At 50.4% G+C, this 57,671-nt stretch carries 48 protein-coding genes (2 of these 48 running past the window's edge); 30 read left to right on the top strand and 18 right to left on the bottom strand.

The genetic code is table 11. The annotated features are described in order from the left end of the window. The 5 genes from ACO0LE_RS10340 to ACO0LE_RS10320 form a co-directional block, all read left to right on the top strand. On the top strand, positions 1 to 234 hold the 3' end of the coding sequence (locus ACO0LE_RS10340) for a dienelactone hydrolase family protein (protein WP_422960289.1). The gene continues 648 nt to the left of window position 1, outside the view; 234 of the gene's 882 nt are visible here — the last part of the coding sequence; the start codon falls outside the window, past its left edge; the stop codon is at positions 232 to 234. A 152-nt stretch (positions 235 to 386) separates the two neighbouring features. Then, positions 387 to 848, top strand: coding sequence for a methyltransferase family protein (locus tag ACO0LE_RS10335; protein WP_422960288.1), 462 nt, complete (start codon positions 387 to 389; stop codon positions 846 to 848). Between the two features lie 88 nt (positions 849 to 936). Next, complete coding sequence (locus ACO0LE_RS10330; protein ID WP_422960287.1) at positions 937 to 1,677, top strand: alpha/beta fold hydrolase; 741 nt, start codon at positions 937 to 939, stop codon at positions 1,675 to 1,677. Between the two features lie 216 nt (positions 1,678 to 1,893). After that, the gene (locus ACO0LE_RS10325; RefSeq protein ID WP_422960286.1) at positions 1,894 to 2,700 is read left to right on the top strand and encodes a ZIP family metal transporter; all 807 of its coding nucleotides are present in this window, start codon (positions 1,894 to 1,896) and stop codon (positions 2,698 to 2,700) included. Position 2,701: 1 nt separating this feature from the next. Then, complete coding sequence (locus ACO0LE_RS10320) at positions 2,702 to 3,472, top strand: C1 family peptidase (protein WP_422960285.1); 771 nt, start codon at positions 2,702 to 2,704, stop codon at positions 3,470 to 3,472. Positions 3,473 to 3,654: 182 nt separating this feature from the next. Here the strand turns inward: ACO0LE_RS10320 and ACO0LE_RS10315 are convergent, their stop codons facing one another. From ACO0LE_RS10315 to ACO0LE_RS10305, 3 genes are all read right to left on the bottom strand, one after another. After that, complete coding sequence (locus ACO0LE_RS10315; protein ID WP_422960284.1) at positions 3,655 to 4,512, bottom strand: sulfurtransferase; 858 nt, start codon at positions 4,510 to 4,512, stop codon at positions 3,655 to 3,657. A 91-nt stretch (positions 4,513 to 4,603) separates the two neighbouring features. Further along, a complete protein-coding gene (locus ACO0LE_RS10310) occupies positions 4,604 to 5,539 on the bottom strand; it encodes a DMT family transporter (RefSeq protein WP_422960283.1) in 936 nt (311 codons plus the stop codon). 197 nt (positions 5,540 to 5,736) lie between these two features. Beyond that, positions 5,737 to 6,846, bottom strand: a complete 1,110-nt coding sequence (locus ACO0LE_RS10305; protein ID WP_422960282.1) for an aromatic ring-hydroxylating oxygenase subunit alpha — start codon at positions 6,844 to 6,846, stop codon at positions 5,737 to 5,739. A 749-nt stretch (positions 6,847 to 7,595) separates the two neighbouring features. Here ACO0LE_RS10305 and ACO0LE_RS10300 point away from each other — a divergent pair. After that, complete coding sequence (locus ACO0LE_RS10300) at positions 7,596 to 8,528, top strand: lipase family alpha/beta hydrolase (protein ID WP_422960281.1); 933 nt, start codon at positions 7,596 to 7,598, stop codon at positions 8,526 to 8,528. A 76-nt stretch (positions 8,529 to 8,604) separates the two neighbouring features. Beyond that, on the top strand, positions 8,605 to 9,582 hold the full coding sequence (locus tag ACO0LE_RS10295; RefSeq protein ID WP_422960280.1) for a lipase secretion chaperone: 978 nt from the start codon (positions 8,605 to 8,607) through the stop codon (positions 9,580 to 9,582). Between the two features lie 9 nt (positions 9,583 to 9,591). Here ACO0LE_RS10295 and ACO0LE_RS10290 read toward each other — a convergent pair whose 3' ends face one another. After that, positions 9,592 to 10,233, bottom strand: coding sequence for a phytanoyl-CoA dioxygenase family protein (locus ACO0LE_RS10290; protein WP_422960279.1), 642 nt, complete (start codon positions 10,231 to 10,233; stop codon positions 9,592 to 9,594). 156 nt (positions 10,234 to 10,389) lie between these two features. Further along, positions 10,390 to 12,654, bottom strand: coding sequence for a DUF1631 family protein (locus tag ACO0LE_RS10285; RefSeq protein ID WP_422960278.1), 2,265 nt, complete (start codon positions 12,652 to 12,654; stop codon positions 10,390 to 10,392). A gap of 520 nt (positions 12,655 to 13,174) precedes the next feature. On the opposite strand from ACO0LE_RS10285, the gene ACO0LE_RS10280 reads away from it, so the two are divergent. The 3 genes from ACO0LE_RS10280 to dxs are packed head-to-tail and all read left to right on the top strand — an operon-like array spanning position 13,175 to position 16,198. Continuing rightward, positions 13,175 to 13,429, top strand: coding sequence for an exodeoxyribonuclease VII small subunit (locus tag ACO0LE_RS10280; protein WP_422960277.1), 255 nt, complete (start codon positions 13,175 to 13,177; stop codon positions 13,427 to 13,429). Next, the gene (locus ACO0LE_RS10275; RefSeq protein ID WP_422960276.1) at positions 13,426 to 14,328 is read left to right on the top strand and encodes a polyprenyl synthetase family protein; all 903 of its coding nucleotides are present in this window, start codon (positions 13,426 to 13,428) and stop codon (positions 14,326 to 14,328) included. The genes ACO0LE_RS10280 and ACO0LE_RS10275 overlap by 4 nt, the downstream gene beginning before the upstream one ends. A gap of 1 nt (position 14,329) precedes the next feature. Next, positions 14,330 to 16,198 carry a 1-deoxy-D-xylulose-5-phosphate synthase gene (dxs, locus tag ACO0LE_RS10270; protein ID WP_422960275.1) on the top strand — a complete coding sequence of 623 codons (1,869 nt, stop codon included), beginning with the start codon at positions 14,330 to 14,332 and terminating at the stop codon, positions 16,196 to 16,198. Positions 16,199 to 16,614: 416 nt separating this feature from the next. Here dxs and ACO0LE_RS10265 read toward each other — a convergent pair whose 3' ends face one another. Further along, positions 16,615 to 17,166 (bottom strand): cob(I)yrinic acid a,c-diamide adenosyltransferase, encoded by a 552-nt coding sequence (locus tag ACO0LE_RS10265; RefSeq protein WP_422960274.1) that lies wholly within the window; start codon positions 17,164 to 17,166, stop codon positions 16,615 to 16,617. Between the two features lie 107 nt (positions 17,167 to 17,273). On the opposite strand from ACO0LE_RS10265, the gene ACO0LE_RS10260 reads away from it, so the two are divergent. Both ACO0LE_RS10260 and ACO0LE_RS10255 read left to right on the top strand, forming a co-directional pair. Further along, positions 17,274 to 18,719 (top strand): FAD-binding oxidoreductase, encoded by a 1,446-nt coding sequence (locus tag ACO0LE_RS10260; protein WP_422960273.1) that lies wholly within the window; start codon positions 17,274 to 17,276, stop codon positions 18,717 to 18,719. Positions 18,720 to 18,832: 113 nt separating this feature from the next. After that, positions 18,833 to 19,723: a LysR substrate-binding domain-containing protein gene (locus ACO0LE_RS10255; protein WP_422960272.1), complete on the top strand. Its 891-nt coding sequence runs from the start codon at positions 18,833 to 18,835 to the stop codon at positions 19,721 to 19,723. On the opposite strand, the gene ACO0LE_RS10250 is transcribed toward ACO0LE_RS10255, so the two are convergent. The 5 genes from ACO0LE_RS10250 to ACO0LE_RS10230 form a co-directional block, all read right to left on the bottom strand. Beyond that, complete coding sequence (locus ACO0LE_RS10250; RefSeq protein WP_422960271.1) at positions 19,708 to 22,056, bottom strand: putative bifunctional diguanylate cyclase/phosphodiesterase; 2,349 nt, start codon at positions 22,054 to 22,056, stop codon at positions 19,708 to 19,710. The two genes, ACO0LE_RS10255 and ACO0LE_RS10250, sit on opposite strands and share 16 nt — an antisense overlap. A gap of 716 nt (positions 22,057 to 22,772) precedes the next feature. Continuing rightward, positions 22,773 to 23,669, bottom strand: coding sequence for an aldo/keto reductase (locus tag ACO0LE_RS10245; RefSeq protein ID WP_422960270.1), 897 nt, complete (start codon positions 23,667 to 23,669; stop codon positions 22,773 to 22,775). A gap of 75 nt (positions 23,670 to 23,744) precedes the next feature. Further along, complete coding sequence (alaC, locus tag ACO0LE_RS10240; protein ID WP_422960269.1) at positions 23,745 to 24,962, bottom strand: alanine transaminase; 1,218 nt, start codon at positions 24,960 to 24,962, stop codon at positions 23,745 to 23,747. A 99-nt stretch (positions 24,963 to 25,061) separates the two neighbouring features. Further along, positions 25,062 to 26,255 carry an anhydro-N-acetylmuramic acid kinase gene (locus ACO0LE_RS10235; RefSeq protein ID WP_422960268.1) on the bottom strand — a complete coding sequence of 398 codons (1,194 nt, stop codon included), beginning with the start codon at positions 26,253 to 26,255 and terminating at the stop codon, positions 25,062 to 25,064. Between the two features lie 173 nt (positions 26,256 to 26,428). Next, entirely contained in the window at positions 26,429 to 27,796 is a 1,368-nt protein-coding gene (locus ACO0LE_RS10230; RefSeq protein WP_422960267.1) for a peptidoglycan DD-metalloendopeptidase family protein, read from the bottom strand. Between the two features lie 348 nt (positions 27,797 to 28,144). On the opposite strand from ACO0LE_RS10230, the gene tyrS reads away from it, so the two are divergent. The 4 genes from tyrS (at position 28,145) to ACO0LE_RS10210 (ending at position 31,534) form a co-directional block, all read left to right on the top strand. Beyond that, positions 28,145 to 29,407, top strand: a complete 1,263-nt coding sequence (gene tyrS, locus ACO0LE_RS10225; RefSeq protein WP_422960266.1) for a tyrosine--tRNA ligase — start codon at positions 28,145 to 28,147, stop codon at positions 29,405 to 29,407. Continuing rightward, positions 29,404 to 29,853: a D-aminoacyl-tRNA deacylase gene (dtd, locus tag ACO0LE_RS10220; protein ID WP_422960265.1), complete on the top strand. Its 450-nt coding sequence runs from the start codon at positions 29,404 to 29,406 to the stop codon at positions 29,851 to 29,853. The genes tyrS and dtd overlap by 4 nt, the downstream gene beginning before the upstream one ends. Positions 29,854 to 29,859: 6 nt before the next feature. Then, positions 29,860 to 30,525: a histidine phosphatase family protein gene (locus ACO0LE_RS10215; protein ID WP_422960263.1), complete on the top strand. Its 666-nt coding sequence runs from the start codon at positions 29,860 to 29,862 to the stop codon at positions 30,523 to 30,525. A gap of 361 nt (positions 30,526 to 30,886) precedes the next feature. Next, entirely contained in the window at positions 30,887 to 31,534 is a 648-nt protein-coding gene (locus ACO0LE_RS10210) for a hypothetical protein (RefSeq protein WP_422960262.1), read from the top strand. Between the two features lie 470 nt (positions 31,535 to 32,004). Here ACO0LE_RS10210 and ACO0LE_RS10205 read toward each other — a convergent pair whose 3' ends face one another. After that, a complete protein-coding gene (locus ACO0LE_RS10205) occupies positions 32,005 to 32,616 on the bottom strand; it encodes a 5-formyltetrahydrofolate cyclo-ligase (RefSeq protein ID WP_422960261.1) in 612 nt (203 codons plus the stop codon). A gap of 121 nt (positions 32,617 to 32,737) precedes the next feature. Between ACO0LE_RS10205 and ACO0LE_RS10200 the strand changes: the two genes are divergently transcribed. From ACO0LE_RS10200 to ACO0LE_RS10175, 6 genes are all read left to right on the top strand, one after another. Continuing rightward, complete coding sequence (locus ACO0LE_RS10200) at positions 32,738 to 34,654, top strand: transglycosylase SLT domain-containing protein (protein WP_422960260.1); 1,917 nt, start codon at positions 32,738 to 32,740, stop codon at positions 34,652 to 34,654. 7 nt (positions 34,655 to 34,661) lie between these two features. Beyond that, complete coding sequence (locus tag ACO0LE_RS10195) at positions 34,662 to 35,378, top strand: glutathione S-transferase family protein (RefSeq protein ID WP_422960259.1); 717 nt, start codon at positions 34,662 to 34,664, stop codon at positions 35,376 to 35,378. A gap of 25 nt (positions 35,379 to 35,403) precedes the next feature. Further along, positions 35,404 to 36,651 (top strand): multifunctional CCA addition/repair protein, encoded by a 1,248-nt coding sequence (locus ACO0LE_RS10190; protein ID WP_422960258.1) that lies wholly within the window; start codon positions 35,404 to 35,406, stop codon positions 36,649 to 36,651. Positions 36,652 to 36,860: 209 nt separating this feature from the next. Then, the gene (locus ACO0LE_RS10185; protein ID WP_422960257.1) at positions 36,861 to 37,541 is read left to right on the top strand and encodes a GNAT family N-acetyltransferase; all 681 of its coding nucleotides are present in this window, start codon (positions 36,861 to 36,863) and stop codon (positions 37,539 to 37,541) included. Positions 37,542 to 37,720: 179 nt separating this feature from the next. Next, complete coding sequence (locus ACO0LE_RS10180; RefSeq protein ID WP_422960256.1) at positions 37,721 to 39,142, top strand: MBL fold metallo-hydrolase RNA specificity domain-containing protein; 1,422 nt, start codon at positions 37,721 to 37,723, stop codon at positions 39,140 to 39,142. 111 nt (positions 39,143 to 39,253) lie between these two features. Beyond that, entirely contained in the window at positions 39,254 to 40,132 is an 879-nt protein-coding gene (locus ACO0LE_RS10175; protein ID WP_422960255.1) for a response regulator, read from the top strand. Between the two features lie 85 nt (positions 40,133 to 40,217). Here ACO0LE_RS10175 and ACO0LE_RS10170 read toward each other — a convergent pair whose 3' ends face one another. After that, complete coding sequence (locus ACO0LE_RS10170; RefSeq protein WP_422960254.1) at positions 40,218 to 40,718, bottom strand: Lrp/AsnC family transcriptional regulator; 501 nt, start codon at positions 40,716 to 40,718, stop codon at positions 40,218 to 40,220. A gap of 210 nt (positions 40,719 to 40,928) precedes the next feature. Between ACO0LE_RS10170 and hppD the strand changes: the two genes are divergently transcribed. After that, positions 40,929 to 42,044 (top strand): 4-hydroxyphenylpyruvate dioxygenase, encoded by a 1,116-nt coding sequence (hppD, locus tag ACO0LE_RS10165; RefSeq protein ID WP_422960253.1) that lies wholly within the window; start codon positions 40,929 to 40,931, stop codon positions 42,042 to 42,044. 94 nt (positions 42,045 to 42,138) lie between these two features. After that, positions 42,139 to 43,068 carry a phenylalanine 4-monooxygenase gene (phhA, locus tag ACO0LE_RS10160; protein WP_422960252.1) on the top strand — a complete coding sequence of 310 codons (930 nt, stop codon included), beginning with the start codon at positions 42,139 to 42,141 and terminating at the stop codon, positions 43,066 to 43,068. A gap of 117 nt (positions 43,069 to 43,185) precedes the next feature. On the opposite strand, the gene ACO0LE_RS10155 is transcribed toward phhA, so the two are convergent. The 3 genes from ACO0LE_RS10155 to ACO0LE_RS10145 form a co-directional block, all read right to left on the bottom strand. After that, positions 43,186 to 44,058, bottom strand: a complete 873-nt coding sequence (locus tag ACO0LE_RS10155; RefSeq protein WP_422960251.1) for a hypothetical protein — start codon at positions 44,056 to 44,058, stop codon at positions 43,186 to 43,188. Between the two features lie 117 nt (positions 44,059 to 44,175). After that, positions 44,176 to 45,039, bottom strand: coding sequence for a lipid A biosynthesis acyltransferase (locus tag ACO0LE_RS10150; protein WP_422960250.1), 864 nt, complete (start codon positions 45,037 to 45,039; stop codon positions 44,176 to 44,178). Continuing rightward, positions 45,036 to 45,911, bottom strand: a complete 876-nt coding sequence (locus tag ACO0LE_RS10145) for a lysophospholipid acyltransferase family protein (protein WP_422960249.1) — start codon at positions 45,909 to 45,911, stop codon at positions 45,036 to 45,038. Before ACO0LE_RS10145 ends, ACO0LE_RS10150 begins: the two co-directional genes overlap by 4 nt. Positions 45,912 to 46,232: 321 nt before the next feature. Here ACO0LE_RS10145 and metK point away from each other — a divergent pair, with 321 nt between their 5' ends. Next, positions 46,233 to 47,411 (top strand): methionine adenosyltransferase, encoded by a 1,179-nt coding sequence (gene metK / locus ACO0LE_RS10140; protein WP_422960248.1) that lies wholly within the window; start codon positions 46,233 to 46,235, stop codon positions 47,409 to 47,411. Between the two features lie 243 nt (positions 47,412 to 47,654). Continuing rightward, positions 47,655 to 48,518: a M14 family zinc carboxypeptidase gene (locus ACO0LE_RS10135; RefSeq protein ID WP_422960247.1), complete on the top strand. Its 864-nt coding sequence runs from the start codon at positions 47,655 to 47,657 to the stop codon at positions 48,516 to 48,518. Between the two features lie 105 nt (positions 48,519 to 48,623). Here ACO0LE_RS10135 and ACO0LE_RS10130 read toward each other — a convergent pair whose 3' ends face one another. Beyond that, positions 48,624 to 49,307, bottom strand: a complete 684-nt coding sequence (locus tag ACO0LE_RS10130) for a Fe2+-dependent dioxygenase (protein WP_422960246.1) — start codon at positions 49,305 to 49,307, stop codon at positions 48,624 to 48,626. A gap of 34 nt (positions 49,308 to 49,341) precedes the next feature. On the opposite strand from ACO0LE_RS10130, the gene ACO0LE_RS10125 reads away from it, so the two are divergent. Continuing rightward, the gene (locus ACO0LE_RS10125; RefSeq protein ID WP_422960245.1) at positions 49,342 to 49,482 is read left to right on the top strand and encodes a hypothetical protein; all 141 of its coding nucleotides are present in this window, start codon (positions 49,342 to 49,344) and stop codon (positions 49,480 to 49,482) included. On the opposite strand, the gene ACO0LE_RS10120 is transcribed toward ACO0LE_RS10125, so the two are convergent. Next, the gene (locus tag ACO0LE_RS10120) at positions 49,479 to 51,605 is read right to left on the bottom strand and encodes a TonB-dependent receptor (protein ID WP_422960244.1); all 2,127 of its coding nucleotides are present in this window, start codon (positions 51,603 to 51,605) and stop codon (positions 49,479 to 49,481) included. The genes ACO0LE_RS10125 and ACO0LE_RS10120 overlap by 4 nt on opposite strands. Positions 51,606 to 52,383: 778 nt before the next feature. On the opposite strand from ACO0LE_RS10120, the gene ACO0LE_RS10115 reads away from it, so the two are divergent. From ACO0LE_RS10115 to ACO0LE_RS10105, 3 genes are all read left to right on the top strand, one after another. Beyond that, complete coding sequence (locus ACO0LE_RS10115) at positions 52,384 to 54,510, top strand: prolyl oligopeptidase family serine peptidase (protein WP_422960243.1); 2,127 nt, start codon at positions 52,384 to 52,386, stop codon at positions 54,508 to 54,510. Positions 54,511 to 54,982: 472 nt separating this feature from the next. After that, positions 54,983 to 56,734: an ABC transporter ATP-binding protein gene (locus tag ACO0LE_RS10110; protein ID WP_422960335.1), complete on the top strand. Its 1,752-nt coding sequence runs from the start codon at positions 54,983 to 54,985 to the stop codon at positions 56,732 to 56,734. A 19-nt stretch (positions 56,735 to 56,753) separates the two neighbouring features. Continuing rightward, on the top strand, positions 56,754 to 57,671 hold the 5' portion of the coding sequence (locus ACO0LE_RS10105; RefSeq protein ID WP_422960242.1) for an ABC transporter ATP-binding protein. 828 nt of this gene lie beyond the right edge of the window; the window shows 918 of its 1,746 coding nt (coding positions 1-918); its start codon is at positions 56,754 to 56,756; its stop codon lies beyond the right edge, outside the window.

Here is a 57,671-nt window from a genome sequence, read left to right as displayed (position 1 = left end):
TTGAAAGTACCCGTCCTCGGCCTGTACGGCGCGAAAGATACCGGCATCAACGCCGAGTCGATTTTCAAGATGGAAGTGGAACTCAAAAAAGGTAACAGCAAATCCACATTCAAAGTCTACGAAAATTCCGGCCATGCTTTCCACGCCGACTATCGTCCTAGTTATGTCGAAGCAGATGCCAAAGACGGCTGGACTCGTTGCGTCGCCTGGTTTAAAGAAAACGGCGTAGTGTAAGTCTCACGCGGTTCAACATACTGACCGCTAAACAGCTTCTTGGTCAGCGCCCTATCCGGTCCGAGCAAACTCAGACCGGATAAATTCCCTCCCCCGCACGAGCTGCGACCAAACGAATACCCACTTCAGTCTAGTCACCAAGAGGACTCAGCATGTCATCACTAGAACTCAAAATTCCACCGCCCTTACTCGCATTGGTAATAGGTTTAGGCATGACCTTGCTAGCGCGCGTGCTACCGGCAATCGAATTACCATATCCCCTCAGATTGATACTCTGCCTCGTCATCGCCAGCATTGGCGGCGCCTACAGTCTCGCTGGCGCCATCGCTTTCCGCGCAGCGAAAACCACCGTCAATCCGATGACACCCGAAAAGACTTCATCACTGGTACAAGGCGGCATCTACAATCTAACCCGGAACCCTATGTACGTCGGATTATTCCTCGTGCTGTGTGGCTGGACTGTATTTCTGATGTCACCGCTGGTGGCAATTGGTCCGGCTGGCTTTATGCTCTGGATCAAACACTTCCAGATCGCTCCGGAAGAACGGGCGCTGACGGAATTGTTTGGTGAGGAGTATGTGAAATATAAACTGCGGGTTAGGGCTTGGTTTTAGCGCTACTCAAGTTGTGGACAACTGATATTCTGTTAACACAGTCGCTATCAATTTGTATATTTTGTTCAACGAGACCAATAAGAGGACTATGCTTTCCATTGTCTTACTGCCAGGAATGGATGGCTCAGGGACGCTATTTACCGACTTCGTTACGGCTCTGGGTCCGGAATTTAATCCCATCGTGGTCGCATACCCACCAGACCTGCCACTGAATTATGCAGCACTTGAAGAGATAGCCCGTGCTCATTTACCGTTAGGAAAACCATTTATCCTGCTTGGCGAATCATTCTCAGGCCCAATTGCTATTTCACTTGCGGCATCCAATCCTGAAGGGCTTATTGCCCTGATACTATCCTGCACATTCGCTAAAAATCCTCACACCTATTTCCACCCAATCAGTTCCTTGATTCGCTTACTACCGGTCAAAGGTCAATTGCTAAACTTGATTTGGCCATTACTTTTAGGGAAGTACGCAAATACTCGGCTACGTTCGTTATTACGTCATGCGCTATTACTCGTTTCAGCAAATGCCTTGCGTATTCGCTTGAAGAGCGTACTGGAAGTCGATTATTCTGCTGAACTTAAAAAAGTCTCTGTACCAGTTCTATATCTTCGGGCGACTGATGATTATGTCGTGTTCTCCAACGCGTCCAGGCACATTGCACAACTGCTTCCTGCACTCACTCAAATCGATGTGAAAGGACCGCATCTTTTATTGCAAGCGGTGCCGGGAATAACCGCAAACGCTATTAAAAATTTTGTCGAGAAAATACATTGCACAACTACATCCGCAATTTCTCAAGAACATACTGCCACTAAGAGAGACTAGATGGAACACCTCGACAAATCTGCGGCTCAAATTTAAACCAGATCCAAAACGGTTTCCCCCGTTATAGAAACACCGACTGAAGCATGATTTGGTCAAACATGCGTCTCTGTGAACATTTTCCAAGAGTGTCGAAGTTTCTATTACAACTAGAACCTACCTCAGTAATTTGCAGAAAACCTCACTCTGTGTTTTAATTTGCAACCCAGTTGCAAGCACATGGCTTGCATTGACGATTCGAGGTTCAAAATTCACCCCACGTTGTTATCCATTTTATTCGCCACGACGATTGCTGGCGTGCTGAGCATTAGTGCTGCAGCTATTTTTTCGTTTTCGCTGTTATCCAAAATGGTCGAACGAATGGTCAGCCTGTCGGTCGGCATTATGCTGTCGACTTCGCTATTGCATGCGCTACCCGAGGCGTTTGAATCGGGCGCCGATCCACGTACTTTGTTTGCGTGTTTGCTGGGCGGTTTGCTGGCGTTTTTCTTACTCGAAAAATTTGCGATCCTGCGGCATTCGCATCATCACGAAGGTGACGGACATCATCACGAACATGGTCATGATGCACATGAGGCGGGCAAAGCAGGCTGGATGATACTGATCGGTGACGGCATGCATAATTTTACCGATGGGATCTTGATTGCCGCTGCATTTTTGGCAGATCCTAAGCTGGGTCTGGTGACTGGCCTTGCGATTATTGCGCATGAGATTCCGCAAGAGATCGGCGATTTTATCGTACTACTGAATGCCGGTTTTTCGCGTACCCGTGCCTATATGTACAACCTGATTTGCAGTCTGATGGCGGTGGTTGGCGGCGTGCTTGGTTTTTATATGCTGGAGGGCGCGAGCAATCTGCTGCCGTACGTGCTGGTGTTTGCTTCGTCCGGTTTTATCTATATTGCGGTGAGCGATCTGATGCCGCAAATGCAGCGTCGTGCAACCTTGCGCGAGACGATTCCACAGATACTATTAATCGCACTAGGCGTTGCTCTGGTGTTATTCGTTACGAGTCACAGAGGCTGATATGAGCAGAAAAATCGCGGGATATGGATGGTTGCCAGACTTACCGGATCATCGCGATCATAGCTTCGATCTGCCACCGGATTATCTGCACCACCTGCCAACTAAGATTGACCTGCGTCCGCACTGCCCCAGCGTGTTTGATCAAGGCGAGCGAATCGGTAGTTGTACGGCAAATGCGGTGTGTAATGCCTTTCGCTTCAATCTGATGAAGCAGGGGATGCAACGTCCCTTCATGCCGTCACGCCTGTTCTTGCATTACAACGCCCGGGTGATGATAGGAACAGAACGCCAAAATCACGGTGCGCAGATTCGCGATGCAATCAAGAGCATCGCCAAGCAGGGCGTTTGTCGTGAAACTAGCTGGCCGTACGTCGCCAAGAAGTATGCGACCAAACCGCCGCGCACTGCCTATGACGAAGCACTGGATCATCAGGCAATCTGCTACCAGCGCTTACAGCAAAAACTCGATCACTTAAAAGTCTGTCTGGCGACGGGTCATCCGTTTGTGTTCGGGCTAACCTTGTACGAGGGTTTTGAATCCGACAAGATGGCGGCATCCGGCGTGCTGCAGATGCCGAAAAAAAATGAGGGACTGGTCGGTGGTCATTCGGTATTAGCAGTCGGTTATGATGATAAGAGCGAGCGCTTTATTGTGATGAATTCCTGGGGACCACAATGGGGGAAACAGGGATTTTTTACCGTTCCTTATGCTTACTTGCTAGAGTCAAACCTGGCAGCAGATTTCTGGACCATACGCGCAGTCGAAGGATAATGTGACACCATCAGGATCAGGCGATACTTTTGATATTACCTATCAGAAATAACATACTCCCACCCTGTATATTTCCATATCGCAGGTAAAACATGCGAGATTAAGCATATTTGACAAAAAAAGAGGGGAGTATGGGTATTTAACTACTTATTTGCTTGTTCACATCAGCCGCTTTACGCGGATTATCCCTCAGCACCGGTGACGTAGGGACGCGCAGGCTCCGAACACCATTCGCTCCACGATCCCGGATATAACGCCGCACCGTTTAAACCGGCAACCTCAAGCGCCAGCAGGTTATGGCAAGCCGTCACCCCAGAGCCGCATTGCATAATCGATTTAGCCGGATCCGGCACAATCGCAACCCACTCTGCCCGCAACTCCTCGGCTGATTTAAAGCGGCCATCTGGCTGAAGATTATCTTTAAAGAAGCGATTTTTAGCGCCGGGAATATGGCCACCAATCGGATCAATCGTTTCATTCTCACCACGAAACCGATCCGCAGCACGTGCATCCACCAGCGTGCGTGCCGAAGTGGCGAGATTGGCTAGTACGTCGCCGAGGCTGACCTGATTGACCAGGCTGGCAGACGCGCTGATATTGCCGCGACCACCCTCAGCAAGCTTATCCGTCAACGGTAAACCCGCTGCCTGCCAGGCCGGAACGCCGCCATCCAGCACGGCAACGGATCGATGACCAACCCAGCGCAACATCCACCACAGACGCGCTGCGAACATACCGCCGTGTGCATCGTACGCAATGACCTGAGTAGAATGATCGATTCCCCATGAACGCAAAGCGCGGATGAAATCTTCTTTAGCGGGTAAGGGATGGCGCCCGTGAAAAGCGCCGTTTGACGAGGTTTTCGCACCGGACAACTGACTGTCGAGGTGAGCAAACTGGGCGCGCGGCAGATGGCCCGTGTCATACGCTTTTTTACCGGCATGCGTGTCCATCAGATCATGGCGGCAATCGAGAATGACCCAGCGCTGGTCATCGATGTGGGCAGCCAAATCACTTGCAGAGATCAGAGTCGTGTACATAGTTTCCTTTATCTGAATAACTGACGAAAAATGCTTACTACAGAACACTCACACCTAAAGTCCGACGCCAGCACTGCCTAATGAAAGCCGACTATTCCGACGCAATCGGATCATTGGGCAGAGCAGACTTATTACGACTATTATAAAACGTCGCGATCAGACCACTACTTAATATGACGGCGATACCACACCAGCTTAACCAGCCTAGCTGATCATGCCACAGCATCACGTCCCAGATACTAGAAAACACGATGCCGACATATTGCAGATTCGCGACTACCAGCGTATTTCCAAGGCGATAGGCACGCGTCATCGCCATTTGCGCCGATGCCGCAGTGACACCAATGACCAACAATAACAGCAAACCCTTAAGCTTGTGCGGATGCCAGCCGGATGCCAGCGAATGATCGGATAAACCACCCGTGAGCAAGGCACCGAGCACACCGGCTACTGCACAGGTTGCAGAAAAATAAAACACGACACGATACTCCGGCTCCCCCATCAAACCCATCTGACGCACCTGCATATACGCGAGTGCGGCCAGCATGCCAGAAATCAACGCAACCATACCACCAAGCATCTGATCGGCATGCATACTCGGTCGCAATAAGAGGATCACGCCGACGAATCCCAGAGTCACGGCACCAACCAAACCCCATTCGATACGACGCGTGCCATTACCGTCATGTCCAGTTTTGAACCAGGCCGTTGTGAACAAAAAAAAGCCAATCCAGACCGGTGACATGTAATTCAGGGTAACCGCCATCGCCAGCGACAGGCGACTGATTGAATAAAACCATAACCACAATGCCAGCACGCCAATTGCCCCACGCCATAGATGATGTCCTGGCATCGACGTGCGCAAGCTACCGCCCTGTACACGGATCAGGATAAAAATCATCAGCATGCCAATCGCGCCGCGATAAGCAACAATCTCTGAAGTTGAATACGTGTCCGAGGCGAGCTTCACGCAGACACCCATGATAGAAAACAAGAAGCTGGCTACCAGCATCCAAAGTGACTGCATCGTTTTTCTCAAAAAAATAAGGGGAGCTAATTCGCTCCCCTATTATGCAGGTAATCGATAGACGTCTTCATTTAGGCAATTAAGGTAACTAAGTAACTTAGTTGAATAACTTAGTCTGAATAACTTAGCTACATAGCGAAGTAGCATAATTAAGTTACATAACCGATTGACGCAACTGAGGTAATTTTATCCTGCGACTAAAACTGCATTCGGCGTCGATACCACTCATGGAAATGTTGCATGCCGTCTTCCATCGGTGATTGATACGGGCCAACTTCACTGACGCCGCGATCCATCAGAATCTTGCGACCGGCATCCATGCGCAACGCGATCTCATCATCTTCAATACAGGTTTCCATATAGGCGGCACGCTCGGCTTCGATAAATTCGCGCTCGAACAAAACAATCTCTTCAGGATAGTAGAACTCAACCACATTGCGCGTCTTGCCCGTCGCAGTCGGCCATAAGGTCGACACCACCAGTACATGGGGATACCATTCGACCATGATATTCGGGTACAGCGTCAGCCAGATCGCGCCGTATTTTGGCGTTTCTCCGTTACGGAATTTCAACACTTGTTCTTGCCAGGCCTGATACGTAGCGGAGCCAGATTTTAAGAGACCGTTATTCACACCAACCGTCTGCACGCTGTAGTCCTCGCCAAATTCCCAACGTAAATCATCACAGGTGACAAAACTGCCTAAGCCAGGATGAAAAGGCTCTACGTGGTAATCCTCAAGATACACTTCGATGAAGGTCTTCCAGTTGTAATCACATTCATGAACTTCAACGTGATCCAACATATAACCGGTGAAATCGAGGTCTTTGGTGATGCTGAGCTGCCCCATTTTTTCCATCACGTTATAACCGTTTTGCTCGAACAGTAAGCCGTTCCAGTTTTGCAAAGGTGTACGCGACAGATTCAGGCAAGGCGTGTCATCAAAATGCGGCGCGCCGATCAACTCCCCTTTGAGGTCATAAGTCCAGCGATGCAGCGGGCAAACAATATGATTGGTATTGCCGCGACCGTTGAACATCAGTGCCTGGCGATGGCGGCAGACGTTGGACATGAGCTCAATACCAGTAGCCCCCTCGGCATTGCGAACAAGCATGCGACCCTCGTTCTCGGCAGCGAGCGTGGCAAAGTCGCCGACGTTGGGCACCATCAGTTCATGACCGACATAACGCGGGCCAGACTGGAAAAGTTGTTTGATCTCCCGTTGCAACAAGGATTGATCAAAATACACGTGAACAGGAAGTTGCGCGTCAGAGCGCGCGAGTTTGGAAAAAGAAGCCAGATCGGACATCCCTACCCCCCAAATTAATTTGCACCAACCTAAAGGAGAAAGAATCCACAAAAACCTGCTTTTAACTGCATATCGCGGTCAGTTGCGACAATATTCAGGCAAAAGCTCACACAAAAAGAATGAAGAGGAAATTTTGGACAAGACCGCGGATTATACCTGAATCGGCGGCACTGGGTAGCTACCGCGCGGCGATTGCCGTTGTGCTGGCTCAAATTTTTACTTACTAACTGTTGTCGGCTACCGACATATTTGTCTCAAAATTAACGCAAATGCATTTTTAGTCATTTTCGTCTAATTTTTTTGATCGCATCGACTTGTCTGTCATGCGCCGTGACATTTTCTCAAATTCTCCCCATGAGGCAAGCTTGCCTCATGGGGATTTCCCTCTCAGTGCTAAGGATGCTGCAGTGCACAGCGGCCACTATTTTTGCTGCATCGCAGCTTGCTTATGAAATAGGCAAAACCTAGCCTGAGTGACTTCAAAGTCTGCGAATGCGTAGATAGGCAGTTTTGGTAGTTCAATTTCTTTGGAATAGCTATCTATCTCGTAGTGCGTTTTTTGCTGTTTTGTAACGACAAGAATAACCAATAAAAACAGTGTGGAGAGCACGACACATTGGTGAAACTTGGTCGATACATGCGCCAAAAGTTCGTATCACAACTAACAAAGAAAGGAGGCACAGTAAAGGACACGACGCGGTCCTGCTTCATTTTGGCTATGTGAAAAAAATAATTTAAGAGACAAACAAATGAACAAATCCTTCGTAAAAAAAATCTGTGCTTTACTGATTGCTTTGACGGTGCTACCCGCACCTTCATGGGCCACCGGCTATACGGAAACAAAATATCCTATCGTGCTGGCACATGGTCTGTTTGGATTCGACAATATCGGTCCAGTTGAATATTGGTACGGCATTCCGGCAGCCCTGCGCTCCGATGGCGCCAAAGTTTATGCAACACAAGTCTCCGCAGCGAACAGCACGGAAGTTCGTGGAGAGCAATTGCTGACGCAAGTGAAACAAATCATCGCGGTCACCGGCAAAACAAAAGTCAATCTGATCGGACACAGTCATGGCGGTCCGACGGCTCGCTACGTCGCCTCAGTACGCCCCGATCTGATCGCATCTGTGACATCCGTAGGCGGCGTCAATCGCGGCTCTATAGTTGCCGACCTGTTGCTGGGTATTGCACCGGATGGTTCGTTGTCAAACGCAGTCATTGTATCGATCACGAATGGCCTGGCAACCGTGATTAACTTCCTCTCAGGCGGCAAAGGCTTAACTCAGGATTCGCTGGCAGCAGCAAAGTCACTGAGCACCGCAGGCTCACTGAAATTCAATGTAGTGCACCCGGAAGGCATTCCAACCAGCAGTTGCGGTGAGGGGGCATATCAGGTAAATGGTGTGTCGTATTTCTCATGGAGTGGCGCACAAGCTTATACAAATGTACTGGACATTATCGACCCAGCTCTCGCATTAACGTCGCTAGCATTTGGCGGTGCAAAAAATGACGGCCTCGTCGCAAGTTGCTCGGCGCATCTGGGCAAAGTCATCCGTGATGATTATGCAATGAATCATCTTGATGAAGTCAATCAGACAGTAGGACTGGTCAATATCTTTGAAACCAATCCAGTAACGATTTACCGCCAGCATGCAAATCGCCTGAAGAATCAAGGACTGTAATTAGATCCGGACAAAATCAAACCGGATCAACGTTAATAAAGCAAAAACAAATCATCACGATTTCCTTAAGAATCTCATGACTATCAAAAAACGTTCTGCAGTATTTGCAGGAATCATCGTGTTAGGCGCAGCGGTACTGGTTGCCGCTGTTTTTTTTGCCTCATCAGCCTCTCAACACAATGAGAACTCCGGCGAGGCACTATCCGGCAAAGATCCTTTTGCTTTCGTACGATCAATGGAGGGCACAGTACCAGATGGACAGATCCGACAGGCCGATGGCGGTACATTGATTGTAGATAATGCCTTGCGCCGCTTGTTTGACTATTACCTGGCCGCTGTAGGTGAAAAATCTCTCGATGCGATTCGCACGGAGATAGAAAAAGAACTGGATGCGAAGCTGAGTCAACATGCCGCGACTCAGGCCAAAAATTTATTAGGTCGCTATCTCGATTACAAACGGGAATTAGCCGACATAGAAAAAAAAACTCCATCAACCAACCCTACTCAAGGAATGAATTCTGCAACTAGCGCCATCAAAGCGCGGCTTGCGATCATGCAGCAAACCCGTCAGCGCTATTTTAGCGAAAAGGAAAATCAGGCTTTTTTTGCGTTCGACGACGCTTACGATACCGATGCGATTGCACGTATGGACATCAGCGACGACCAGAGTTTGAGCGATGCACAAAAAAAACAAAAATTGCAAACTCTTGATGCTGCTATGCCAGCCAGTTTACGTGCCGAAAAAGAAGCGCCATATCAGGTAATTCGATTAGAGGAAAACGTCGTAAAAATGCGCGCACAAGGTGCCAGCGACGACGAGGTTTACCGCATGCGCGCCGCAGCCACGACACCGGAAGCGGCTGCCCGGCTGGCAGAACTGGACAGGGAAGATGCACAATGGAAAACCCGTATTGCCAACTATCTGACTGAACGCAGCAGAATCTTAAGCAACGCTGCGAATAAACCTGCAGCAGAACAAATCGCAGCGCTCCAGCAAATCAGAAACCAAATGTTTGATAGCAATGAACAAAAGCGTCTGGCCGCTTACGAGTGAATATTGGTATCACCGCATGACATGGTGCCAGCGTAATCCGTGTGACAGGGATGCTGGGCCATACAAAAAATGGAGTATCCGTCTTTTACTCAATCCAGTCGCCTTGGAGGACGCATGCAAGACCAGCGGCCTCATTATAAGTGCCGCACCTTTCGGTACAGAGCATGTGGTTTCGCCAAACTGATCACGCGCTGAGCTTGCTGCCGCGCCAGACAAGCGCCCAAGCCGATGAGAACGCGGAACCACTTTCAAGGCACCGTCTTCCTCCCCGCAATCGTCAATATGCAAGCGCACTGCCACCAATTGCTCCAGCACGGCTATAGGTGGCTGGACAAAATAACGCCCCTCCTTCTCGGACCACCCTGTCAATTCTGGATGATCAACTTTTTCTGCAACGGGAATACTCAGATCCTGATGTAATGGCACCAACCAATTCTGGTCCAGAGATTTTTCAAAGTAGGTACATTGAACAGCAACCGGGTCAAGCGGCAGTAACGGCGCAAGCTGTTCATGTTGTGCCATACGTTTTGCCAGGTCCGCACACCATGGCATTTCAAGTAGTTGGCGAGTACCAGCACCTTGATAAAGCAGGTCAGCTATTTGATGTTCAAGGTCATCAATGACACCTAGAGCAAACAAAACTTCAGACACGCAGTATCCCTGATCAAGCAATGATTTTGATAACATAAAAAAGGAAAATTTGAACTGACATGACCAACCGAACGAACTGATTGTTCATGGAAATTGGCAGCTTATAAAAGAGGGAAGTGAGGGAAATGGATAACTGCAGACTCTTAGACGTCTGCTTTATTCGCTCAACGCTGTCTCTGGCTCAGGCGTCTGCTCAAGCGCTTCCATCAAGGCACGATCAACGACTTTATCCAGCATCAGAATTTGAGCGCGCTGCTCACGGAAGGTTTGCTCCAGTTCCTGAGCAGATACTGAAAATGATTTTTCTTTTTGGTTGGTTGTGAAGATGAACAAACTGCGCATAGGACTAACCCATGCGAGCCTTACCCTGTTGGTGTTGCCATCTTTTTTGGTCAGCTGTAACCAGACACCTCTTTCGAGATTGGCGACCACCTCAGCATAATCATCTTCACCCAGCTCCGTATTAGGAATACCATCGATCTCTGCTGCCTCGGCAGCATTAGCCTCTGCTTGAGCTTGGGCCTCAGCCTGGGCACGTTTTTCGAGCCGGCGTTCAGCTGCCAATTGCGCTGCTTCTACCGCAATTTCAATCTGACGTTCTGGTGACAATTCCAGAGGTGCCCTGACAATCGAGGCATGACACTCGGCTAATTCGGCAAAAAATTGTGCCCGGTCTGCATCGTCCCATTTGATCAGACTCAACCATTTATTCAATCGTGCCAAAATTGCCGGTAACCGGTTCAACAGTTCCTGACGTTGCGGCAAGGTGATTTTTGGCTGGCAACTCCAGATCAAATCATCCATCGTTTTGATCGCATCTGCGACTGCATGCGGTTTTTGCTCTTGGACGCTATAGGCAAGCGTCAGTACTTTAGTCCAGCGATTTTCAAGGAAGGTTTCGACAAAAGCGACCACTTCGCCCGTGCCTACACGCATGGCGACCTCGTTAGTCGCAGAGATGTTCGCTTGCTTGATGCGTTCTTTTTGGAGCGCACGCTGAATCGGCTCATGCAAGGCCTTAGTACTGGCCTCTTCTTCTTTTGCAACAAAACTTTCGAGATCTGACACAACCTCGTCAAACAGCGTCATCTGCTGATCGAATTCGTTTTGTACACGACTGACATTACGTTGCATCGTCTGGAACAAAGGATCTTCGTGACCTTTGCTCTGATCTACCGCGACACTGTATTGCGTCAGCAAGTCAATCAGGCGACGCGCCGGATGAGCTTCCTGGAAAAAGAACTCCTTATCCATCAAGGCCGCTTTTAATACCGGTATTTGCAGCACACCGATCAGTTCCTTGATCTGCGTAGGAATAGTCTGATTATGAAAAACGGTATCAAATATTTTTGAGAGTAAATCGAGTGTCGTTTTCTCTACACTGCTATTCGCCAACTCCGGCATCTGCTCGCGCATTTGCGATAAGCGCATTACATCCTGCGCGCCTGCGACGAACTGACGCAACGCCATGCCTTTTTGCAAATCAGCTAAGTAATGAAACAGACGGGTATCGGTTACCGGAGAGGGGGCATCGGCATACTCTGGCTGGTGGAATTGAGAATGACTAAAGCGACCAAATTGCTCATTACCATCTTGAGGATCAGATGCGTCATTGGCAGCACGTCCAGATGGTGATCCGTTGGGATTCTTTCGGGAGAAAATGTCTTTCAGCTTTTGTTTGACGTCAGTTTTCTCGACGGGATTGCTCTCGTTATTTTGCGTCTTTTTAATACGATACGATTCATGCAGATCCGGCAATACACCCTGACGCACCAGAAACTCATTCAGCGATTGCAGGATCGGCGACAGATCAAATAAAATTTCTGCGCGCAACAGCGGCAAAATCAGCGGGTGAGCCTCAACATCGGGATTGAATTCACACCAAGCGGCATGCAGGGAGCGTAAAAAAATCTCGGGCCGGAAAGGATTCTGTGCCGTGCTCAGACTATCGACTTCCAGCACACTGGCAAGACGCATATTTAGCGCTGCCAGTTGCTCGGCGCTCGCCAGTTCCAGGCTGCGGCTGGCACGCCCCATTGCCAGCTTATTGTCCATTTCCTCATATGACACCAAGGTCAGGGCAACATCTGCGCCCTGGGCACTCGGCGTCTTTGGCTTGCTGGATAACTGAAGTGCTTGTAATTCTTTACGAAACGCCGCCTCTATACCGGCGGAGCTCAGATAATAGAAGGCATAACCATTATTTTTCAGTAATTGTGCGGAGTTGAAACTTAAATTAGCTTCACGTGCATCACTGACCTGCTCGGAAGCGGCAAAAAATGCGTTCGACAAACGCGCAGAAAACGCGTCTAGCTGCGCCACTACCAGATGAGTCGCCTGGGGAATCAGCGCACGTAACATCTCCGCACGCGCTAGGGGTGCTTTCTGAGCTGGGCGGTGATCGGGCGACTGGGCAGACATGGTGGTTTTAGGTCAATTGGCGTTGCTTAATTTTAGATAGTTCTTGTTACGAGCGCTTTACAACGATATTAGCGAGGACTCAATAAGGGCCGAATAGTGCTTAAAATAAAGTTTACTGAGTTTAATGCTTTATTAAAATGTAACCAACAAAAATGCGCAAAAGAAACCAACTTGTTTGCACTATAGGTGATTAATTTCCATGTGGAAATGTTTGAAACGCAATTTATGTCACTTTTTTGCACAAATTTTGTTACCAGATGCGACAAAAAAGTCAGTTCTCGTCAGCTCACATTTTAATTAAGCTCAATAGTAAGGACGAGATTTAGTACAAGGGTAAGTACAAAATTAAATACATAACAGCATCACCAGGCACTGCCGGTTCTTAGCAACAGAAGCTTAGTAACAAGTGCTTAGCAACAAAAATTTTGCCAAAATCCCTGGCAAACAATAGTAATCCTCATTTATCGGCAAGCTTTGCACTAAAATGCAGGGTTAATCTTAATTCGCATCTGCTATTTATATGCCAAAAAAATCGTCAGGCACTGGTCAGCCAGAATCATTTGAAGCCGCCATGTCAGAACTCTCTGAACTGGTCGCACAAATGGAAGCTGGCGAATTGCCGCTAGAAGCTTCTGTAAGTGCTTACCAACGTGGTTCGGAGCTGATTAAATACTGCGCCAGCCAGCTGGACAAAGTCGAGCAACAAGTCAAAATCTTAGAAGCCGGTATGCTGAAACCTTTTTCCGCTGACAGCAGCGACGAGGCCAACTCATGAGCCATGAGGATCTAAATCAGGATTTTCGCCAGTGGATGACATCTACCCAGCAGCATTGTGAAGAAGCATTAGCATTCTTCCTGCCAGCCAGCGATGTCGTTCCGGCCAGACTGCATGAGGCAATGCGGTATGCGGCACTGGACGGCGGCAAACGGGTACGACCACTACTGGCATTTGCTGCAGGCCGCTTGTTCGATGCACCTGCGGAGTTATTGGCAAGAGCGGCATGCGCCTTAGAGATGATTCACGCTTACTCGCTGGTGCATGACGACATGCCCTGCATGGATGATGATGACCTGCGCCGCGGCAAACCTACAGTCCATGTTAAATACGACGAAGCAACCGCCCTGCTAGTGGGTGATGCATTGCAAGCTCAGGCATTTCTGGTACTCTCGGAAGGCGAAGGCGATCCGGCAACACGTTTAGCAATGCTGCGTTTGCTGGCACAGGCCGCTGGCTCAACCGGCATGTGTGGCGGCCAAGCAATCGATCTGGCCAGCGTGGGCTTAGCGCTGACGATAGAGCAATTAGAGCAGATGCATCGTTTAAAAACCGGTGCCTTATTGCGTGCCTCGGTCTTGCTCGGTGCGATGAGTGGCAAAACTTTGGCTGACGATGAAATCGCAGCACTAGGTGCGTATGCGAGCGCCATCGGCCTGGCGTTTCAGGTCGTGGATGACGTGCTCGATGCCACCGCAGACTCGGCAACACTCGGCAAAACCGCAGGCAAAGATGCGGCCGACAACAAACCGACGTATGTGTCACTGCTTGGCTTAAGCGCCTCACAGGAACTCGCACAAAAACTATGCAAAGACGCCCACGCAGCGTTATTGCCCTTTGGAGAAAAAGCTCACATGCTGCGCAGCCTCGCAGATCTAATTGTGCAGCGGAAAGCGTAATATGAATTTACTCGATACCATCAATTCCCCGGACGACTTGCGCAAACTCTCGCGCTCCCAGCTCAAGCCGCTAGCGGATGAGCTACGACATTTTGTGATTGATTCCGTCTCCAAAACTGGCGGTCACCTGTCGTCCAATCTGGGTACCGTAGAACTGACGATTGCCCTGCACTATGTATTTCAGACGCCAGAAGATCGCTTGGTCTGGGACGTCGGCCATCAGACTTATCCGCATAAAATCTTGACCGGTCGCCGCGATCGCATGCATACCTTGCGTCAGCTCGACGGCATTTCTGGCTTCCCGCGTCGTGTGGAAAGTGAATACGACACCTTTGGCACTGCCCATTCGTCGACATCGATTTCGGCAGCGCTTGGCATGGCACTCGCAGCAAAAACCAAGGGCGAAGACCGTCATTCGGTAGCGATTATCGGCGATGGTTCAATGACGGCTGGCATGGCATTTGAGGCTCTCAACAATGCCGGTGTGTACGACGATATTAATCTGCTGGTCATCCTGAACGATAACGACATGTCGATTTCACCGCCGGTCGGTGCGCTGAACCGTTATCTGGCGCGGCTGATGTCGGGTAAATTCTATGCGGCAGCGCGTAATGTGGGTAAATCTGTCCTGCCACCGCCGATGCTGGAGCTGGCAAAACGCATTGAAGAACACGCAAAAGGCATGATTGTTCCGGCGACGATGTTTGAGGAATTCGGTTTCAATTACATCGGCCCTATCGACGGGCATGACCTTGATTCACTCGTACCGACGTTGCAAAATTTGAAGAACCTCAAAGGTCCGCAATTTCTGCATGTGGTGACCAAAAAAGGCCAGGGTTATAAACTTGCCGAAGCCGATCCGATTCTGTATCACGGCCCGGGTAAGTTCAATCCGGCCGAGGGCATCAAGCCGTCAACCGCTCCGGCCAAACAAACGTACACCCAGGTATTCGGCAACTGGTTATGCGATATGGCCGCCGCCGATCCGCGGCTGGTTGGTATTACACCGGCGATGCGTGAAGGCTCGGGCATGGTTGAGTTCGAACAAAAATTTCCCTCCCGCTATTACGATGTCGGCATCGCCGAACAGCACTCGGTAACGTTCGCCGGTGGTATGGCGTGTGAGGGTTTAAAGCCCGTCGTAGCGATCTATTCGACCTTCTTGCAACGTGCTTATGATCAATTGATTCATGACGTCGCCTTGCAAAATCTCGACGTCACCTTTGCGCTGGACCGCGCCGGGCTAGTTGGTGCCGACGGTGCGACCCACGCGGGCAATTATGATCTGGCCTACCTGCGCTGCATTCCGAATATGGTAGTCATGGCCGCCTCCGATGAAAACGAATGCCGTCAGATGCTGTCAACCGGCTTCCATCATCCCGGTCCGGCAGCGATACGCTATCCGCGCGGCGCAGGCGTTGGTGCAGCGATGTCGTCGGAATTGACGACCCTGCCGATCGGCAAAGCGGAGTTACGTCGCCAGGGACAGCGCATAGCGATTCTGGCATTCGGCTCCATGGTTCAGCCTAGCCTGAAAGCAGCGGACAAGCTCGATGCCACGGTCATCAATATGCGCTTCGTCAAACCATTGGATACAGAGATGCTGGCAAGCATTGCGGCAAGTCATGAGTTCATCGTGACAGTCGAAGAAGGTACAGTGATGGGCGGCGCTGGCTCGGCAGTAGCAGAGGCGATGGCCGAGGCAGGTATCAGCAAACCGCTGTTAATTCTTGGCTTGCCTGATCAGTTTGTCGATCACGGTGATCCGGTAATTCTGCTAGCGCAATGTGGCCTGGATGCTCCAGGCATCGAAGCATCTATCCGCAAAAAATTTGCCCCCGACGCACCAAAACTTGTCGTGAACAATTAAAGAGGAAATCCAGCTCGCCAGTAACTTCAGCTCACGCAGACATGCCGCCGCACAGGCGCTGTAAAATCTGAAAGCTGAACCGGATATTTACAAAAAAAGCCACGCTGCGTTGTTGCAGACGTGGCTTTTTATTTTGAGCGGATTCCGTGCCGGAAGTGTATAGACTCAATGGGAACTGTAATGGATTGTCAACATACTCCCCATAAGTATATTGAAACACACCTTTAACACAATGCGGATTAAGCCATATTTAAATAAAATAATGGGGAGTATCTTATTTAAACGATATTTCAACATTCGTTTAGACATTCATTTAGTCAGGCGTTGCAGCATACATCCCGACACCTGCCTCAGCCGCTAGCGCAGCAATCCAGCATCTACAATATGCCCTCACGCACGCTGCGCCTACACAGCGATCAGCGCTGTCTTTCCTTTTCCCACAGGACATCACTACCACCGGCATAGCGATTAAGGACACGCGACAAAACAAATAGAAGATCGGATAAGCGATTCATGTATTGGCGCGGATGCTCATTGATTTGCTCCGCCTTACCGACGCTCACAATCGCACGCTCCGCACGACGGCAAACGGTGCGGCAAACATGCGCAATCGCCGCTGCACGCGAACCACCCGGCAAAATAAAATCCCGCAGCGGCTCCAGATCCGCGTTGTAATGCGCCAGCAAAGCATCCAGACGTTCGACCTGGGCTTCGGTGATCATGGTGTAACCCGGAATACAGAGCTCACCACCCATATCGAACAAATCATGCTGAATCGATACCAGCGCATGGTGCATTTTTTCTGGCAAATCTTCACACAGCAATACACCAATCTGTGAATTCAGTTCATCCACATCACCCATCGCATGCACACGCAAAGCATCTTTATCAATACGGCTGCCATCACCTAAGCCGGTAGTACCTGCATCACCGGTACGAGTCGCAATTTTTGAAAGTCGGTTACCCATGATTTCCTATAGCAAGAAGTTTATTCGTTGTTTGATGTCGGCAGGATACGGCATTTTTTTGAGGAACGCATCATAATGGACGACTGAATCCATTCGGGACCATCGCTATGAACCAGCCCGCCAAACTCGCATCGATTAAAAAACCGCTGCCTGATGCATTATTGCAAGCGCTCAAGGTTCTGCTTGAGGATCGCTGCACTACCTCGCTGGCTGTGCGTGAGCATCATGGACGAGACGAATCTTCCTACGATCCGATGCCGCCCGACGTCGTGGTATATGCCCAGACGACAGACGAAGTCGCAGCAATTGCCCGGCTCTGCCATTATTATCAGATCCCGATGATTCCGTATGGTGCCGGCTCATCACTGGAAGGACATGTCCTCGCCCTGCGCGGCGGCGTCACGATTGATCTGTCGCAAATGAACCGGATGGTTGCCGTCCATGCCGGAGATTTAACCACAACGGTTCAGGCCGGCGTGACCCGCAAACAACTTAACGCCGAGATCAAAGACACCGGTCTATTTTTTCCTATCGACCCTGGTGCCGATGCGTCAATCGGCGGAATGGCAGCGACACGCGCCTCCGGCACGAACGCCGTTCGCTATGGCACCATGCGAGAAAACGTGCTGGCACTGACAGTCGTAACCGCTGATGGCCGCATCATTCAAACCGGCTCACGCGCTAAAAAATCCTCCGCAGGCTACGACCTGACCAGACTGTTCGTCGGTAGCGAAGGAACCTTAGGCATCATCACCGAAGTCACCGTCAGGCTCTACCCTTTACCAGAGGCGATTTCAGCAGCGGTATGCAGCTTTACCAGCGCTGCCGATGCGGTCAACACCGTGATCCAGACAATACAGATGGGAGTGCCGATAGCGCGCGTCGAGTTTCTCGATGAGAACGGTGTGCGTGCTATCAATGCATATGACAAACTCAGTTTGCCGGAAAAACCTTTACTGCTTTTTGAATTTCATGGCAGCCAGCACAGCGTGCAGGAACAGGCTGAACTCGTACAAGAGATCGCGGCGAATCACGGTGCAGGCGGCTTTGAATGGGCCACGCATCCGGAAGATCGTTCGCGTCTGTGGGCTGCGCGGCATAATGCCTATTTCGCGCTGCTGCAGCTACGTCCGGGAGCACGTGCCATCTCAACTGATTGCTGCGTACCGATTTCGCGCCTTGCAGAATGCATACTCGACACCCAGACCGATTGCGAACGTCACGACATCATTTACTCGATTATCGGTCACGTCGGAGATGGTAATTTTCACGTCCTGATGATGATTGACCCGCATGATCCGGCCGATGTCGCCAAAGCGGAAGGCATCAACAGCCGCATGGTGACACGCGCTCTTGCCATGGACGGCACATGTACAGGTGAGCACGGCGTGGGCATGCATAAAATGGCATTTCTGATTGAAGAGCATGGCCAGGATGCGATCGACATGATGCGCGTCTTAAAACAGGCTTTTGATCCGTACAACATCATGAATCCTGGCAAAATCATCCAATGGGACGCCGATATGTCATGTCCGGCAGAAACGCAACGATGAACTCAAACATCAGGCCGAATATGCGTATAACTATCGTTGTAAAGACAAGCGCAAACAGAACCACTGATTTAACCAAAAAACACTAAAACACTAACGACCTACGGACACCAATAATGGCAACACGCTTACCGCCAGTACACGCTTTATCCGCCTTTGAAGCCGCTGCCCGCCACGCCTCATTCGCGGTAGCAGCAGAAGAGCTTTGTATCACTCCCTCTGCCTTGTCTCATCGCATCCGTCTGCTGGAAGAGCATTTATGTGAGCGTGTGTTTGTCCGGGAAGGTCGCAGCGTCACACTGACCGAATTCGGCCGCCGCTATCTTGATGTGGTACGTACGGCTTTACGGACCTTGTCAGATTTTCCATTGCCACACAAAGCAATGCAAAAACAGTTGCGCGTCAAAGTCACTTTGCCGCCGACTTTTGCGCGGTATATGTTTATGCCGCGTCTGGCCGGTTTTACTGCATTGCATCCGGACATAGAAATTGAAATTTTTTTGTTCGTCCCTTTATACGACCTGAGCCTGTCAGAAAGCGATGTCGAGATTCGTTTTGGCGCAGGAGAATATCCTAATCTGGTGACAGAAAAATTATTTGTAGAGCCGTCTTTTACCGTTGCCAGTCCGGCGTATTTAAATACGATTCCGGCGATTCAACATCCGGCAGACCTGCAGCATGCCAAGCTATTACGCTCAGCACTGGAACCCTGGCAACCCTGGTTTGAAGTCGCCGGACTGGAATGGCCAGAACCAACCACCGGCTTACGTGTCGACGATCTGGGCTTGCTATTGGAAGCAGTCAAGCACGGTCACGGAATCGGTCTGACCCGCCAACATTTTGCTCAGGAAATGATAGAACGGGGCGACGTCGTGCGCCTGTTCGATACACAGCTCGCAACCCCGCCGCATGCCTATTATCTGGTGCACGAAGCTCAGGCGATTATCCGACCTGAAGTGCAATTGTTTATTAACTGGATGCGTCAGACGTATCAATCTTCGGTGTAGATATGCATGTCTACGGAGGGATTTTTTTCTAGCCACCCGTTGATAGATGTTGGCCGGCAATACAGGTATCCCTGCAAACTGGTACAGCCACTCTCGATCAGGAAATCTGCCTGCTGTTGCGTCTCTACGCCCTCCGCAACTACACGCAATCCGAGGTGGCTGGCCATTGATAAAATCGATTGCACAATCGCTGTATCATTCGGATCACCGGGAGTATCATCAACAAAACTTTTATCTATTTTCAGCTCGTAGATTGGTAGCTTTTTCAGATAAGCAAGACTCGAATAACCCGTACCAAAATCATCAATCGAGAACCGCACACCCAATGCCGCCAAAGCATGCATGCGCTCAACGGTTTCTTGCAGATTATGGATCAATAATCCTTCAGTGACTTCCAGCACCAGACGCGCTGCCGGAGCACCGGTTTCATTCAAGACGGCGATAACTTTATCCACAAAATCGCCTTGCCTAAATTGCTTTGGACTGACATTAATCGATAAGGTCAGCGGCCACCCGGCTTGCTCCAAATGGAGCAATGCCAGGCATCCCTGCAATAATGCCCAGTCGCCCAACTGGACAATCATGCCAGACTCTTCTGCAATCGGAATAAACAGAGCCGGAGAAACCGGACCACGTTCGGGATGCACCCATCGCATCAGTAATTCAGCACCTTCAGGTTTTCCTTCGTGATTGACCTGAGCCTGCATCACCATATGCAGTTGCCCCTCATGAAGCGCCTTTGCGAGATCTCTGGTGAGAATCAGGCGCTGCTCTACTTCAGACTGCATGGTCGCCTCAAAGAAGGCAATTTGATTCCGTCCTGCAGCCTTAGCGCGATTCATTGCGGTATCGGCTTCACGTAATAAGTCATCCGTATTTTGTTCTGCCTTTGGTAACAAAGTGACGCCGATACTACACCCTGAGTTGTATATCTGTCCGTCGATGTCGAAGGGATCCGCAATCGCGGCTCTGATTTTTTCAGCCACAGCCAATGCACTTAATGCGCCAGCGCTGATGTCACTGGCGACATTTGAAATGACGACCACAAACTCATCGCCGCCAATCCGCGCTACCGTATCAACTTCTCGCAATAAGGACTTTAGTCGTTGAGTGACGTGTATTAGTAACGAATCACCGACGGCATGACCGCGAGCATCGTTGATGTATTTAAAATGATCGAGATCAATAAACAAAACGGCGCTGATCAACCCCGTACGTCGCGCCGTGGCAAGTAAGATATCGAGCCTGTCCATCAACAGGCGCCGGTTTGGCAAGCCCGTCAGCACATCAAAATAAGCCAGCTGATACAACTGCTGTTCGGCTTTTTTTCGTTCCGTAATATCACGTTCTACGGCAACCCAGTGACTTGCAGAACCTTTATCGTCCTCCAGTGGAACGACATCCATTTCAACCCAGAATTCTTCGCCGAACTTGGTATATTTGATCAACTCGGCACGTACTGATGCACCGGACTTAAATGCCTCAGAAATCCTGTTCAATTCCGCAGATTGTGTGTTCGGCCCGTGTAAGATACTAGTGGTTTGGCCCAGTACTTCACCTAGGGTATAACCGGTTTTGCGTTCGAACGCATCATTCACAAAAACAATCTGATGCTCTTCGCCGGATCCACCATCCATAATCAAAACCATGTCGTTAAGACGAGCTAGCGCGACCGCATTTAAGCGCAGCGCCGTATTTGCGGCACGTAAATTTGATTGCTCAACCTTTAGCGAAGTAGCGATTGCCAGTTGCTCTTTCAGCGAACGTTCAAGACGCTGCAACAAAACACCGCAAGAAATCGTAATCACCGAACTGATAAAAGTAAAATTCAGTGTGATAACAATCCACTGAATAAATGGCTGGTCATCGTATTTTTCAATATGCAAATTCGCGTTAAAAAAATAACCGATACACAGCATGGACATTGCATTCCAGCACAAGGCGATGACCGCAGGACGAAAACCGACCAGCAACGACGCCATCACAGGAAATGCCATTAAATAAATCTGACTGACCGAGCCGACCGTAAGCAAAAACCAGACGCCTAACAGGTACAGCAGTATCAGCAAATTCCAGGCACGGAAATGAAATGGTAATTGTGGCTTGAGCCACAACATCCCGACCCAGGTAAGGGCAAGCAGATCAATCGCAACAATGGTAAGCATGCCTTGTTTTAAGGCAAGGAGAATACTGGGAATCGCCGTGACAGCACCCAAGGCAAATGCGACAAACAGAACGGCAGATAAGACTTGCGCACGCCATTGCTGCATGTCAGTCACGCCTGACTGACCGATCAGGAAGTGATTGCGTATCCATTGCAAGAGAATCGACAAACTATCCCTCCATCAGTGAGGTGAGAGGTGTTTCTGCGCAAAAAAGTGATCCGATCAAGAGCTCGTCGCCAACATGATTACGCTTACTGCGACAAAGAAATTACGACTTACTGAAAAGCATCACTTGGCCTGTATCAACAAAAGTATGATCAATATAGTATGCAATAACATTAACAGCGACATCTGGGAAATGCCAGCACTATCTGTCGGATGCCGTCTTGCATTGCCGTGTTATCGAGAAAGTGGAGCTATGCGATCTTTTTTATTCGTAAGGGATGAATAAACAAGTAGGGAATTTCTAAAAACCGCGCAATTGAAAAATCACACCGATAGAGCTGATGCAAAAACCAAGGCCCCTCACTACAGAGATACGAAGTTAAGGAGCTACGAAGCAACAACAGGAGTAAACGTTTCCATCAAATACGGATTAATCGATTACAGGATTTTTAGGAGTTCTCGCATTTGAATCCGCAAGCAGGATGCGCTTTTCCAAGGCATTTCATGCAATAAGGCCCGTCCTGCTTACGGCCTCTTGTCAGCACTCACTCTACGAAGCCTGCTTTTTCGCCTGAACCTTCGCGGCTCTGTGCTGAGAACATCGTTTCTCTACAAAGCCTGTGCGTCGCCAAAGCGACAGCAATCCGAATCAACGCGCTTCATTGTTTATCCACCTGTTTCGGTAATTTTCAACACATCCCAACGATTCTTCATTATTCCTAATCAACACCCTTGCCTGCGGACGCACACCACAAGGTGAACCATTGTTCGCGCGTCAGATGAATGCTAGTCGCCTGCGCTGCCTCTTTGATTGCAGCAATACGTCCAGAGCCGGTGAGTACCACGGGTCTGGAGGGATGCTGCAATATCCAGGCAATCGCGGCAGTCGACGGCGATACGTGCAACTGCTCTGCAACGGATTGCAAAGCCTGACGTACGCGTACACCGCGCTCACTTTCATCGCCAAATAAGCGACCGCCCGCCAGCGCAGACCAGATCATCGGTGCAATGCCGAGACGCTGACACTGATCGAGTGTGCCGTCGTGCAAAGGCGGCAAATGCATCAGGGACAGTTCCACTTGATTCGTCACAAGCGGGAAACGGGACGCTAATAATTCAAACTGCGACGGGGTAAAATTCGACACACCAAAATGCCTGACCTTGCCGCTCTTTTGCAAATAATGGAAAGCTTCTGCCATTTCATCTGCATGCATTAAAGGATCGGGGCGATGTATCAGCAACAAATCCAGTGTATCAATCTGCATCTGGCGCAAAGAATTTTCTGCAGATGAAATGATATGCGTACGACTGGTATCGTAATGCTGCATATGATGCTCAGGCCGCTGACCTGACACCAATTTAATACCGCATTTGCTGACGATTTCTATCTTATTACGCAGATGCGGTGCGATCGCCAGCGCTTCGCCAAACAGCCGTTCGCACTGGTAATTGCCATAGATATCCGCATGATCCGTCGTGGTGATACCCAACTCCAGTGACTGCTCAATCAGGGTCACGCGCTGCTGCGGCGACATATTCCAGTCAACCAGACGCCATAAACCCAGTGCAATGCGCGAGAATTGGGGACCGCCGAGAGAAATACTAATCCGTTGCATGTCGTTATCTCTAAAAATATGAATAAAATCCAAGCGCCGTATCATTCCGACAGCCTGGATCACTCTGTCGTTTGGCTATGTCGTTAAACCATCTGCCGTGAACATCTTCCTCAAACCACGTAATGCCTGCCGTATCCGTGCCTCATTTTCAATCAGAGCAAAGCGCACATACTCATCGCCATATTCACCAAAACCGATGCCGGGCGAAACACACAGGCGTGCTTTTTCCAATACCTGCTTGGCGAATTCCAAGGAACCAAGCTGACGATACTGTTCAGGGATATGCGCCCAGATATACATCGAGGCTTTTGGTGTATCGACCATCCAGCCCAGCTCATGCAAGCCCTTCACCAGCACATCACGACGGCGCTGATACTTATCGCGAATCTCGTTCACGCAGGTCTGATCGCCCTCCAGAGCAGCAATCGCAGCGACTTGCACTGGCGTAAAACTACCATAATCATGATAGCTCTTGATACGTGCCAGAGCAGCAACCAGTTCTTTGTTCCCGACCATGAAGCCAATGCGCCAGCCAGCCATGTTGTAGCTCTTAGACAGCGTAAAAAATTCAACTGCCACGTCACGCGCACCCGGCACCTGCATGATGGATGGCGCTTTCCAGCCATCAAATACGATGTCTGCATAAGCGAGATCGTGAACCACTAAAATATTATGTTCTTTCGCCAGCTTAACTACACGTTCAAAGAATTCCAGCTCGACACATTGCGCCGTCGGATTCGATGGAAAACCGAAGATCATCATCTTCGGCTTAGGGTAACTTTCACGTATCGCCCGCTCCAGTTCCGCAAAAAAATCGACACCCGGACTCATGCGTATAGAACGGATATCCGCACCGGCAATGACCGCGCCATAAATATGAATCGGGTAGCTGGGATTCGGTACGAGTACCGTATCGCCTTTATCCAGCGTCGCCAGCATGAGGTGGGCGAGCCCTTCCTTAGAACCTATCGTGACGATCGCTTCTGAATCAGGATTCAAATCGACGTCATAGCGCGCCTTGTACCAGTGCGCAATCGCACGACGTAAGCGGGGTATGCCTTTGGATGCGGAATAGCCATGCGTATCAGGCCGCTGCGCTACTTCAACCAGTTTGGCAACAATGTGCGCTGGCGTAGCACCATCGGGGTTACCCATCGACATATCGATAATATCTTCGCCACGACGACGCGCAGCCATCTTGAGCTCGGCAGTGATATTAAAGACGTAAGGGGGAAGACGATTGATACGGGAAAAGGAATAACCCCGTCCCGGCGGAGTAGCTGTATTTGTCATGATCTCAATTGTACGTAAGCGCCCGGATCCGTCCGAGCGACGTTGAAGCGATCGCTTCGATACAAATCATAACCAGCGAGATCGATTCCTGCAATGATTTTATGCAGGGTACAAAGCGCCTAAGATACGATGTGCCTTTGCTCCGGTCACGTCAGGCAAATTCCCTGGCAAACCCAGTATAAACTGCTGCGCCAGCCAGGCAAATGCGAGCGCCTCAACATGATGTGGTGAAACACCCAACTCGTCCGTTGTAGCAAGTGCAGCTGACGACTTGCGCAGCTGTAGTTGCGCTGCGATACGCTGCATTAAATATCGGTTATACGCACCGCCACCGCAGATATAAACGCTGCTGACATCCGGCGCATACGTCAGGATCGCATCGGCCAAGGTCTGCGCAGTGAGCTCGCATAAAGTTGCCTGTACATCGACCGCCGGTACCTCAGGGAATGCATGTAATTTTGCATTCATCCATTCCATCCGGAACAGATCACGGCCAGTGCTTTTCGGTGGCATCTGACGCAAAAAATCCTCATCACATAAGACGGCAAGCAAGGTCTCATGTACCTGTCCCTGGCTAGCCCAGTCACCATGGGCGTCATAGGTTTTTGCCTGATGCTGTGCGATCCAGGCGTCCATCAGAACATTACCCGGGCCGGTATCAAAACCTGTGGTTGAACCATCCGCATGCAGGATACTAATATTGCTAATACCACCGATATTGGCAACCACACGACAATGACCGGAGAGCCCAAAAATAGCCCGATGAAACGCCGGTACCAGCGGTGCACCCTGCCCTCCTGCGGCAACATCACGGCTACGAAAATCTGCAATCACATCAACCCCGCTCAACTCGGCGAGTAAGGCGGGATTATTCGTCTGCCGCGTGTAGCCTAATTCTGGACGATGCCGTATGGTCTGACCATGCACACCGATTGCACGTACAGGCACCGATTTAGTTACTGATTCAGTTGCTGCATCAGCTACAAGATTGAACACAATCGGATCGACTGAGAGTTGCTGCTGCAAGTCAGCAACACAGGCCGCGTAGCGTTCTACCAGAGCATTGGCAACCATTGCCTCGCGATGAATTTCGTTTTCACCGGATTGCTGCAAGGCCATCACGTCGGCTCGCAGCGTATCGGAAAACGGTACATAAGAACTTGCCAGCAAGCGCATCGCAGAGTGTTCTCCCGTCGCTGGCAAAATGACCGCAACGCCATCCACACCATCCAGGCTGGTGCCCGACATCAGGCCGATATATAGATTGTTGACTGCGCTGTCTAATTTATTCATTGCTGGCATCTGAAATAGGATTTACGCAACATTGTCCCGGTGCGGCGTAACGACCAAGACCGCAACTTTAGGACAGCTAGAAGCTGGGTGGTTTCGCGTAATTCCGTGAAAAAGAAAAAGGCCGAACATGCAGTTCGGCCCTGTATTGTAATCGCACTGTCACCGCAGACACACTATCTGGATGCGAGCTTCATGGTTTCCGCCATGCGTTCAGGACGTAATAAAGCGAAACGATGGGACATCTCATCGGCCACCGTTTTAAACCGTGGCAAATCCGCTCCTGCCAGCGGTGGAGCGCTCGGTACGCTGATCGACATAGGATCACGTGCCTCATTATTGACGCGGAACTCGTAGTGTAAATGTGGCCCGGTTGACCAGCCTGTCGTACCGACATAACCGATCACTTCGCCCTGCACTACCTTGCTGCCTTTGTGAATACCCGGTGCAAAGCGGCTCATGTGTGCGTAGGCTGTACTGTAGTTATTCCAGTGTTTAATCACAACCAGATTACCGTAGCCACCGCTTGGCCCTGCCGTATCGACAACACCATCACCAGAAGCACGGATAGGCGTGCCCGTCACTGCCGCAAAGTCCACACCTTTGTGCGCTTTCCATTGACCAGAAATCGGATGTACGCGCATCGAGAATCCCGATGAGACGCGAGTGAATTCCAATGGCGATTTCAGAAAGGCTTTTTTCAGTGACTTACCGTCAAAGCTATAGTAGCCACCACTGCTGGGGGACTCGTCAAACCAGACGGATTGAAATATTTTACCGGCATTGCTGAACTCACCGGCCAAGACGCGGCCAGTTTTAACGAACTCGCCGTTTTGCCAGAAAGTTTCGTACACCACATTAAAATGATCGCCGCGTTGCAGATAGCGAAAATCAACGTTCGTTTCAAACATGCTGACGATCTGGGTCGCAATATTGTCCGGAATCTGCGCATCATCCGTCGCAGCGAACAAAGAAGAACGGATATCGCCGGAACGCATCTCCACGCGCTTTTCCAGCTTTGCATTCGTGTCGGACGCAATCAATTTGCCGTTCGCATCGCGGGTGACCGTGATACTGCGCGCTGGCTTGTCATTGTTATCCAGCAAAGTCGCCTGCAGCCACTCCAGTTCGCCCTCGTCGTTCGTCTGGGCTCGCACAGATTTACCGGCGCGCAATTGCATCAGACTACGGGCCGTCGCATCGGATTTCATGAAATCACTGGCTTCGCTGTCATCAACACGGAGACGCAATAACAAGGCGCTCAAGGTATCGCCGCGCAAGACTTTTTCTTCGCGAATGAAATGCTGCTCGTGCTCTTCCAGAGCGGCGATCTGCTCATCGAGCTTAGGCAAAGCGAGTTGTTGGGTAATCTTCTTGACTGGCAGATCAGAGGCGTCAGGTGCCATCGGTGCCACACCAACTGCACCAAAAGCGCACACGGCAAAAAACAATCCGCATACCGAGACGATACGTGACGTGCGCGTGGTGCCGAACAACAGCCTGCTGCCAGAAGTTAAATGATGGAATTTATCTGATAGACGCATGCAATAAGTTAAAATTAACTGTTTTTACCGACAAAATTCTGAGTAACAGTGTTTTGTCGAAGTGATTAATCATTAAATAATTGTTGCTCATTTAGATGTTCACTTAGTTGCTCATTGAATGTGAATCAACATGTGAGCCATCTCTAGCGAAACACAATTATTTATTTGCTATTTTTTAGCTATTTCTGTGTGTATTACTGAATTCTAATGCGCTGAAAAGATCGCGTGATTATATAGCAAAACCCTGATAATACCTTAGCGAAACCTTTTAAACGAAACGCCGATTATGGGCTTGCAGTAATCATTCGACTAGCAGTGTTACAAAAAATCGATGTATTAAAAATCAACATGACTTCTACACAAACTAACCCCAACAATCTCAAATCTACTCCGGTCGCTCTGCCTTTATCCGATGCGGTACAACATGCGCTGGCAGTAACTAAACGCGGGGTCGATGAACTCCTGATCGAATCTGAATTCGCCCAGAAACTCGCTCGCAGCGAACAATCTGGCAAGCCTCTGCGCATCAAGCTCGGTCTCGATCCGACTGCACCAGATTTGCACCTTGGCCACACGGTTGTCTTGAACAAGATGCGTCAGTTGCAAGATCTGGGCCATAACGTGATTTTTTTGATCGGTGACTTTACCTCCATGATCGGCGATCCATCAGGGCGTAATGCAACTCGTCCGCCGCTAACGCGCGAACAGATTGAAGAAAACGCACAAACCTATTTCAAACAAGCGAGTCTGGTACTCGATCCGGCAAAAACCGAGATCCGCTACAACTCAGAATGGTGCGATCCGCTTGGTGCGCGCGGCATGATTCAGCTGTCATCAAAATACACCGTCGCACGCATGATGGAACGCGATGATTTCACCAAGCGTTTTAAAGCAGGAACGCCGATCTCTATTCATGAATTCTTGTATCCCTTAATGCAAGGCTACGATTCCGTTGCGCTGCATTCGGATCTGGAGCTGGGTGGAACAGATCAAAAATTCAACCTCCTGGTTGGCCGCGAATTACAAAAAGATTATGGACAAGAGCCGCAATGTATCTTGACCATGCCTTTGTTGGAAGGTCTGGACGGTGTCGAAAAAATGTCCAAATCCAAGAACAACTACATCGCTATTACCGAACCGGCCAACACCATGTTCGCCAAAATAATGAGTATCTCCGATACCATGATGTGGCGTTATTACGAGCTGCTGTCGTTCTGCTCTCTGGAACAAATTGCCTCCTATAAAAAAGCCGTCGCAGAAGGTCAGAATCCGCGCGATATCAAGGTCGCCATTGCACAAGAAATCGTGACACGCTTCCATTCCCGGCAAGCGGCAGAAGATGCACTGGCCGATTTCGTCAATCGCTCAAAAGGCGGGATTCCCGACGACGTGCCAGAGATCAGCCTGAGTGGCGCACCTATCGCTATCGCGCAGTTACTGAAGCAAGCGAATCTCTGCCCTTCTACCTCTGATGCGATGCGGATGATCGATCAGGGTGGCGTGCGTCTGGATGGTGCCGTTATCAGTGATAAGGCAGTGAAAATTGAAGCAGGCACCTTTGTATTGCAAGTCGGCAAGCGTAAATTCGCCAAAATCACCTTGTCTGCATGATCGCCTTATTGCAGCGAGTCACAGAAGCTAAAGTCGTCGTCGATGGCCATACCATTGGCGCGATTGATGCGGGTCTGCTGGTACTGTTGTGCGCGGAACGCGGCGACAGCGAAAGTCAAGCCGATGCTTTGCTCAAAAAACTGCTCGCATACCGGGTCTTCTCCGACGATGCAGGCAAGATGAATCGCAGCCTGACGGATACCAAGGGCGGCTTGTTGCTGGTACCGCAATCCACTCTGGCAGCCGACACGAACTCCGGCACCCGTCCTTCATTCACACCAGCCGCACCACCCGATGAAGCGAAACGCCTCTTCGATTATGTGGTGCAGCACGCAGCGTCAAAACATGAGCATGTTGCGACCGGTCAATTTGGCGCCGATATGAAAGTCTCGCTGACCAACGATGGTCCAGTCACGTTCTGGCTCACCAGTAAGCCCACCCTGTAAAAGTCTATGACCGAAATTCTCTTAATCCGCCATGGCGAAACCGCCTGGAACGCCGTGCGCCGCCTGCAAGGACATCTCGATATTCCACTGAATGCCGAAGGCACACGTCAGGCTAAAGCACTGGCCTGGGCATTGCAAAATGAAAAGCTCGATGCCATCGTCTCCAGCGATTTACAACGAGCCGTTCAGACCGCCGGTGAGATCGCCAGACTACAAGGACTGAGCACACGCATTGATGCTGGTTTGCGTGAGCGCTGCTTCGGCGGATTTGAAGGTGTTCTGTATAGCGAGATTCCACATCAGTTCCCGGAAGCATATGCGACCTGGCAATCGCGCGATCCGGATGCAGCGTTTCCGCCAGGCGAGAATCAGGGTGAAACCATACGCCAGTTTCATGAGCGCGCCATCACGCACATTCTGCATTACGGCAAACAATTTGAAGGCAAAAAAATCGCCCTCGTTGCGCACGGTGGTGTACTCGAATGCGCCTATCGCGCCGCCAAGAATCTGCCATTGAACGCCCCCCGCGACGTCACCATCTACAACGCCAGCATCAATCGTTTTCGTTACGACAGCACGTTAGCAAACGGGCTGGAATTATTGTCCTGGGGCGACATCGCGCATCTGGACGCGGATGCGATCGATGAAATTAATCAGAGTATGTCCAAATAATTGGAAAAGTATTTTTAAATTCGTTTTTTAAATCATTTTGAAATCATTTTAAAAACGAATACCGCAGCATTCATGAGGCTTGCGAGGCAAAAACACGCCAGAGAGCGCATGAACACTGCGGAATGGTGTTGAAATTAAAAAACATCGCAATCAGCGTGTAACCTCATGCATGTAATACCCCCTTGGAATTCACACTATTACCGCCATCTAGCAGTTTGACCACCACCATATTGCGCTAAGAACGTACCAATCAGCCGCCCCTCCGGACATCAGCGCACCTGCAAGTAAACACTGGCGAAGGCAATTCATGGGCTTAGATCTTCTCAATTTAAAACAGGCTTCCAGCGATTTTGAGCAATCCATGGAACGTCTGATCGAGCGAAATGTAGCGCCGCTGATGGATCGTTCGATACAGCAAGTCAGTACCGAACTCTCGCAAGTGATCCAGCAAGCCGGTGCGAAAATTGATCGCAATATTGCAGCGCTGTCAGACGAAATTCATAATCAGCGCAGCATGACCAAGGATGACATCAAAGCCTTGATTGATTACTCGACTGAACAGATAGGCGCAGCGCTTGATCAGCGGATTCTGGCGATCAAGCATGAGACCTCAACACTGATCAATGAAAAAATCGACATGCTGAAATGCGAACTCGAAGATGCTGCCGTGACGAGTCGCAAAACCATGTATGTGAATGTCGCGATCTCTATCAGCGCAGCGATTGCCATGGCGATCATCGGCCTGATCTATAAGAAAATCTCGCTTGGCGAGCTCAATTTACTTAATGTATTCCGGGTCACGTTATTGTCATGCGCCACGTTCACTTTTGTGTTGTCGGCAATGAAGGGATGGCAGCGCTGGCGCGGCATGAAGCAAAGTAAAAAAGGCGTTGCAACGATCGCCATTTCCTATTTTGGCGTATTGCGGCCAAACGGCGCGGTTGGATTATTTTTGTTAAGTCTGGCCTTATTGGCCGGATGGCTGGCGATGTATCATTTTGTGACTTGAGCTGAGCGACGGACACTTAAGATAAGCTGAAAGATGATGCGGACGTTTCCGATGCAGAACTTCTAAAAACCCTTAAATCGATATTTTATGGAGCAGCTTACTTCTAATGCTGTTCAGTTTAACCAAGCCCTTCGCTTCATCATTGCCAAAAAACGCTGGATCCCTGCCTGCGCAGGGGTGAAGATTTTAGGCTTGGGCCGTACCTGAACGGCATTACCGCTTACTCCTGTTTTTCTCTGTGTCTCTGTGGTGAGAGGACTTGGTTTTTACGTCAGTTCTAGAGAGGTGATTTTTTATTTGGCAGTTTTTAGAGATTCCCAATGAAGAGTCCGCAATGCTGATGCGGCTTACCAGACGTTTTCGCCCGGTAAGCCGCATTTTACCTAGGCGTGACATCACGAAATCTATCACTACCGGTTAAGTTATTTCAATTAAGTTATTTCAATTAAGTTGCTTCAGATTAAGTAACTTCAAAAACTTCCTGCAATCCTTTCAGTCAGCACACAATCTAATGCGACGTCATGCAACTCCGCAGCAAATGTCGCCTGCGCCAGCGCATAGGCGACGCCCAGCGTTTTTGGGCGCGGCAGAAGCGCCAGAGTTCTGTCATAAAACCCACCGCCATATCCAAGCCGGTAATTCGCAGAGTTAAATCCTACGCAGGGAATCAACAAGGCCTCAGGCTGGCTCAGTTTCTCTCGTTGTGCCGGTACCGGAATCCCGTAATCGTCCTGCACCATGAGGTCTCCGGGTGTCCAACTCAGGAACTGTAAGGGCTTGTCTTTGCCAAGCACCATTGGCAAAGCAAGCTGTACCTGCATCTGGTGTAAGCGGGCATAACAGTCGCGCAGATCAGGTTCGGCCTGAATGGGCCAGAATACGCCGAGACTGCTGATCTGGTACCGTTGACACCAGGCAATCACTTGCTGCCCCAATTGATGATCCCATTGCGCCCGCTCTTCGGCACTGCTGGCGCGACGCGCATCAAGCAATTGCTTGCGCAATATACTGCGACTGATTGGGGTACCGGATTTTCCGCTGTTTTGCGGACTCAGGCTTGCTTGCTGGAAGGGCTGTGTCATACTGTCAAAAACATCATGATGGAAGCGGTAGAAAATGTGGTCTATGAAGAGAATTGCCGGTCGCAGCACACAGTCCGGACAAGAATTTGCACGAAGATACGTCCTGCCAGTCAGCCTTTGCATGGTAGCAGTTTTATCCTTGCAGACTAATGCGCTAGCGGCAAAAAGCAACAAGAGTTTTGTGAATGACGATGATCGCTTTATGGCGTTGCGCGATGCGGCCATGCATGATGATGCGGGCCAGGCAGAACTCCATGCAGCAGCGCTGAAAAATTTTGACATCCCCTCTTATGTCGACTATTACCGTCTCAAGACCCGGCTCCGCACTGCCTCTGCCAGCGAATTTCAGACTTTTTTAACGCAGTATGAAGGCAGCGCCATCGCCGACCGCCTGCGCAATGACTGGTTGCTAATCCTCGGTCAACGTGGCGAATGGGATACGTTTGATGTCCAGTATCCGCAATTCCTTGTCGCTGACGATACTCAGCTCAAATGCTATGCCTTGCTGTCCAAAGCCGTCAAACAGCAAAAAGTCGCCGATGCGGCACGCGCGCTGGTCACCGCACCACGCGATTACGGTGCCGGTTGCTATTCGCTGGTGACCTATCTGTCGGAACATGGCCAGTTCAGTGAAGCTGACCTGTGGGCACAAATGCGTATCGCTGCCGAGAACGGTGCATTACCGCTGGCGCAAAGGCTGGCGAAGCTGTTAGATATCGCCGAGAAACAAGTCGTAGCAGCCATCGACAAGCCGACCACTTTACTCAAAAAATCACCGGAAGCTGGTAAAGCAGCGCATGAGCTTTACCTGATCGCGCTCGGTCGTCTGGCCAAGACCGATCCCGATGAGGCGGCAGATACCTTATCGCGCTACAGTGGCAAATTCAGCGATACTGAAAAAGCACAAGGATGGGCGCATATTGCACTGCAAGCCTCGCTCAAATTACAGCCTGAAGCGCTCGGTTACTGGCAACGTGCCGACGGCGCAAATCTATCTCTGGAAGGCTATCAGTGGCGGGTCAGGACAGCCTTGCGCGAAGGTGAGTGGAAGCTGGTAAAAAGTGCGATTGCCGCCATGCCTGCAAGCTTAAAAAATGAACCGACCTGGGTCTATTGGTATGCGCGGGCACTGAAGAATGAAGGTAAGAACGAAGAAGCACAGACGATGTTTGCCAGCATCGCTGATCAGTTGCATTTTTATGGTCAGCTGGCGCTGGAAGAACGTGGTCAGAAAATTGGCGTTCCTATCACAGTCAAACCTGTCACCGCCGATGAACTGGCACCGATGGAGAAGAACCCCGGGCTGCTACGGGCATTGCGGTTTTATGCCATGAATTTGCGCTTCGAAGGCACCCGCGAATGGAATTGGGAACTGCGCAAAATGAATGAGCGTCAGCATATTGCGGCGGCAGAATTAGCACGCCAGAACAATCTGCTCGACCGTATGGTGAATACCTCAGACCGCACCAAGGCGGAGATGGATTTTAGCCAGCGCTATCCGACGCCGTTTAATGACAGTATGTATAAAACGACGCAGGCACTGGGACTCGACATGGCGTGGGTCTATGGTCTGATCCGGCAAGAGTCACGCTTTATCATGACAGCGAAATCGCATGTCGGCGCCTCTGGTCTGATGCAGATCATGCCGGCAACTGCGCGTTATGTTGCGAAGAAAATCGGCCTCGGCAATTTCGTACCAGACCAGGTTAATGATATCGACACCAATATCGCGCTCGGCACCAATTATCTAAATATGGTGCTGACAGATCTGGGTGGCTCGCAGGCCCTCGCGTCTGCCGCTTACAACGCGGGCCCCGGACGACCACGCGCCTGGCGCGCATCGCTGACGCGTCCGGTTGAAGGAGCCATTTTCGCAGAAACGATTCCGTTTGCCGAAACCCGCGGCTACGTCAAAAATGTACTGTCTAACGCAACCTATTACGCGGCATTATTCGAGAAAAAACCCCAATCGCTGAGAGCCCGTCTGGGTACAGTAATTCCCAAAGGAATGTCAGCGACGGATTCCGATTTACCTTAAGGTCTTTATGCAAGATACTGAATTAGAAACAACGCTCGCCGCCATCTTTTCTGGCGACAAAAAACCCTCACTGCAATTGGTGATCGGGAATAAAAATTACTCCTCATGGTCCATGCGCCCATGGGTCGTACTGAAAGCGTTTGGTATTCCGTTTGAGGAAATCCGTATCCTGTTAGACAAGCCAAATACGACCTCACAGATTTCTGAATACTCGCTGGCGGGACGTGTTCCGGTTTTACTCGCGAACGAAATTACTGTCTGGGATTCTTTAGCGATTTGTGAATTTTTAGCAGAACAATTTCCATTACAAAATCTATGGCCCGAAGACGTTGCGGCCAGAGCGATTGCACGCAGCATCTGCGCTGAAATGCATTCTGGTTTTGCAGCCTTGCGTTTTGATATGCCGATGAATATCCGGGCAGAACTGCACGGTAAAGGCCGCACGATAGGCTCCCAGGCAGACATCGGACGTATCAGCGAAATTTGGGAAGACTGCCTGTCAGGTTATGGTGCGCATCAGTTTTTGTTTGGCGATTTTTCGATTGCTGATGCGTATTTTGCGCCAGTTGTAATGCGCTTTCGCACCTATGGGGTGTCGCTGGCACCGGCGTTGCAAGCCTATGTCGAGCGCGTAACCGCGCATCCGGCGGTGGCTGAATGGATACGCGATGCCGAAGCCGAAACCGACGAAATGCCCGGCCATGATGCGCGTCCGGCGGTCTGACTACTAGCGCCATACAAACCTAAGAATGAAAATCTATATTGTGGGCGGTGCGGTACGGGATCGTTTGCTCGGTCTGCCGGTACAGGATCGTGATTATGTTGTCGTCGGCGCCAGTCCGGAAAGCATGCTTGCACTGGGCTACACGCCAGTGGGTAAAGATTTTCCGGTATTTCTGCACCCTAAAACACATGAAGAATATGCGCTGGCCCGGACTGAGCGCAAGACTGCGGCGGGTTACAAGGGATTTGTATTCCATACCGATGCCGGAGTGAGCTTGGAACAGGATCTGATCCGCCGTGACCTGAGTATTAACGCGATGGCACAGGATGAGGATGGCAGTATCGTCGATCCGTTTGGCGGACAGCGTGATTTACAGGCGAAAGTGTTTCGTCATGTCTCGGCGGCTTTCACCGAAGACCCGGTCCGTATCCTGCGCGTTGCACGTTTTGCCGCACGTTTTTCGATTGAGCCGCATGCCTTCACCGTGGCAGACGAAACCAATCAATTGATGCAAGAAATGGTACATGCCGGAGAAGTCGATGCGCTGGTGCCGGAACGGGTCTGGCAGGAGCTGGCGCGCGGGTTGATGGAAGCACGGCCGTCCCGCATGTTTGAGGTCTTGCGTGATTGCGGCGCACTGGCGCGTCTGCTACCGGAATTAAACGTTTTGTGGGGCGTGCCTCAACCGCCTAAACATCATCCGGAAATCGATACCGGCGTACACGTCATGATGGTCGTCGATTACGCAGCACAGCAAGGCTACTCGCTGGCAGTGCGCTTTGCCGCTCTGATGCATGATCTGGGAAAAGGCGCGACCCCGGCTGCGGCCTGGCCTAGCCATCATGGGCACGAGCAACTCGGTGTCGATCTGGTTGATGCGCTCTGTCAGCGCTTAAAAATACCGAATGACTGCCGCGATCTCGCCATCATGACCGCACGCGATCACGGCAACATTGGCCGTGCGCTGGAATTACGACCACATACCGTCGTAGCACTGCTGGAACGCAGCGATGCATTCCGCAAGCCGCAACGGTTTTTAGAATTATTACAAGCTGCTCAATCCGATTGCTTTGGTCGTGCGAATTTACCGGACGTAAAATTTCCGCAGGCAGACTATCTGGCTCAGGCGCTGCAAGCAGCCCAGCAAGTGCAGGCAGGCGAAATTGCACAACGTTTCCCCGGACAGCCGCAACAGATAGGCGCGGCCGTCCATCAGGCCCGCGTAGAAGCCGTCCGTAGTTTTAAGCGGCACTACGAACTTGCCCATCAATAATCAATAAGCGCTTTGATACCTCAACATGCGTCAGAACGACGTCTCCTTGCCGCATGCGGATCATCCCGGGTCTGCTGGCATCACAATGACAACAATGTCGGTTGGAATGTCAACAGTCTCAAGAGGTTTTCTGGAATAATCGATGATGTTCGTCTACAATGAAGCGATAAATTGTGCACCGCACAATTTGCTTTATCGGAAGGATTGCCATGAACGTTTCAGACATATTCCCCAGCGGCAAAGATGGTGAGCCATCCGAACCTAAACCTGCCCCGAAACATACCGTGTTCGTCAAGGAATTATCCGAAAAAGACCGGCGGCGGATTTTGCGTCACTTTCTGGCGCTCAAAGAAAGTGATCGCTTGCTGCGCTTTGGCACCTACCTGCCCGATGAAATGGTGACCAAGTACGTCGAAGGCATCGACTTCTCGCGTGACAAGGTATTCGGCGTCATGAGTGCACACTTCCGTCTGGTCGGTGTGGGTCATCTGGCGTTCGCGCCGAAGCAAGCCGAAGACGAAGTCACGGATAAAGACAAAGTCGCTGAGTTCGGTGTGTCGGTCTCAGAATCCGCACGTGGTAAAGGCGTCGGTTTCAAGCTATTTGAGCGCGGTGCGATTCACTGTCGCAATGCGGATGTCGACACGCTGTACATGCATTGCCTCTCCTCGAACCAGACCATGATCCATATCGCAAAAAAAGCCGGGATGGAAATTCATCGTGAATATGGCGAAGCGGATGCTTATCTCAAGCTATTACCTGCCGACGCCGTCAGCGTTTTAAAAGAGGCCATGCAAGAACAAGTTGCCGCACTGGATTACACGATCAAAGCCAATACCCGCGCTGCAGTCAAATGGTTGGGCAATCTTTCCGGCACTAAAAACGATTGATCTGCATCAAGAATAAACACAAATACCTCGCTCAAATACTTGTTGGATTATGCTGTTTAGTTAGTCGCTGTTGATCATTTGTTATCGAAGGATTGATAACAACATTAACCTAGTAGATACCAGCACGCGCACTATGACTCGGCAACCGACAGACTGCTTGTAAAACAGGGAGAACTATTTTGAGATTGTCATTTCATGGTGCTGACCGCGGCGTCACTGGCTCCTGTCATTTAATTGAGTGTGCAGGCAAATATGTTCTGATCGATTGTGGTATGTATCAGGGTGGGCGCGAACTCAATGAAGAGAATGCGGAACCATTTGGTTTTAATGCTGCCGATATTGATTTCGTTTTATTGACGCACGCGCATCTGGATCATTGCGGACGCTTACCTTTGCTCGTCAAACGTGGGTTTCGTGGCGAGATAATCACAACTGCTGCCAGCCGTGAACTAGCACGCGTGGTCATGCTCGATTCAGCACATCTGCAAGAAGCAGAAGCACAATACCAAGCACGTAAAGGTGCGCGTCGCGGTGAGTCAGGCAAAACGTCACCGTTATACACAACAAATGATGCGTTTCGGTGTTTAGAATTTTTTGGACGTACCGCACAATACGGACAATCGATCAAACTGGGAACGGGCATTGAGGCACGTTTTTTAGACGCTGGACATATTTTAGGATCGGCCAGTATCGTTATCGATCTGGAAGAAGATCGTCAGCATTGCACGGTCGCTTTTTCTGGTGATATTGGTAACGCAGGACGGAAGTTACTGCGTGATCCGGTCGTGCCAGTGCATGCTGACGTCGTCGTGATGGAAACCACCTACGGCGACCGCCTGCATCGCCCGCTTGATGCATCAATTGAGGAACTTTACCAAGCAATTCGCGACACCTTTCAGCGCGGAGGAAATGTTGTAATTCCAAGCTTTGCGCTGGAACGCGCACAAGAACTGCTCTACTACCTCAGAGAAGGCGTTGAGGGCGGCTTGCTTCCTCAATCAATGCAGGTATTTCTTGACTCACCGATGGCGATCTCTGCAACTGCGATTTTTGCACATCATCATGAATGCTATGACGAGAATACAGCTCGCCTGTTCAACAAAGGCCAAGATCCTTTTCATCTGCCCGGACTTCACTTCACCAGAGATACGGCTGACAGCATAGCGATCAACCGCTTCTCCAGCGGAGCGGTCATCATGGCAGGTGCAGGCATGTGCACCGGAGGACGTGTTCGACACCATCTAAAGCATAATTTATGGCGCAAAAATTCCAGTGTTATTTTTGTCGGCTTTGCGTCAAAAGGAACGTTAGCAAGACAAATCATCGATGGTGCAAAAACCGTAAAGATCATGGGTGAGGAGATTGCAGTAAAAGCTACGGTGCATACAATTAGTGGTTTTTCAGCACATGCAGACCGCGATGAATTACTTGCCTGGCATCGCAAGGTCGCACCCGCAAAAACCTTTCTTGTTCATGGCGAAGAGGATGTCATGCGGAACTTCGCACAGTTGCTCGACAATACTGAGGTCTCCATGCCGGCAGGAGGCGAATCATTTGACCTGACTCAAATTGCCCGTCAGAAAGTCTGTCCGCAAGATTGATGGTAGTTTTTTAAGGCAGAAATAAAAGACTTATTGTGTTATCATTTCGCCAACAACACGAAAAAGCCAAAAAGACTCGCATCTCCATTCCATCAGGGACATATTTTCATCATGAGCCAGACGTCAGTACCTACAGGAACACCTAACAACGATAGCCGTCAGTTCATTCTTGAAATGCTGGGTTTTTCTGATGCAGAAAAAACGATGCTGGCATCCACCTTCCGGCTCACGGGACGCAGAAGTTTTTGTTATGCCGAGCCGACGAGTGAAGAAGATCGTACCGACATTTATCTGGTCAACACCGACAATGCCGAGGCAATGCAGGAGCTTGAAAAACGCGCACCGAATATCCATGCGCCCGCAGTACTCATCGGTCGCGATCCAGCGGTTGCTGTCGATTGGCCGCTGATACAAAAACCGATACACTGGATGCGCCTGTTTGGACAGCTGGATGAACTGATGAACGCCGCATTGCAAGAGCGCGGCCGCCGCCAGCAAGGCAGCGAGCAGCATTGGGATGGTCATACCTATCGCCGCACCATCGATAAAAAGCAATTACCCGAAGCCTTATACATTCCGAAAAAAGCCGCAGAATCCGTGCTGGTCGTTGATGACAGCGCGACGGTGCGTGCATTTATGCGCATCAAATTAGCCCCGTTCCACTTCGACGTCGACTACGCTGAAAACGGAGAACAGGCGATTGCGATGACTGAGGTTAAGAAATACACCTGCGTATTTTTAGATATTCTGATGCCGGGAATCGACGGCTATAAAGTCTGCAAACATATCAAGTCGAATGCCGGCACCAAAAATACAGCCGTGGTCATGTTAAGCAGTAAATCCTCTGCCTTCGATAAGTTCCGCGGTAGCTGGGCAGGTTGCGATGCCTATGTCGGCAAACCGGTCGATGAAAACGAATTACTGTCAACAATTGCTAAGTTCTTGCCAAGTGCACGCGAAGCATCGGTGAAACAAACCTCAGCAGTGTAAGCAGTAGGGGCGATATAAGGCGATACAGGAGATATAAATAGTCCCCTGACGACAAAGTCAGCCGCCAGCGTAATCATGATATCAATCAGCTATTCAGTACAGGTAATGCCGTCGTATCCTTAATCTGCTGCAAAGCAAAGCTCGACTTCACGTCGAGTACCGCCGGGTGACGCAGCAGAGTTTCCATCATGAAGCGGGAAAAATGATCCATATTCTCGACATGCACCCGCAGCAGATAATCCATTTCTCCCGTCATCGCATAACACGCAACAATTTCTGGCCATTGCTCTACCGACGCCGCGAAATCATTACGCGGCGAACGTGATGCGCCTTTTCCCGGGGCATCGTTATGCTTCTCCAGACGCACATTCACGTAGGCTAGCAAGCCCAGACCGATCTTGGCCGGTTCCAGCAGAGCGACATATTTGCGGATCACCCCGCTGTCCTCCAGCCGCTTGATACGTCGCAGACACGGTGACGGCGACAGATTGACTCGCTCAGCAACCTCCTGATTGGTTAAGCGTCCGTCAGCCTGTAAAATCGCCAAGATCTTGCGATCAATCTTATCCAAAGGAATCGTTGTCATAGTCTGCCAGTAATTTAATTATCACAGCAATATTATTGCGTAATTTTTGCAATTATTGGGTTATTTTGCAATTTAATGGCGCTAATCAAGAACTATACTGAGAGCTTGATCTATGTCAAAAACTTTGACTTTGATGGCCACCATCCAGCGCACTGGCACAATATTGCTACTGTCGCGCAGATGCTTTGACGATTACTTCAGGAGACAAGCATGACCTTCCAAACTTGGGAAAACCCTATGGGTACCGATGGCTTTGAGTTTATCGAGTACGCAGCACCCGATCCAAAAGCACTCGGTGAATTATTCGTCACCATGGGTTTTACCGCGATTGCCAAACACCGCACCAAGGATGTGACTCTGTACCGTCAAGGTGGCGTGAACTTCATTATCAATGCCGAACCTGATTCTTTTGCGCAAAAATTTGCCCGCAAACATGGCCAGTCAGTTTGCGCATTCGCTTTCCGCGTCAAGGATGCCAATGCCGCCTACAAGCGCGCACTAGATCTGGGTGCCTGGGGCTTCGATAATAAAACCGGCCCTATGGAACTCAATATTCCTGCCATCAAAGGTATCGGCGATTCCCTGATTTATTTCGTTGACCGCTGGCATGGCAAAGATGGCGCAGATGCAGGTGCCATCGGCAATATCAGTATCTATGATGCTGACTTCGTGGCATTGCCTAGCGTGGATTCCAATCCTGTCGGCAAGGGTCTGACGTATATCGACCACCTGACCCACAATGTGCATCGTGGTCGCATGAAGGAATGGGCAGATTTCTATGAAACTCTGTTCAGCTTCCGCGAAATCCGTTACTTCGATATCGCCGGCAAGCACACAGGCCTGAAGTCAAAAGCCATGACTTCACCTTGCGGCAAAATCCGTATTCCGATCAACGAATCTTCGGATGATAAATCCCAGATCGCTGAATACCTGGATCTATACCACGGCGAAGGCGTGCAGCATATCGCGATGGGCACCGACAATATCTATGACACTGTGGGCGGCATGAAAGCCAATGGTGTGGTGTTCCAGGACACCATCGACACATACTATGACCTGGTAGATCGCCGTCTGCCTGGCCACGGTGAAAACCTGGAAGCATTGCGCAAGTTGCGCATTCTGGTGGATGGCAAGAGTACAGAAACATCACGTGAATTGCTGTTGCAGATTTTCACGACCACGGTCATCGGCCCTATCTTCTTTGAAATCATCCAGCGCAAGGGCGACCAAGGTTTTGGCGAAGGTAATTTCCGCGCATTGTTTGAGTCCATAGAACTGGATCAGATCCGTCGTGGCGTTCTCAAAGACGAAAAAGCACCTGCATAATTCAGCAGCTCGTTAAGAGAATACAAGGTCAACCAGATCGACACTCAGTGCGTCGTCTGTTGACCTTTTTTTGTTTGAGGAAAGAGACAACTTCATGACTACTGCAACAGCATTTAATGCTGCATCTAATACCGCACACAATGCCGCTTCTACGACTATTTCGAATGAAGACTTTCTCGCTACCGTCGCCAAAAAATCGGACGGTGCTGCGTTGCGCGGTGATTACAAGCTGGCTGATGCCCAATATGTAGTACAACAGAATTGGGATCGCTATACCGAAGCAGAACACGAACTCTGGCGCAAGCTTTATCAGCGGCAAGAGGCCTTATTACCAGGGCGTGCCTGCAATGAATTCATTGAGGCATTGCATAAGATGGATGCGGCTGGCGGCATACCGGATTTTGAGCAGACCTCCGCAGCACTATTTAAAGCGACTGGCTGGTGTATCGTCGCCGTGCCTGGTTTGATTCCTGAATTTACCTTCTTTGAGCATCTGGCGAACCGCCGTTTTCCAGTCACGGTATGGTTGCGTACGCCGGAAGAATTCAACTACATCGTCGAGCCTGACGTATTCCATGATTACTTCGGCCACGTGCCGATGCTGTTCAATCCGGTGTTTGCCGACTATATGCAGCTGTATGGCAAAGGCGGTTTAAAAGCCATGGGTCTGGGCGGTCTCGATTATCTGGCACGGTTGTATTGGTATACCGTGGAGTTCGGGCTGATCAATACACCGGAAGGCCTGCGCATCTACGGCGCGGGTATTTTGTCGTCCGGTGGTGAAGTAGAATATTGTCTGAACTCCGGCACCACATCACGCCATATTCATCTCGACATACAGCGTTGCCTGCGCACTTTGTACAAAATCGATTCGTATCAGGAAAGCTATTTTGTGATCAACAGCTTCCAGGAATTATTCGACGGTACCGCACCGGATTTCGCACCGTATTACGAAAAATTAAAACAACTTGAGGCGCTACCGGCAGATACCCTGCTCGCAGGTGAGATCGAGTTACTGGCTTAGTCAGTTGATGCGTATCAGTATCCATTGATACGCAAACCCTGTCATAAAACCTAAGGGCACACTGTCTGAACAGTGCGCCCTCAATTGAGTCAGACTGAATGTATCCTCGGGGAATCACTACTTCGGAAACATATATTCCACTGCTGTCTTGGACATTCCCTTATCGCTATGCCCCACCCCGGCGACTGTCAGTAGTTCCCATTTCAAGGGCGCATTGAGTGTCGCAGCCACATCTTTTGCCGTCTTCATAAAATTCTGCCCGCGTTCAAACCGGTTTTTACCTTCTGCCCGGGCTTGAGGCGAATTAGGAACGTGTCCACCTGATTCCTGCAAATCATCTTCACCCAGCATCACAACCAGACGACGTGAAAAAACCGTGGCGAGCTGCGTTTCGCTGACGACGTCCTTATCCAGACTCATCGGGAAGCGCGCCTGACTCCACGTGGGATAAACCGGCATCGTGTAACTGCCCGCATTAGCAGAAAACGCCACCTCCACTCTTGGCGATGGCATGAAGATCATGAAACGATGGACGAACTGTGCACCTGCCGAATGACCATACAAATAATAGGTGGGCGTGCTCAGTGATTCACGTTGACGCAGCTCATCAAACAAATGTTCAATGACCCAGAAACTCCATTGTGCGTGGTTAGAATTCGTCACATTCCCGAACTGATAAGCGGCACTGGGAAAATATCGCTCAGCAAACTCGGGGACGACTAACAGAAACTGATATTTCTCTGCATATGCTTTCCAGGCGTTACGATAATCCTCACCATTACGCTTAGTGCCGTGCATCACGAACAATACTTTAGTCTGCGCATTGAGCGTCGCCGGTTTGTAGTACCAGACCGTGACCGGTTTATCCGGCGCGCTTAACGTGTCGGTAAAACTGAAACTATTGCTGCCGCCAGCTAAGGGATCTGCTGCAACGCTGCCAGATGAAAGAGAAAAAAGTAAGACCATTAAGCCGGTGAAATGAGTGAACATGTGAGTGAGTGCGCGTCGCATTATTCTTCGATTCCTTCTTCAAATAATCCATCGTCTGGCAGGACTGATATGGCTCAACTAGTAATTTAGCCAGCCGATCAGCAATAAGTAAGCCAGTTAATACACGCTCGGCACACCAGGTGGTCTGGTCTTAAATCGCTTATGCGCCCAAAAATATTCTGCCGGTGCTTTCAGGATTTCTGCCTCGATGTAGTCGTTCATCATGCGTGTCGCGGCGATGATGTCATCGCCAGGATAATCAAGCCAGGGCTCACGGAAACTGACTTTCCATCCCTGATAATCAGGCAGCATCGTCGCAATGACCGGAATCACTTTGGCATGTGTAGTGGCGGCGATTCTGGCGACCGCCGTCAGGGTAGCTGCGGGCACACCGAAGAAGGGAATAAACTCCGCATCTTTAGGCCCAAAATCCATATCCGGCAGCATGAAAAACGGCAAACCCTCGCGCATCGCGCGAATGATGGGCTTAACACCCTCGGCACGAGAAAACAACTTCACCGGACGAAAACGTGAGCGCCCTTTACGTAAAGCCTGATCAAAAACTTGATTGCGTTGCTCGGTATAAATCGAGCACAGGGACGACTCCAGCATCACTGCAACACCGGCGACATCCAGGCTGACAAAATGTGGGCACAGCAAAATCGTCGGCCCGTCCTGAACACTCACCAGCGGCACGGCTGGGTCAACCTGAATTAATTTCTTTAAACGTTTTTCTGAAGCCCACCACAAGATGCCGCGTTCCAGCACGCTGCGGGTATAGGCCTGAAAATGCTGTCGTGCGAGTTTGACGCGCTCTTCCTCACTGAGATGCGGTAAACACAGTCGTAAGTTCGTCAGCGTGATATGACGGCGCGATTTGATCACACGAAACAACAGGCTCCCAACAGCATCGCCAAAGCGTCCCAGCACTGGCAACGGCAACCAGTGCATTACCCACATAAATCCCAGAACAAATCTCATGTGCGCTCCTTTGCCACATCGGTAGAAACGGCCGAAGTCACCGGTGCAGCGACACCCTGCGGGATTTTGTAGCGGTTATAGCTCCAGAAATACTGCGCGGGCTTACGGGCAATCAGTTTTTCCATCGCCACATTGATCGCCTCTGCTTGTTGCGTGGCGTCTTCGCCCAACACTTCATCAAACGCGACAAAGCGCACCACATACCCGCGACCATGGGGCAAACGTTCAGCATACGTCAATATCAACGGAGCACCCGTCATCGTATGCAATTTGGCCGAGAGCGTCATGGTATAGGCAGGCTTGCCAAAAAATCTGGCCCAGACCCCTTCACCCTCTTGCGGCACCTGATCGGGCAGCAAGCCAATCGCTTCTCCCTTCTTTAAGGCTTTTGCCATGGTACGGACACCAGATAAATTTGCTGGCGCGAGGATAAGATTATCGCGAGCTCTGGCGCCTTCAATTAAGGGCTTCAAGGCAGCTTTGCGCGGAGGTCTGTACAACGCGGTTAATCGGGTTCTGGCGGCAATCGCCTGCGCAATGATTTCAAAACAACCGAGATGTGGCGTCAGCAAAATCACGCCTTTTCTGGCATCAAGCGCAGCCTGAACCAGCTCCCAGTTTTCAACCGTCGCGGTACGCAATACACGCTCTGGGTCAGCGCACCAGATGAACGGCAACTCCATGATATTTTTACCCGCCTCGCGCACCGCGGAGGACGTATCAGCAACAAAACCGGCGCGGCTGATGTTTTCTTGCAAACGACGACGATAAGAGCCGGACGCCATATAGACCAGCCAGCCCAGACTTGCACCTATAGCATGCAAGACAGGCAATGAAAAAATAGACAGGAAGCGAAATAAAGCAACGAGCATGATGCATCTCAAGTCGGAGAGAAAAAATTAGAGGCGGAATTTCCAGCGATTAGACACGACCTCAAGAAGAAGCGTAAAATATCACACAATGTGTAAAGCCTATTGCAAAATTAAGCTAGTTAGACGCGCCGACGAAGACAGCACATACTGTGCGGCTAGTCGGTGTAACAACGCCAGATTCAATTTGCAATAGGCTTTATGTAAGAACCGCCGAGTTAACAGACAACTTGCGAGGCGGTATACAAGTTCCGCTAAAGCGTCGCAGGTTCTCTTTCCGACTGCGGCATGTTTAATACGGTCATTTTTTACAAGGAGCCTGCGATGGCTAATGATTTTCTCTTCACCTCTGAATCGGTCTCTGAAGGACATCCCGACAAAGTCGCCGATCAAATCTCCGATGCAATCCTCGACGCGATCTTTGAACAAGATCCGCTCTCCCGCGTCGCTGCTGAAACACTGACAAATACTGGCCTGGTCGTATTGGCTGGCGAAATCACTACCAACGCCAACGTCGATTACATCCAGGTCGCACGCGATACCATCAAGCGCATCGGCTACGACAATACCGAGTATGGTATTGATTACAAAGGCTGTGCAGTTCTCGTGGCCTACGACAAACAATCCAATGACATCGCGCAAGGCGTCGATCATGCGTCCGACGACCATCTGAATACCGGTGCGGGTGACCAGGGCCTGATGTTTGGTTATGCCTGCGACGAAACGCCGGAACTCATGCCAGCGCCGATCTACTATGCTCACCGTCTGGTAGAGCGTCAGGCCCAATTGCGTAAGGATGGCCGTCTGCCTTTCTTACGTCCGGATGCCAAGAGCCAGGTCACGATGCGTTATGTCGATGGCAAGCCGCACAGTATCGATACCGTCGTATTGTCCACACAGCACAGCCCGGATCAAAGCGATGGCAGCAAGATGAAGCCGTCCTTTATCGAAGCGGTGATTGAAGAAATCATCAAACCGGTCTTGCCAAAAGACTGGCTCAAAGACACCAAATACCTGATCAACCCGACTGGTCGCTTTGTCATTGGTGGTCCTCAAGGTGATTGCGGCCTGACAGGTCGTAAGATTATTGTTGATACCTACGGCGGTGCGTGCCCGCATGGTGGTGGCGCATTCTCCGGTAAAGACCCTACAAAAGTTGACCGCTCTGCCGCCTACGCAGCACGCTATGTCGCTAAAAATATCGTCGCTGCCGGTCTGGCCAAACAATGCCAGATTCAGGTCGCTTATGCGATTGGCGTTGCACGCCCGATGAATGTCACGGTGTATACCGAAGGCACGGGCGTGATTCCGGATGAGCAAATCGCCGCTCTGGTGAATGAGTATTTTGATCTGCGTCCAAAAGGCATCATCCAGATGCTGGATCTGCTGCGTCCGATTTATTCCAAGACGGCAGCGTATGGTCACTTCGGTCGTGAAGAGCCGGAATTCACTTGGGAACGCACGGACAAAGCCGTGTTGTTACGCAAGGCAGCCGGACTCTGATCATCTTGTTTGTATCGTTTTGACCGTTGTAGTACGCGCTTGAATATGGATTGAAGTATGCAATGCCGGGCCCCGTTGTTGTCTCAAGTAATACCTAGGGAAGCGCAGATTGATTCGAGAAGCGCAACATCACATTTTTTTACGAAACACGTCGCGAAGCAGCAAGATCATCGCTGCTGGACGAAAAAATGTGATGCCCCCGGCTCATCGTCTGGCCTTGCATGCGTTGGTCTGGTAGTCCTGATGTCTGCTGTATCCATGTGGTCGCCGCATGCTCTGGCGACCACAACGCCCCCAATCGCCGTACCATCCAAAATCAGCAAACCCGTCACCGACTGGTGCACACCGCTGGTGGCGCGCTTGCCCAAAATTTCTGACAGCGATTGCCGCAATAGTAAAGTACAGCCAGCAGGAGCGAATTCTGCCAATGGCTTTCCAATTCTGGTGCGTGATATCGCAGCGGATCCACGTCGCAAGCAAGCATTAAAAGTGTTGCTGCTAGGCGGCATTCATGGTGACGAACAAACCGCGTCGGCAATCGTATTCAAGTGGATGGAAGTGATGCATAAACCGGCAGCGCAAGAATTCCAGTGGAAGGTTGCGCCCGTCGTCAATCCTGATGGCTTGCTAGCCGCCAAACCGATGCGCGTCAATGCGCGTGGCGTCGATCTGAACCGCAATTTTCCTACGCCTAACTGGCAACAGGATGCGCCACGCTACTGGGCGAAAACAACACGCAGCGATCCGCGTCGCTTCCCCGGCAAGGCCCCCATTTCAGAGCCTGAGAGCCGCTGGGTCTACGACACGATAGAAAAATTTAAACCCGATGTCATCATCTCGGTACACGCACCGTTTGGCGTACTCGACTTCGACGGCCCGGTTACCCCTCCGCGCCGCTTTGGCCGCCTAATCTACAACCGGGTCGGCGTCTATCCCGGCTCACTCGGTAACTACAGCGGTCTGCACAAAGACATCCCGGTTGTCACCATCGAATTACCGAACGCCACCGTGATGCCAGCGGATGCCGAGGTGCAACGCATCTGGCTAGATATGTTGGGCTGGATCAAGCGTAACGTTCCTGCGCAAGCCAAACTCGCGCAACGATAACTCGTCGGAAGCATATACTCCCCCCGATTTTTAAAAAATAGGGCTTACTCCGCACTGTTTATCTAGTGAATTAAAAATACTGGTATAGAGTATATTAAAATTTGACTACACTGGCTCTGCCCACATGCGTAGCAGATTGTGATAATTGCCCGTCAATTGCAGCACCGCCTGAGTATCTGCACCGCTTGCCGTCAGTTGTTGAATACTGCTATCCAGACTGAATAACAAAGCCCGCTGCGCGTCGTCCCTGATCATACTTTGCACCCAGAAAAACGATGCCAGCCTGACGCCGGACGTCACCGGCGTCACCTGATGTACGCTGGTAGACGGATAAAGCACCATATGTCCGGCGGGCAGCTTGACGCTGTGCGTGCCGTAGGTATCAACGATCTGCAACTCACCGCCTTCGTACTCATCAGGATCCGATAAAAATAACGTCGCTGAGATATCCGTACGAATTTTTTTCCCGGTGCCGGGCAACAGCCGTACCGCGTTGTCGATGTGACGACCAAAATGCTGCCCCCCACCATAAAGATTAAACATCGGCGGATACACCACCGCTGGCAGTGCAGCGCTGATAAATTGCGGATGGCGTTCCAGCATCGCCAGAATCAGATCACCGAGGGCAAGTGCTTCTGGACGCTCTTCTGGCAATTGCAAATTATGCTTGACCTGACTACCCTGATAACCAGCACTCGCCAGCCCGTCAACCCATTGCGCCTGATTGAGCTGATCACGAGCAAAATTGATTTGATCAAGACTAAGTACGTCGGGAATAGCGAGCAGCATGATGGTGAAAAAGGGATGAGATAAATGAAGTCTAATGAACGATCAAACTGACCGACAGAAGCAAGTAATCGAACTAGACGATATGAATAACAACGCCCCATTTGCTGATCCGCCAGATCGGCCAGATCCGCTAAATCAGTCAGACCAACAAATGGAAGCGCTTAAGTCAGATTAGAAACGATACGCCACCGTGACCAGTGCGCTACGTCCTTTTACCGGCGTGGCGCGTCCGCCTGATGCTGCCTCAAAATATTTTTCATCTGTCAGATTTTGCAGATTGAGGCGGATGTCGTAGTCTTTTTGTTTGTACGCAATGGTCGCATCGTAACGTTTGTAAGCATCAACATAAGCAGTCTCAAAATTATTCAGATAGCGCTTCGATGCATATAAAATACCGCCACCAATTTCCCAGTTCTGCATCGGGCTATACGTCGTCCAAACAGTGACATTATCACGCGGCGTATTCGGCAATGTTTTACCGACTGCAGAGATGCCGTTACTCAATTCTTTCAGTGCATTGATCTTGCCGTCTAGCAGCGTATAACCCGCCATCACTTGCCAGTCTGACGTGATACGGCCGACGACACCGACTTCAAAACCCTGTACCTGAGTGTCACCCGATAATGTCACTACAGAAGTCAGCGGATCCGTCGTACGGGCGTTGGTTTTTTTCACCTTGAAAATCGCACCATTCAGGCTCAGATTGCCGTCTAACAAATCAAGTTTGGCACCCGCCTCGATCGACTTATTTTTCTCAGGATCGAGATTCACATTCGACGCTGATAACACCAGAGTCTCTGTCGATGGATTAAACGACGTGCCATACGACACATAGTACGATTGTGACTCTGAGGGCTGCCAGATGACGCCAGCACGCGTGCTTAACATCTTATCGGTGTGAGATAAATCGGTTCTGACTTTCGTACTGTAATTGTAAGCGCTCTGCGACGCGCTATAACGGTCCCAGCGCACACCGCCAACTATTTTCCATTCTTTATTCAGATCAATCTGATCGTTCAGATAGACAGCAACCGTATCCGCATCTGAGTTCGTTTGCGTACTCAGGGTACGTACCGCCGTGGCGGGCTTGGCAGCATACGTGGTACTTGCCAGATTTAAAGAACCGAGGCCTGTCCATGCATAGGCGGTGTTCGCATATTTATCTTTGGCCAACGACAAGCCAGTAGTAAAGGTATGCTGAATCCCTGCGAGCTGCATTTTAGCGATCAGATCAGTCTGATTATCAAGACTGCTGTCGTCCACAACGCGGTCACGCGTGCTGTAATTCGCAGTAATCTGACTCAATGCCGCGCCCGCTGCTGGTGTGCCGATAATGCTTAGTGGAGTCGGCGATGCGGTGGTTTTGTATTTGCCGTATTGCGTACGATTTTGCAGGGTCGTGTCTTTATCGAATTTATGTTTAATGCTGGCACTGACGATGTCAGCGTCCTGATCATATTTATCATCCGTAAAACCATAGAAACGATTCGCAGGCGCATCAACTGGCTTGCCATTGACAACAGGAAAACCATAGTCAGGAATATCTTTATTCCGCTGAATAAAAGCTGCAATTAAAATCTCGGTCGGCGTACCGATTCCGAAACGTACTGACGGCGCCACACCGAAGCGTTTATTCTCGATGACATCGCGTGTTGACTTACTGTCCTGCGCAAAAGCATCAATCCGGAAAGCCGATGTCTCAGACAAAGGACGATTGATATCGACCGTACTGCGGTAATAACTATCTGTCCCCACAGTACCACTGACTTCGCCACTGGCCTTCAGATTCGGTTTGCGGCTGGCCTGATTAATCACGCCGCCGGTGGAACCACGGCCAAACAACATCGATGACGGCCCTTTCAGAACCTCGACCGCTTCCAGATTAAACGTATCACGGGTGTATTGGCCGCGATCACGAAAACCATCGAGATACACATCCGTACGTGCCGAGTAGCCGCGCAGGTTAATATTATCGCCAATCTGACCACCCTCCCCTGCAGAGATCGTAATACCCGGCACATTGCGCAATGCCTCAGTCATCGTGGTCGCCGCCTGCGCATTCAATACCGCACGGTTAACTACATTCACCGTCTGCGCAATATCACGCAGGTCGGTTGCGACCTTGCCAGCGACCGCCGTTTTTTCCGGCGCATAGCGATTTTTATCCGCATTGTCCTGGACTTTAATTTCAGGCAATGTGCTATCGGTAGTAGATACGGGAGCAGTTTGCGCCAAAGCAACAGGTGCGGCGACAGCGGCCAGCAAGGCAGCAGCCAATGGGGTAAGACGACGTTTCATTACTTTCCTTTTATTGTCAGCGATCCGGATCCCGTAGAGGATAGAGAAACCTAGATTCTTAGCGAGTGTAAAAATTGATTAAAAAATCAAATAAATAAGGCTGGCTGACAGAGGAGGAAGAGTGTCGTGGCTGGCTAAAAAATTGTGCGGCGATACACAGGAGTCAATTATAGATGAGAATGATTATCAATAACAAGACATTTTCTATCTTAAATTGCCTCCACAACATTTACTGCAAAGCTGCATATAAATGACAAGTTACCGTCAAACGGGTTACTGGGAATAGTGCGTGGTCAGGTCATTACTGAAATGTTTTGCAATGTTTGGTAGAATAAAAATCGGTCAATTAATCGGCCCGCCTACCTCCAAAAATCGTCGTGTATTCCCGTCTGAAAAACTAAGCGAAATTACTCCCGGTCTTACCACCATCATTTATCGTATAAGAACCAATCCGTTACGCCAAGGCGCTACACCGATCTCAAATCCACGCTAAATTTTGTCATTTGCTTAAACTCAAAACTTAGTTTCGATCATAAGCACAATTCACGATGCATGATCGGCAACGTCCGCATTAGAATCATGCTGCGGTCTCACGATCTGGTTCAGCTCTGGCTCAACACTGATTCAACCGGACCTTTACCTAGTACCGAAGCTGCGTTAGTAATGAACTTAACCATGCTAAAACAGGTCAACCTCCAGTCCGGATAAAGACCGGAGAGCACGGACGTAACTCATAAAAAATCTGCGCAAGGCATTGCGCTCGACAATAAGGAAGAGAATGAAACGCCAAACCAATACCACTCTGCTCGCTACTCTGCTCTTACTGGGCATCATCGGCAATGCGGCTGCGCAAAGTACGCCAGAAGACCCGCATCAATGGCTGGAAGATGTGACCGGAGACAAAGCGCTAGACTGGGTCAAATCACGTAATCAGATTACCCGCAGCAAGCTCGACGGCGATCCTGCATTTTTAAAATTGCGTAGCGATCTGCAGGTCGTTCTCGACTCTAAAGACCGGATTCCCGGCATCCGCAAGATGGGCAATTATTATTACAATTTCTGGATGGATGCGGAGCATCCGCGCGGCCTGTGGCGCAAGACGACGCTGGAGGAATATCGTAAAGCGCAACCTAAATGGGAACCGGTGCTCGACATCGATGCGCTGGCAAAAGAGGAGAATGAAAATTGGGTTTTTAAAAACAGTATCTGTCGCGATCCAGCCTATGATCGCTGCCTGATCGAGTTATCACGTGGCGGTGCCGATGCGGTGGTCATGCGCGAATTTGATCTGAATACCTTGAGCTTCATCAAAGATGGATTCAGCCTGCCGGAAGCCAAGATGAGTCTAGACTGGCGCGATAAAGATACGCTGTTTGTTGCTACCGATTTTGGTACTGGCACACTGACCGATTCTGGCTATGCACGTGTCGTCAAAGAATGGAAGCGCGGCACTCCACTAACTATGGCCAAAGTATTGCTCGAAGGTGAAAAAACTGACATGGCGATCTCGGCGCAGAGCAGTGATCACGGTGGTATTCATCACGAACTGGTGAACCGTCAAATTACGTTCTACACATCTGAACAATTTTTAAAAGAAGGTGACAAGCTGACGAAGCTTGATGTACCTAGCCATTCCAGCGTCAGTTTTTTTGGCAAACAATTCGTTGTCACGCCGCGTGAAGCATGGACCACGGGTGGCAAGACGTATGCAGCCGGCAGCATGTTAGCCATGGATTTTGATGCGTATAAAAAGGGCGAACGCAATTTCACTATCCTATTTGAACCTAGCGACAGCACCTCGTTAACAGGCGCGGCATATACAAAAAATTATGTGCTGGTGCAATCGTTGAATACAGTCAAAAGTAACCTGAGCGAATGGAAACTGGAGAACGGTAAATGGGTATCACGTCAGGTCGTCTTGCCGACCATGGGCGAAGTCGGCGTCAGTGCACTGGATGCCGATAACACCGATGATTATCTACTGCGTTATTCCGACTATCTGACACCGAGCGTCTACATCCTCGCTCATGCGGGCAACGATCAGCGTGAACCATTAAAATCTGCACCAAGCTTCTTTGATGCATCCCCTTATGAGACAACACAACAGTTTGCGACGTCTAAAGACGGTACTAAAATCCCTTACTTTCTGGTCAAGCGCAAAGACGTGAAATACGATGGCAACAATCCAACGCTGCTATATGGTTATGGCGGATTTGAAATCTCGCTGACGCCGTCTTATTCCGGCGGTATCGGTAAGTCATGGCTGGAAAAAGGAGGCGTATATGTGGTCGCCAATATCCGTGGCGGTGGCGAGTTCGGTCCGCGCTGGCATCAGGCTGCATTGAAAGAAAATCGTCAGCGTGCCTATGATGACTTTGCCGCAGTTGCTGCCGATCTGATTGCTAGCAAAATCACCAGCCCGCAACATCTGGGTGCGATGGGTGGCAGCAACGGCGGCCTGCTGGCTGGCGTGGCACTGACGCAGCATCCGGAATTGTTTAATGCGGTCGTCAGCCAGGTTCCTCTGCTGGATATGCAGCGCTATAACAAATTGCTGGCAGGCGCATCCTGGATGGGCGAATACGGCAATCCGGATATCGCAGCAGAATGGGATTATATCTCGCGTTATTCCCCGTATCAAAACGTGAAAGCAGGTGTCATCTACCCGAACGTACTATTCATCACCTCTACCCGTGACGACCGCGTCCATCCGGGTCATGCGCGCAAGATGGCGGCGAAGATGTTAAGTCAGGGCCATAAAAATGTCTGGTACTACGAGAACATTGAAGGCGGCCATGGCGGTGCGGCGAACAATGCACAACGTGCCGATATGTCCGCGATCACTTATTCGTTTTTGTGGAATATGCTGAAACGGGATAATGCGGATGTCGTGATCAAGCGCTAATCCTTAATTACTAATCACCGTGTCTGATCAACGCGTCTAATTCGAAAACCGCTGGCTCGCACCCAGCGGTTTTTTTCATGGTGGTCCGAACTAATTTGCGATACTTCGTTTTGATGGTGCGCGAAGAATCAACTTGATCTCATGTGCTATGCAACTGATTTTCAACACTCTCGTCTTGGATTGGATGCATTGTGTTGTGCGTCAAGATTTTTAATACAGGCAAATAAAAAATCAATCCGCAATACCGGCGAGCCTTCTGGCATGAAATGCCTTGAAAACCCGCACCAGCATTGCGGATTCGTTTTTGCTTCTTAAGCAATCATGTTTACAAGAACGCAGTCCCGCCAAATCAAATGCTGTATCATCCCTGGCTCTGATCGTAGCTGATACTGAACATCGTCTACAACGCTGCGCTATCGCAACACCGCCAATCCACCGATACAAAGCAATGACCAAGTCATCCGACGCCAATATGAGTTTGTACCATCTGCTTGCCCAATTTATCCGTGACCACAAACGTCACTATATTGCCGCCGCTGCAATGCTGTTCTCCGTTGCGGTTTTAACAGTACTAATTCCGCGCAAGGTCGGTGCGGTCATTGATGCGATGGTGGCACACAACCTGGATACCCGCAGCCTGGCAATACAGTTAGGTGAGTTAGTGCTGATGGGAGTGGCAATTTATTTTTTGCGGGTTGGCTGGCGCATACAACTATTCACCGCCTCTTTTCAACTCGGGGTGCAGTTGCGTACCCGTCTGTATCAGCGTCTGAGCCTGCAAGGCGCTCCTTTTTTTCAGCAGCAACGTACCGGCGATCTGATGGCGCTGGGCACCAATGATGCGGATGCGATTGAACTGGCATCGGGCGAGGCGATGCTGGCGGGTTTTGACGGCAGCATGACCTTTGCTCTGGTCATCGGCATGATGCTGCTCGGTGTGGACTGGCGGCTGGCGCTCGTCGCTTTATTGCCTTTTCCGTTTATGGCATGGGCATTTAAAACGATTACCCATCATGTGCATGATGCCTCGCGTGATTCGCTGGATCGCTTCAGCAAACTGAATGATCAGGTGCAAGAGACGCTGGCAGGTGTGCGGACCTTGCGTGCGCTCGGTCTTGAGCAGCGTAGCGCCGCGCAATTTGCGGAACTGGCAGAACGCGCTGCCGATGCCAGCCTGAGTGCACAACGCTGGGAAGCTGCGTATGAACCGGCAGTCGGCATTGCCTTGACCTCGGCAGGTGCGTTGACGCTATGCATGGGTGGCTATCTGGTATGGCATAACGAAATGACGATTGGTACCCTGACCAGCTTCACAATGTATCTTGGGCAACTGATCTGGCCGATGTTTGCTGCGGGCTGGGTATTGTCGCTGCTGGAGCGAGGCAAAGCCGCGTGGAATCGTCTGCAACCGGTATTAGCGCAGGAACTTAGTATTCAGGATCATGGTCGAATAAGCGCATTACCGCATGGCAGCTTAAGATTTAATGCAATCAGCTTCTCGTATCCGGGGCAGCAGGCAGTCGCCCTGGATCAGGTGTCATTTACCTTAGATGAAGGAAAAACTCTGGGCATCGTCGGACATACCGGATCGGGCAAATCTACCATCATCCGGCTTCTGCTGCGTCAATATGATACGACGCAGGGAAGTCTGCAATGGGGTGAGGAACGGATAGCGGACTACCGCTTACACAGTCTGCGCTCGGCAATCAATTGGGTCGCGCAAGAACCGTTTTTATTCTCCGCCTCCATTGCCAGCAATATCGCACTCGGTAACCCTGAGGCGACACGTGAGCAGATTATGCATGCCGCTACGCTGGCTGCGGTGCACGATGATATTCAACGCTTTCCGCAGGGCTACGATACGCCGGTCGGCGAGCGCGGCGTCACCCTGTCTGGCGGCCAGCGCCAGCGGGTCGCGATCGCCCGCGCCTTGTTGACAGACAGCCCTTTATTACTACTTGATGATGCCTTGTCCGCGGTCGATACCGATACTGAGACACGTATCCTGCAGCACCTGTACGAGCTGCGCCAACAGCGCAAAGAGCGCAGCGCCATCATCGTGAGTCACAGGCTTAGCGCCGTGGCCGACGCCGATCATATTATTGTGTTGCGTGAAGGCCGTATTATCGAACAGGGTACTCACAACGAGTTATTGGCGCATGCCGGATGGTACGCCTCGCAATGGCGCTATCAGCAACTGGAGGCGAGTCTTGATGCAGCCTGAGTTCACACAGAACCGCCCCATGACAGAAAGTAAGTCAGAAAAAAAACTAGCGGTGCATCTGCTGATGCAAGCAGCGCAACCAGAACGCCGCCATGTGGCATTAGGCATTTTTTATTTATTCATCGCCGCAGGACTGGAAGCGCTAGGGCCGCTATTGGGTAAAGCGTTTATTGATCGCTATCTGCTGCCTCATCAAATGGATGTAGCGATTGTCGTCGGTTTGTTAGTGACCTATCTCGCGACCGGCTGGTGGGCAACCTGGCTACGCTATCTACAACTGTCGCGACTAGCCGGTGTAGCGATGCGCTCAGTGCGTCGTTTGCGCGAGCAAGTGTACGGTCACGTATTACGCTTGCCAATGGCGTTCTTTGACAAAGCGATTACCGGACAACTCGTTAGCCGTGTCACTAACGATACGGAGTCGGTAAAAAATCTGTACGTCCAAGTATTGTTCGTCATGCTGGACTCTTCGATTGTCGTGATCGGCGCACTGGCAGCGATGGCATGGCTGGACTGGCGGCTGATGCTGATCGTGCTGATGCTGATCCCGGCGGTCGTGATTATCGTCTGGTTTTATCAGCGCTGGAGTGCACCGGCGGTCAGTCGTGCCCGTCAATTACGCAGTGAAATCAATGCGCAGGTTGCCGAGAGTATCAACGGAATGAGCGCACTACAGGCAAGTAATGCTGAGCTACGTTTCGGCGCCCGTTTTGATGCGACGAATCAGCAGCACTACCATGCGCGACTCGATGAATTGCGCGCCAATGCCTGGCTGCTGCGTCCAGCACTGGACTTGCTGAATTCACTATTGCTGGTCGTTGTGATTTTTTGCTTTAGCCAGCGTGATTTTTCGGGTGTAGAAATCGGTATTCTGTATGCGTTTGTCAGCTATATCGCCCGCGTAGTCGATCCGCTGATCCAGATTACTTTGCAATTC

Origin of the sequence: Undibacterium sp. Xuan67W, from assembly GCF_049340165.1 — a bacterium.
Classification (GTDB): domain Bacteria; phylum Pseudomonadota; class Gammaproteobacteria; order Burkholderiales; family Burkholderiaceae_D; genus Undibacterium.
Note: the sequence above shows the minus strand (reverse complement) of the source record. Positions and strands in the feature narration are given on the sequence as shown.

Bases quoted from the DNA above. Each gene is read 5' to 3' on its own strand.
- ACO0LE_RS10110 (WP_422960335.1), top strand. From the start codon at position 54,983: ATGAGTTTGTACCATCTGCTTGCCCAATTTATCCGTGACCACAAACGT.
- ACO0LE_RS10185 (WP_422960257.1), top strand. From the start codon at position 36,861: ATGAACGTTTCAGACATATTCCCCAGCGGCAAAGATGGTGAGCCATCC.
- dtd (WP_422960265.1), top strand. From the start codon at position 29,404: ATGATCGCCTTATTGCAGCGAGTCACAGAAGCTAAAGTCGTCGTCGAT.
- ACO0LE_RS10315 (WP_422960284.1), bottom strand. From the start codon at position 4,512: ATGTACACGACTCTGATCTCTGCAAGTGATTTGGCTGCCCACATCGAT.
- ACO0LE_RS10305 (WP_422960282.1), bottom strand. From the start codon at position 6,846: ATGTCCGATCTGGCTTCTTTTTCCAAACTCGCGCGCTCTGACGCGCAA.
- ACO0LE_RS10145 (WP_422960249.1), bottom strand. From the start codon at position 45,911: ATGCTCGTTGCTTTATTTCGCTTCCTGTCTATTTTTTCATTGCCTGTC.
- ACO0LE_RS10170 (WP_422960254.1), bottom strand. From the start codon at position 40,718: ATGACAACGATTCCTTTGGATAAGATTGATCGCAAGATCTTGGCGATT.
- ACO0LE_RS10330 (WP_422960287.1), top strand. From the start codon at position 937: ATGCTTTCCATTGTCTTACTGCCAGGAATGGATGGCTCAGGGACGCTA.
- ACO0LE_RS10295 (WP_422960280.1), top strand. From the start codon at position 8,605: ATGACTATCAAAAAACGTTCTGCAGTATTTGCAGGAATCATCGTGTTA.
- ACO0LE_RS10120 (WP_422960244.1), bottom strand. From the start codon at position 51,605: ATGAAACGTCGTCTTACCCCATTGGCTGCTGCCTTGCTGGCCGCTGTC.
- ACO0LE_RS10300 (WP_422960281.1), top strand. From the start codon at position 7,596: ATGAACAAATCCTTCGTAAAAAAAATCTGTGCTTTACTGATTGCTTTG.
- ACO0LE_RS10260 (WP_422960273.1), top strand. From the start codon at position 17,274: ATGAACCAGCCCGCCAAACTCGCATCGATTAAAAAACCGCTGCCTGAT.
- ACO0LE_RS10275 (WP_422960276.1), top strand. From the start codon at position 13,426: ATGAGCCATGAGGATCTAAATCAGGATTTTCGCCAGTGGATGACATCT.
- dxs (WP_422960275.1), top strand. From the start codon at position 14,330: ATGAATTTACTCGATACCATCAATTCCCCGGACGACTTGCGCAAACTC.
- ACO0LE_RS10320 (WP_422960285.1), top strand. From the start codon at position 2,702: ATGAGCAGAAAAATCGCGGGATATGGATGGTTGCCAGACTTACCGGAT.
- ACO0LE_RS10245 (WP_422960270.1), bottom strand. From the start codon at position 23,669: ATGCAACGGATTAGTATTTCTCTCGGCGGTCCCCAATTCTCGCGCATT.
- hppD (WP_422960253.1), top strand. From the start codon at position 40,929: ATGACCTTCCAAACTTGGGAAAACCCTATGGGTACCGATGGCTTTGAG.
- phhA (WP_422960252.1), top strand. From the start codon at position 42,139: ATGACTACTGCAACAGCATTTAATGCTGCATCTAATACCGCACACAAT.
- ACO0LE_RS10135 (WP_422960247.1), top strand. From the start codon at position 47,655: ATGTCTGCTGTATCCATGTGGTCGCCGCATGCTCTGGCGACCACAACG.
- ACO0LE_RS10280 (WP_422960277.1), top strand. From the start codon at position 13,175: ATGCCAAAAAAATCGTCAGGCACTGGTCAGCCAGAATCATTTGAAGCC.
- ACO0LE_RS10195 (WP_422960259.1), top strand. From the start codon at position 34,662: ATGCAAGATACTGAATTAGAAACAACGCTCGCCGCCATCTTTTCTGGC.
- alaC (WP_422960269.1), bottom strand. From the start codon at position 24,962: ATGACAAATACAGCTACTCCGCCGGGACGGGGTTATTCCTTTTCCCGT.
- ACO0LE_RS10265 (WP_422960274.1), bottom strand. From the start codon at position 17,166: ATGGGTAACCGACTTTCAAAAATTGCGACTCGTACCGGTGATGCAGGT.
- ACO0LE_RS10335 (WP_422960288.1), top strand. From the start codon at position 387: ATGTCATCACTAGAACTCAAAATTCCACCGCCCTTACTCGCATTGGTA.
- ACO0LE_RS10175 (WP_422960255.1), top strand. From the start codon at position 39,254: ATGAGCCAGACGTCAGTACCTACAGGAACACCTAACAACGATAGCCGT.
- ACO0LE_RS10155 (WP_422960251.1), bottom strand. From the start codon at position 44,058: ATGTTCACTCATTTCACCGGCTTAATGGTCTTACTTTTTTCTCTTTCA.
- ACO0LE_RS10205 (WP_422960261.1), bottom strand. From the start codon at position 32,616: ATGACACAGCCCTTCCAGCAAGCAAGCCTGAGTCCGCAAAACAGCGGA.
- ACO0LE_RS10230 (WP_422960267.1), bottom strand. From the start codon at position 27,796: ATGCGTCTATCAGATAAATTCCATCATTTAACTTCTGGCAGCAGGCTG.
- ACO0LE_RS10235 (WP_422960268.1), bottom strand. From the start codon at position 26,255: ATGAATAAATTAGACAGCGCAGTCAACAATCTATATATCGGCCTGATG.
- ACO0LE_RS10150 (WP_422960250.1), bottom strand. From the start codon at position 45,039: ATGAGATTTGTTCTGGGATTTATGTGGGTAATGCACTGGTTGCCGTTG.
- ACO0LE_RS10215 (WP_422960263.1), top strand. From the start codon at position 29,860: ATGACCGAAATTCTCTTAATCCGCCATGGCGAAACCGCCTGGAACGCC.
- metK (WP_422960248.1), top strand. From the start codon at position 46,233: ATGGCTAATGATTTTCTCTTCACCTCTGAATCGGTCTCTGAAGGACAT.
- ACO0LE_RS10325 (WP_422960286.1), top strand. From the start codon at position 1,894: ATGGCTTGCATTGACGATTCGAGGTTCAAAATTCACCCCACGTTGTTA.
- ACO0LE_RS10190 (WP_422960258.1), top strand. From the start codon at position 35,404: ATGAAAATCTATATTGTGGGCGGTGCGGTACGGGATCGTTTGCTCGGT.
- ACO0LE_RS10255 (WP_422960272.1), top strand. From the start codon at position 18,833: ATGGCAACACGCTTACCGCCAGTACACGCTTTATCCGCCTTTGAAGCC.
- tyrS (WP_422960266.1), top strand. From the start codon at position 28,145: ATGACTTCTACACAAACTAACCCCAACAATCTCAAATCTACTCCGGTC.
- ACO0LE_RS10285 (WP_422960278.1), bottom strand. From the start codon at position 12,654: ATGTCTGCCCAGTCGCCCGATCACCGCCCAGCTCAGAAAGCACCCCTA.
- ACO0LE_RS10210 (WP_422960262.1), top strand. From the start codon at position 30,887: ATGGAACGTCTGATCGAGCGAAATGTAGCGCCGCTGATGGATCGTTCG.
- ACO0LE_RS10125 (WP_422960245.1), top strand. From the start codon at position 49,342: ATGAACGATCAAACTGACCGACAGAAGCAAGTAATCGAACTAGACGAT.
- ACO0LE_RS10200 (WP_422960260.1), top strand. From the start codon at position 32,738: ATGGTAGCAGTTTTATCCTTGCAGACTAATGCGCTAGCGGCAAAAAGC.
- ACO0LE_RS10115 (WP_422960243.1), top strand. From the start codon at position 52,384: ATGAAACGCCAAACCAATACCACTCTGCTCGCTACTCTGCTCTTACTG.
- ACO0LE_RS10130 (WP_422960246.1), bottom strand. From the start codon at position 49,307: ATGCTGCTCGCTATTCCCGACGTACTTAGTCTTGATCAAATCAATTTT.
- ACO0LE_RS10310 (WP_422960283.1), bottom strand. From the start codon at position 5,539: ATGCAGTCACTTTGGATGCTGGTAGCCAGCTTCTTGTTTTCTATCATG.